The organism is Rhizobium ruizarguesonis (assembly GCF_017357285.1).
GTDB lineage: Bacteria > Pseudomonadota > Alphaproteobacteria > Rhizobiales > Rhizobiaceae > Rhizobium > Rhizobium ruizarguesonis.
Genome location: NZ_CP071678.1, coordinates 4,165,172 through 4,220,675, shown reverse-complemented (window position 1 = coordinate 4,220,675; position 55,504 = coordinate 4,165,172). Strand labels below are relative to the sequence as shown.

Sequence of the window (55,504 nt, the reverse complement as noted above, 5' to 3'; positions counted from 1 at the left end):
GCCTTGATGTGGCTCGACGAGGAGGGCAGGTTGTCGAACATAATCGGCACCTGGTTGCCGATGACGTCGTTCAATGCCGGACCGGCGCCCTTATAGGGTATGTGCTGCATGCTGACGCCGGCCATGGATTTGAAAAGCTCTCCGGAAAGATGCAGCGGCGTGCCGTTGCCCGATGAGGCGTAGCTGTATTTGTCGGGCTCGGCCTTCAGCAGCGCGATCAGCTCCTGCACGGTCTTTGCCGGCAGCTCCGGATTGACGACCAGCACGTTCGGCACGACGACGAGCAGCGAGATCGGCGCAAAATCCTTTTCGGCGTCATAGGGCGTCGATTTCAGGATGAGCGGATTGAGGGCGTGGGTCGCGACCGTGCCCATCAGGATGGTGTAGCCGTCCGGTTCGGCGCGGGCGACGTTACCGGCGCCGAGATTACCGCCGGCCCCGGCGACGTTCTGGACGATCACTTGCTGGCCGAGATCCTCCGACATCTTCTGCGCAACGATGCGAGCGACGACATCGGTCGAGCCGCCGGCCGCGAAGGGCACGACCATGGTGATCGCGCGATCGGGAAAATCCGCAGCAGCGGCAGACGCACCGACGGCAAAGGCAAGCACACCGAAACCGAGCGCAAAGCCCGTACGTCGCGTTATATCGGAAAGCGCCATTCCTATCTCCTCCCAAGGATTTCAGCCGCAATATCCCCACCCCGGGGAATGAAGAGGTTAGGGCGGGACGCGCGAAAGACAACCGCAGGAAGGCACGGTGGCGGTCAGACTTTAGTCGCTGTTGGCCGGAGAAGTGGCGCAGGCTATTTCGCCGCGGCGAGCACATCCTCATTCGCGGCGTCGAATTGCAGCCGCGCCAGCCGCGCATAGATGCCGCCGTGGCGGATCAGGCTCTGATGCGTGCCCTCCTCGACGACGCGGCCCTGGTCCATGACGAGGATGCGGTCGGCCTTCAGCACGGTGGCCAGGCGATGAGCGATGACGAGTGTCGTGCGGCCGTCCACCAGGCCGTCGAGCGCCTTCTGCACCAGCGTCTCGCTTTCTGCGTCAAGCGCGGAGGTTGCCTCGTCGAGCAGCAGCACGGGCGCGTTCTTCAAGATGGCACGGGCAATGGCGATGCGCTGGCGCTGGCCGCCGGAGAGCATGATGCCGCGTTCGCCGACCTCGGTCTCGTAGCCTCTGTCCAGCCGAGCGATGAATTCGTCGGCCTGCGCGGCAAGGGCTGCGGCGCGGACCTCGTCTCGCGAGGCGCCGGGACGGCCGAAGGCGATGTTGTCATGGATCGAGGCGGCAAAGATGGTGACATCCTGCGGCACGATGGCGATGCGCTGGCGCAGCTCGTCGGGCGTCGTCAGCTGCGCATCGACACCGTCGATCTTCACGCTGCCCTGCTGCGGATCGTAGAAGCGCAGTAGCAGCGAAAAGACGGTGCTCTTGCCGGCACCGGAAGGGCCGACAATGGCGACCGTTTCACCGGGCGTGATGGCGAAGCTCAGCCCATGGAGGGCCGATTTGCCTGGGCGCGCGGGATAGGCGAAATGCACACCGGAAAATTCGACGCGGCCACGGCCGGGCGAAGGAAGAGCCTGCGGGCTGGCGGGGGCGGCGATCGGCGAGACTTCGTCAAGCAATTCGGTCAGCCGGTCGGCAGCACCGGCTGCCTGCGAGAGTTCGCCCCAGACCTCCGAGAGAGCACCCAGCGACCCGGCGGAGATGACGGCATAGAGCAGGAACTGGCCGAGCGTGCCGGCCGAAAGCGTGCCGGCGAGCACGCTGTGGGCGCCGACCCAGAGAACGGCGACGACGCTGCCGAAGATCAGCGTGATGGCGATCCCTGTCAGCAACGCGCGCGAGCGGATGGCGGCGCGGGCGGCCTCGTAGGCGGATTCGACGGCGGTGCCGTAACGCATCGCTGCGGCATCTTCGCCGTTGAAAGCCTGGACGGTGCGGGTCGCGGCGATCGTCTCGTTGGCGAAGGCGGAGGCATCGGCGAGCGTATCCTGGGCGGCGCGCGAACGTTTGCGCACCGAGCGGCCGAAGGCGACGAGCGGGAAGACAATCAGCGGGATCGCTCCGATGACGAGGCTCGAAAGCTTCGGCGAGGTGACGATCATCATGCCCATGGCGCCGATACAGAGGATGAGGTTCCTGAGCGCTACAGAGGCAGTGGCGCCGACGGCGGACTTGATCTGCGTGGTATCGGCGGTCAGGCGCGAGACGATCTCGCCGGACTGGTTGACATCGAAGAAGGAGGGCGACAGCCTCGTCACATGTGAAAAGACATCGCGGCGAAGATCGGCGACGATGCGCTCGCCGATGGTGATGACGAAATAATAGCGCAGCGCACTTGCGACCGCGAGCACGATGGCCATGACCATCAGCATGGCGAAGTAGCTGTTGATAAAACGACCGTCTGACTGGGTGAAGCCGTGATCGATCATGCGACGCACGGCGAGCGGCAGCGCCAGCGAAGTGACGGCGGCAAGCGCCAGCGACATCAGCGCACCGGCCACCATGGCGCGATAACGCATGACGTAGGGCGTCAGCCTGCCGAGCGGCTGTAGCGACCGCCGTTTGTTTTCCTCAGCCCGTGCCTGCTCTGCCAAATCGTCTCCGATCGCCCGCAGGACCCGCGCAATGCGGCCTGTAGGCTCTTGTTATCTAGGCGTCCTTCATGTATAGGCACCGCATCCTAATGGGAAGCCGTAGCCATCACGACTGCGGCTTCATTTATTCAATCGGTTCGGTGGCTGCAACTGCATGCGGCAAATTGAACTCCGGTATCGCAGGAAGATTGTTATGAAGGCAGGCATCCATCCCGAATATCACATGATCAAGGTGGTCATGACCGATGGCACCGAATACGAAACCCGCTCGACCTGGGGTTCGGAGGGCGCTGTCATGAACCTTGAAATCGATTCCAAGTCGCATCCGGCCTGGACCGGCGGCAACCAGCAGCTCATGGACCGCGGTGGCCGCGTCTCCAAGTTCAACAAGCGTTTCGGCGGCCTCGGCCTCTAATCGTTTTTGCTCGACGGAATTCGAAGAGAGCCCGGTTTTGCCGGGCTTTTTTGCGTTTGCAAGGGTTCGGGAATACCAGTGTTCAGCAGCAAACAAAAAACCGGCTGCGTAAGACGCAGCCGGTCCGTATCGAAGAAGTCTCGCAGATCCGGTCAGTTGTTGCCGAAGGCGGTCTGCAGCAGGGAAAGCTGAGCCTGGACGCTGTTCTGATTATCATGAACGATCACGGCTTCGGACGGGCGGTAGATCTCGCGGTCGAGCAGGGCAATGCGGTTCTGCAGACGCAGCGAGCGCTCGACGAGGTCGCGGAAGGATTCCGGCAGGTCGCCCCAGCCAGGCGCGGCGCGGTCGACGTTGAAGCCGTCGAGACGGACCTTGTTCTTTTCGGCCAGTACCTGGTCGCGGGACATTTCGCCATTGTTGACGGCGCGCTGCAGCAGCAGCCAAGAGGCCATCTGCATGAGGCGGGTGGTGAGACGCATCGATTCCGCGGCGTAAAGGACCGAGGCCATCCGCGGCAGAACCTTGGAGGCGGCGCGGCCCTGGCCGTCGAGGTAGGCGGCAGTCTCTTCGACCAGCGACATGCCTTCCGCGTAAAGTGCCTTGAACTGCGAGGATGCAGCGGCGCGGCCTGCAAAACTGATCGTGTTCAATCCAACTTCCGACATCGCAATAGTCCCTGTTTGCACGCAGCTACATATATTCAGGTAACGCCGGCACCGACGGAAAAGTTTCCGGGCCCCGTCTTTATGACTTTAAGATGGTATCATTAGCCCAAATGCGCAAGCCGTTTCTTAAGAAAGGGTTAATCTCCACAGTTTCGTGGAAGTGCGCCGGCCATAGGAAAAAGAAGAGCCGCAAACGCGGCTCTCAAGGTAAAACAGGGAGAAAAATCAGACCAATTCACCGCTTGGAAAACTGTCTGAGATCCAGAGAAAATCCGGATGAATATAGTAATACCTTATAAAGCTTAATATTTTATTAACATTGTGCTGAATTAAGACTTGAGGCGGTCTGTTTTATCCACCTATAGCCTTGTTTTTCGGGGTTTTAGCGGATTACGAGCGGAAGAAGCTTTCCGCCGCCTGCCGCCCGGAGGCCTTGCGAGTGGCCTCGGCCTCGAGACGGGCGATCTCCGTCTTCAGCAATTCCACCCGCGCTTTCAACTCGTCGACCGAAAGCATGGAGAGATCGGCACCGATCTCGTGGCCGACTTTCTTCTGCGGCCGGTCGTCATCGATGAAGCTCATGGTTCGTCCTCCGTTTGCTGCCTATAGCTTTTCACGCAAGTGCGGACGCAAAACCGCTGCGCAGTTTTGCCGGAATTGCTCCAGAACATGATGCCGAAAAGTGTGAGCGGTTTTCGGACGACATCATGCTCTCACTATATAATGTAGAACAGGATTCACATTTTAGGCCGACCCGGCCTAAATCATCCTTTTCTAGCCGAACTTTACAGCAGGATCGTCGCTTTCGGGAGACTTTCCGGTTTCGGGAGGTTTGCTGGTGCCGCGGTCGGCAAGCGACATGCTTTGCGGTGTCAGCATCGGCGAGGTGCCGGTCGGGATCGTCGTGTAGGCGTCGCGGTCGCTGGCGGGGATCGCAGCGCGGATGCGGCTTCGGATGATGGCGTAAACGGTGATCATCACATGGGCGATGGCGGTGACGAGGAAAAGCGCATGTGGAGTGATCGCCGACATGACGGGACCGCTGATCGTCGGGCCGATCACCGTGCCGATGCCGTAGAGCAGCAGCAGGCCGCCGGAGACCTTGACGAAGTCCTCCGACGCCGCGAAGTCGTTCGCGTGGGCGACGGCGATCGGATAGAGCGTATTCGCCACCGCGCCGTAAAGGACAACGAGCCCGATCAGAAAGGCGGGGGACGTGGGGTGAAGCAGAAAGATCAGCAGGCCGGCAAGGGCGGCGATCCCTGACATGGCGGCAAGCACGTAGCGCCGGTCGATGCGATCGGAAAGCCGGCCGGCCGGCAGCTGCATTACGGCGCCGGCGAAGATGGTGGCGCTCATCATGACGGCGATGCTGGTGTCGGAGAGGCCGGCGCCGGCGCCGAAAACGGCGCCGAGCGTGCCGTAGGCACCGTTGGCGATACCGACGAGCAGGATGCCGAGGCAGGAGACCGGCGAGTTGCGATAGAGCGCCGGCAGGTCAAGGCGCACTGCCTTCAGCGGCTGCGGCGAAGCGGCGGTCGACAGCGTCGTCGGCAGCATGGCGATGCAATAGAAGATGCCGCAGATCATGAACAGCACCGGCGTGCGCACATCCTCGAGCGGGATCATCATCTGGCCGCCGACGACACCGAGCAGCGTGATGCCGATATAGAGCGAGAAGATCGCGCCGCGGCTCTCGTTGCTGGCGCGCTCGTTCAGCCAGCTTTCGATGATCATCGACGTGCCGGCGGTGGAGAAGCCAGTGACGGCGCGCAGGACCACCCACCAGACCGGATGAATGATGATGCCGCTGACCAGCGCGATGATGGCGATGATCGAGATGAAGCCTGAAAAGGCACGCACATGGCCGACGCGGCGCACGATCTTCGGCGCAACCAGGCAGCCGATGACGAAGCCGCCGGCCCATGAGGTGCCGAGCAGACCGAGCGTCGTCGTTGCGTAGCCTTCGAGATTGCCGCGCACAGGAAGCAGGATGCCCTGCAGGCCGTTGCCCATGAAAAGGAAGAGCGTGCCAAAGAGCAGCGCGGCGACGGATAGAAGGTTTCTTTTCATTTCCCCAGACTCGGTCTCAGCGATTTGCAATGGACATAAGGCAAGACCTGCGTCAGCCCAGTCTCAAGATGATTGATTGTGCCCCGGAATGTCTTTACGGCGTGTGGAGATCCTGTGTTCGCGCGGAAAAATGTCCGTCCTGTGACATTCCGAAAAACGGAAAAAATAAAGCATGACAAAGCTGATAGCCTTGCTGCTCATCCTTGCCATGGCGATACAGGTGATCAAGCCGCTCGGGCTTCCCGGCCTCAGGCGGCGGATGGATTTCTGGAAGCTCGCGCTGATCGCTTTCGGCGTCTGGGCATTGGCTCTGCTTTCGCGCGATTTCCTGATGTAACCCTGAATTACATATGACCCAGGGGCTACCACCCGACCTGCGACCGTCAGTCCCGCAAGCTAATTTCTCCGCGCATGACGGAAACGCAGCTTCCCGAGATGACGACATCGGTGACGATGCCGTTGAACTTCACGACATCAAGGGTGATGACGCTGCGGCGGCCCATTTCGACGCCCTGTTCAATGGTGATGCGGACGTTCATATCAGTCTCCGGCGCCAGCGAGACGAGATAGGCGCCGAGCGCGGCTGAAGCGCTGCCGGTTGCCGGATCTTCGGGCACATTGTCGAGCGGCGCGAACATGCGGGCGCGGATATTCCATGGATTTTCGGCTGCCCTCACATAGACGAAGAGCGAGAAGTCGTGGCCGCTGGTCGTCTGGCGACCGGCAGCTGCCTGGAACCCGGCAAGGTTGGGGCGCGCCGCGGCCAGCGCTTCGAGCCCGTTCAGTTCTGCGACGGCGAAGGTCAGGCCGACCGAGGCAAAGACCGGGGCATGGGTGGTGCTGACGATGACGCCGGGGTCGAGCGAGACGCAGCCGGCGACGGTTTCCGCGGCAATGGTATCGCCGACCGCCAGCGGCTGCGGCGCGCGGATGGCGGCAGCAGCAACCTTTCCGCCGCTGCGTTTCAGGCTGACCTCAACGATGCCGGCCTTTTCCTCGAAGCGCAGCGTATCGCCGACCGGCTTGCCGAAGATCTCCGCCTGCTGGCCGAGCACATAGGCCGTGCCGACGTTCGGATGGCCGGCGAAGGGTATTTCCATCGTCGGGGTGAAGATGCGCACGCGGGCGGAATTCTGAGCGTCTTCCGGCGGCAGCACGAAGGTGACTTCGGAATAGTTGAACTCGGTGGCGATCTTTTGCATCGCCGCATCGCTCAGACCGCGCGCATCGGAAATGACGGCAAGCGGATTGCCCTCGAAGCGGGTGGAGGTGAAGACATCGACGGTGACATAGGAGAGGGTGTTCATGGCGGCTCCTGTTGTGACAGGGCGCTATGAGTAATCACGGTTTTTCGCGGAACGAAGCGGTTTCTTGTCGCCGTGACAATGAGAGGATAGGGAAGGGCTGAGGGCAGGAAGCTGCGTTTGCCGCTCCCTGCCTATCTCGAACGTGAAAAGTCACGCGGCCTTTTCCAGGTCCTTCTTCCAGTTGCCCTTGGCGGCGAGGCTGTTCATCTCGGCGCGGTGGGTGAATTCGCGCTGGCCGGCGGCGACATTTTCCTGCTTGCCGTTCCAGGCCTTGAGCGAGCTGTCCTGCAGGGCGCGACCGTAGGAGAAGGTGACGAACCAGGGCAGGTGGCCGATGGCATTGATCGCCGAAAGGTGGGCTGTCGCTTCTTCGGTCGTCTGGCCGCCGGAGAGGAAGGCAATGCCGGGAACGGCAGGCGGAACGGTCGCCTTCAGCACCTTGACGGTGCATTCGGCAACTTCCGCGACCGAGGCCTTGCGGGCGTTCCTGCCGTCGATCACCATGTTCGGCTTCAGGATCATGCCTTCGAGATTGACGCGGGCGTCGGCGAGTTCCTCGAAGACGATGCGCAGCGTGAACTCGGTCACTTCGGCGCAGCGGTCGATATTGTGGTCGCCCGGTTTGCCGTCCATCAGGCATTCCGGCTCGACGATCGGAACGATCCCGGCCTCCTGGCAGAGTGCGGCATAACGAGCAAGCGCCTGAGCGTTGGCGCGGACGGAACCGCGGGTCGGCAAGGTCGGCGAGATGGCGATGACGCCGCGCCACTTGGCGAAACGGGCGCCGGCTTCATAATATCTGGCAAGGCGCTCGCCGAGGCCATCGAGGCCTTCGGTGATGGTTTCAGCGGGATATTTGGCCATCGGCTTGGCGCCGGTGTCGACCTTGATGCCTGGAATGGCGCCGGCTGCGCGGATGATATCGACGAACGGCGTGCCGTCCGCAGCCTTCTGGAACAGCGTCTCTTCGAAGAGGATGACGCCGGAGATATATTTCTTCATCGCCTCGTCGGAGCGGAAGAGCATTTCGCGGTAGTCGCGCCGGCTCGTTTCGGTCGATTCGAGATTGATCGCGTCGAAACGCTTCTTGATGGTGGAGGTCGATTCATCGGCGGCGAGCAGTCCCCGGCCGCCCGTAACCATCTGCATTGCAATGTCTTCCAGTCGTTCGCTCATTTCGTTCTCTCCACAACAATAAACATCGGCACTTCAGGAATATAGAACGCGGATAACAGAAGTTTATAGGGAGGAAAATGGAGGGCTAAGTCATTGAAACGATTGAATTCAATTCAATCGTTTGAAAGTTGGGATTTTTTTCGCCCTCTGAGCAAAAGACCGCGGAAGCTTCTTTTCTTCCGCGGTCTATCCACATGTAAAAACTGCGAAATCAGTCTTACCGGTTACCTACAGCGCCGCGCGTCTTTTCAGACGCGCAAAGGACGCTGTAGCACTTTGACTGGCTGCATCATTATGACCTTAAATCGGTTCTGATTTAAGAAATTATGCAGCAGCGGCGTTGAGGACGGCGACGCCGGGAAGCTCCTTGCCCTCCATCCATTCGAGGAAGGCACCGCCGGCGGTCGAGACATAGGTGAAATCGTCGGCAACGCCGGCATGGTTGAGCGCCGAGACGGTATCGCCGCCGCCGGCAACGGAGGTGAGCTTGCCGGCCGCAGTGCGCCCAGCGGCATATTTCGCAGCAGCGACGGTTGCAGCATCGAAGGGTTCGATCTCGAAGGCACCGAGCGGGCCGTTCCAGACCAGGGTTGCGGCGCGCTCGATCCAGGCGTTGATGGCCTCGACGGATTTCGGGCCGACATCGAGCACCATGGCATCGGCGGGAATGGCGTTGATATCGATTGTCTCGTTGGCGGCGCCGGCCTTGAACTCGCGGGCGATCACGCCATCCTCCGGCAGGATGATGGCGCAGCCGGCGGTGGCCGCCTCGATCATGATCTGCTTGGCGGTTTCGGCGAGATCATGTTCGCAGAGCGACTTGCCGACATTGGTGCCGCGGGCGGCGATGAAGGTATTGGCCATGCCGCCGCCGATGACGAGCGCATCGACCTTCTTCACGAGATTCATCAACAGGTCGATCTTGGTGGAGACCTTGGCGCCGCCGACGATCGCGACGACAGGGCGCGCCGGATCGCCGAGGCCCTTTTCCAGCGCCTCCAGCTCGGCCTGCATGGTGCGGCCGGCATAGGCCGGCAGGTGGTGGGCAAGGCCTTCGGTCGAGGCATGGGCGCGGTGGGCGGCCGAGAAGGCATCGTTGACATAGATATCGCCGTTGGCGGCAAGCGCCTTGGTGAAGTCGGGGTCGTTCTTTTCCTCGCCCTTGTGGAAACGGGTGTTTTCCAGAAGCAGGATATCGCCGTCATTCATCGCGGCGACGGCGGAGGCGGCGGCCTCGCCGATGCAGTCGGACGCCGTCAGCACGGCATGATCAAGCACTTCCTCGACGGAAGGGGCGATCAGCGACAGCGACAGATCCGGCGAAGGACCATCCTTCGGCCGGCCAAAATGAGCCAGAAGGATCACCTTGGCGCCCTTCTCGGACAGTTCGAGGATCGTCGGCGCCACACGCTCGATGCGCGTCGTATCGGTGACCTTGCCGTCTTTCACCGGGACGTTGAGGTCGACGCGGACGAGAACGCGCTTGCCGCTGAGGTCGGAAAGATCGTCGAGGGTCTTGAAGGAAGGCATGGGGAGGATCCTGTCGTGGTTGGCGAAAGTTGCGCCGAACATAGCAAGGATCATTCGAGACGCAAGGCGTTCAGCGGCCGTTTTCGCGTGTGCCTTCGTCGCGTCCGGCCGGGGCTTTCGGCGGAGTTTCGGAGACCGCGTTTTCCCGGTTCCGGCGCCCGTTCAACCGGTCGCGGACGCGCTGGATGATGTCCTTGAGATTGATGAAGATCGGCAGCGTTATCGCCGGCTCGACCGCTTCGAGCGACATGCCGACGGAAGTGACGTGGTCGTGCTCATCGAGATCGCGGACGATGAGGATGATCGAGCCGAGGCGGACGCGGTCGGCATAATCGGCCTTGCCGCCGAGGCGCTGTCGCATCAATTCGGCGATCGTCAGGCCCTTTTCGGATTCGTTGAGCAGGCCGGGGCCATAGGCGGCGTCGAGATCGGCGGCGGGGCGGGCAGGAGAGAGCGCGAAGGCGCCGAAGAATTCCGCATCGTCGTCATCGACAGGCGCACGGCTGGCGAAGAGCCGGTCGAGCAGGCGGGAGTAGCTCGGGACGATGAAGAGGTAGACGAGATCGTTCTCGCGCAGCCGCCCGGCATATTGATAACGCATCGACTTGCCGTCGCGGATGACGAGCGAGGGTGTCGCCCAGCGCGGAATGCGTTCGCCGCGCAGCACCGGGCTATCCTTGATGACGCGGTAGGAGAGCAATTCGTGGTGGGCGGCACCCGGCAGGTCGACCTCAACCTTGTCGACGGCGCCGATGCGCGGCGGAATGATCAGCCCGAGCTTTTTGGCGACGGGCTTGATCGTCCAGCCCTGGACGAGCAGCGAGACCAGCACGATGATGAAAGCGGTGTTGAAATAGATCTGTCCGTTCTCAAGCCCACCGAGGATCGGCATGATGGCAAGCAGGATAGAGACGGCGCCGCGCAGGCCGACCCAGGCGACGAAGCCGATCTCTTGCTGCGTGTAATCGAAGGGAAGCAGCGACAGCCAGACCGCCAAGGGTCGGGCGACGAAGATCAGGAAGAGGGCCAGCAGAATAGCCGGCACGATGATGACAGGGAATTGCGACGGCGTGGCGAGCAGGCCGAGCACCAGGAACATGATGATCTGCGCCAGCCAGGTCATGCCGTCCTGGAAGCGCTTGATGGTGCCGATCGCCTGCATCTTGCGGTTTCCGGCGTAGATGCCGGCGACATAGACGGCGAGGAAGCCGCTGCCGCCGACCGCGCCGGTGAAGGAGAAGACGAGAAGAGCGAGCGCCAGCACGAAGATCGGCGTCAGGCCGCGATCGGTATCGAGCCTGCTGACGATCAGCACGATCATCATGCCGCCGAGCAGGCCGAGAATGACGCCGAGGCCCATCTGCTGCACGAACATGGCGAGCATGCCGATATTGATGCCGGCGTAACGCTCGCCGCTCGCCAGCACCTCGACAAGGGCGATGGTGAGAAAGATCGCCATCGGATCATTGGTGCCGGATTCCACTTCCAGCGTCGAGCGCACCTTGTCGCGAATGTTGATGCCGCCGATGCGCAGCAGGAAGAAGACGGCGGCGGCATCCGTCGATGCGACGATCGAGCCAAGCAGCAGACCTTCCAGCCAGGTGAAGTTCAACAGCCACATGGCGGCGAAGGCAAAGAGCGAGGCGGTGATCAGCACACCGACCGAGGCGAGCGCCAGGGAGGGCACGGCCGCCAGCCGAAAGGCCTGCATCGGCGTACCGAAGCCGGAATCGAACAGGATGACGGCCAGCGCGATGGAGCCGAGAATATAAGCGAGATAATTGTTGCTGAACTCGATGCCGAGGCCGTCGACGCCGGCGGCAAGGCCGATCATCAGGAAGAGCAGCAGCAGGGGAGCGCCGAAGCGGAAGGCGAGCAGGCTCGAAAAAGCGGCAAGAAGCACGAGCGCCGTCGAAACCAGCACCACGATATAGAACGCTTCCATGCCCACCCCTTTCCATCGACTGCTTTGCGAACACAGCCGCCCCGGCCGATCCGCCTCTATTCAACCCCTCCGTCACGCGCGGCGATCCGTCAGTAAACGGCAAAACGTCAGAGAAGGGTAGGCCTTGCGGCTTAACCTCGTCGCGATGCTGCTTCATGCTGCTGAACGGCTGCCGGACGGCCAACCGATACGGAATGCTACGGGAGAAATTCTCTATAAAGAATGTATAGGAAAATCAGGCGAGAGCAGGGCAAAAAAGACAGGCACGGATTTTTCCTGCCGGTATCTGCGAATGGCAACAGAATAAGACACGCTCCCTTTCAAGCGGCCCGTTTGCCTTGTCCGATGAAAGGAAGACTGGATTGCAGGCGCGGATGCGGAAAGCGGGGAAAATGAACGCTGAGATTTTTCGATAGCGGGAGGAAAATGCCAGCCGCCCAGCGAGAGCGCCGGCTGTAGTTTTGTGCCAGAAGCGGCCGGCCGGCCCTTGCTCTGCTATCCCAACACTGCCTGAAGTATGATGATGGCGAGAAACGAAAGGCCAATGAACGCGGCAACCCAGATGACCAGACGATTAGCCTTTGCCAGCACGGCAGGTCTGACGTCCCGCTTGGGGTGAAACCGTTGCCGCCGTTTGAGGGTGGTGTGGGACAAGCGTTTTTGTGCCTCTACCATTTATCACCTCCACTTGGCTCACTTTAGCTATTGTGCGCTGTGCATTTCCTCAATCTAGCACGCTTGGCCAGCGGATTGCCAACCCGTGATCCATCCTTGCGGCCAGGGAAGTCGTCGATGATGGTTTACCAGGGACGTCTATCGAATTCGAACCCGAGGCAGCCTCAACTGCACCGCCATCCTGTCCTGCGAACGGCGGCGCTTCTATATGACTTCGAAACCGGAAAAAGATGCGGATCGTCGCTCAGTCTTCTGTGTCTTCGCCCTCGTCGGTCAGATCCGCGACCGGGACCAGGAAAACGACGAACTCGTCCTCGATGGTCCGTTCGGGATCGTCGTCGAATTCATAGGCGTGCTCGACTTCGCTTGCTTCCTCGGTGGTCGCCTTGCGCAGGCTCAGGGCCGCTTTGCGGTCCCAAAGCGGCTTGCCTTCGGATTCCAGGACGGTCAGATCGTCGCGAAAGTCTTCCGCCTCGAAGAAATGCGTCGCTTCCTCGTGATTTTCCGAGCGAAAACTGGCAACGGCGCGGCCGGCGATTTCAACGGTAAAGTAATCCATCCATCTCTCTCATTTTCATGCGGGCGACAGCGCTACCGCACGGTATTGGCGTTCCGCACCTGGCCGGTGGCCGATGCGGCGTGAGGAAACTGGGCATTTGGAATGTCCAGGGTGACGTATTCTAGCAGATCTCATCCGGGCAATGGGCGAAAAGATGCCAGTGCGGGAAGGCCGGTTTCGTTTGGAGGCACGGCAACAAAAAGCGGCCCGGTTTCCCGGGCCGCTTGCATGTCGATGCCTCAAGAGCGCTCAGATGAGCTTGGCGAAAGCGACTGCCGTGTCGGACATGCGGCTGGAGAAGCCCCACTCGTTGTCGTACCAGGACAGGACGCGCACGAAGTTGCCTTCCATGACCTTGGTCTGATCGGTTGCGAGGATCGACGAGTGGCTGTCGTGGTTGAAGTCACGGGAGACGAGCGGCTCGTCGGTGTAGCCGAGGATGCCCTTCAGCTTGCCGTTTGCAGCAGCCATGATGGCTTCGTTGATTTCGCCAACGCTGGTCGCCTTCTTGGAGACGAACTTGAAGTCGACGACCGAAACGTTCGGGGTCGGAACGCGGATGGAGGTGCCGTCGAGCTTGCCTTTCAGATGCGGCAGAACGAGGCCGACTGCCTTGGCTGCACCCGTCGAGGTCGGGATCATCGAGAGGGCGGCCGCGCGGGCGCGATACAGGTCCTTGTGCATCGTGTCGAGCGTCGGCTGGTCGCCGGTATAGGAGTGGATGGTCGTCATGAAGCCGTGGTCGATGCCGACGGCGTCGTCGAGAACCTTCACGACTGGCACCAGGCAGTTGGTGGTGCAGGACGCGTTGGAGATGACCAAGTGCTCCTTGGTGAGCTGGTCATGGTTGACGCCGAAGACGACCGTCAGGTCGGCACCATCGGCCGGTGCCGAGACGATGACGCGCTTGGCGCCGGCGGTCAGGTGAGCGGCAGCCTTGTCGCGGGCGGTGAAGATGCCGGTGCATTCCATCGCGATGTCGACACCGAGTTCGCGGTGCGGAAGCGTTGCCGGATCCTTGATCGCCGTGACCTTGATCGGCTTGCCGTTGCCGACGATGATCGTGTCACCCTCGACCTTCACCGTTGCCGGGAAGCGGCCGTGGATCGAGTCGTAGCGCAGCAGGTGGGCGTTGGTTTCAACCGGGCCGAGATCGTTGATGGCGACGACTTCGATGTCGGTGCGGCCGGATTCGACGATGGCGCGAAGGACGTTGCGGCCGATGCGGCCGAAACCGTTGATGGCAACCTTGACTGTCATGTTCATTCACTCCCGATAGAGTAGGGCCCGATAGCGAGGGCCTGGAATTGAGGAGATGGAGAGCGCCTCAAGGCGCCCTCATTAAAGCTTTGCTTCCGCGGCCGCAACGACGGCGTCGGCGGTGATGCCGAAATGCTTGTAAACTTCCTTGACCGGGCCGGAAGCGCCGAAGCTCTTCATGCCGATGAAGGTGCCTTCCGGTCCGATGAACGCATCCCAGCCTTCGCGAACGGCGGCTTCGACGGCGATCTTGACCGGCGAGTTGCCGAGGATTTCCTTGCGATAGGCTTCCGGCTGCTCGAAGAACAGTTCCGTGCAGGGAACCGATACGACGCGGACGGTGACGCCCTTGGCTTCGAGTGCCGTACGGGCTGCAACGGCGATTTCGACTTCGGAGCCGGAGGCGAAGATCGTCACCTTGGCGTCGGCATTGCCGGCGAGCACATAGGCGCCCTGTTCGCAAAGGTTCTTTTCGCTATATTCGGTGCGCGCTGCGAGCAGGTTCTGACGCGTCAGAGCAAGGCCCGAAGGACGGTTGTGCGTCTTGATGGCGATCTGCCAGCATTCCGCCGTTTCCGTAGCGTCGGCCGGACGGAAGACCATCAGGTTCGGGATGGCGCGCAGACCGGCGAGCTGTTCGACCGGCTGGTGCGTCGGGCCGTCTTCGCCGACGCCGATCGAGTCATGCGTCAGGACGTGAATGACGCGGATGCCCATCAGCGAAGCAAGGCGGATCGGCGGACGGCAATAATCCGAGAAGATCAGGAAGCCGCCGCTATAGGGGATGAGGCCGCCATGCAGCGCAATGCCGTTCATGGCAGACGCCATGCCATGCTCGCGGATGCCCCAATGCATATAACGACCGGCGAAATCCGTCGGGGTGATCGAATGCATCTGGCTGGTCTTGGTGTTGTTCGACGGCGTCAGGTCGGCGGAGCCGCCGAGCGTTTCCGGCAGGAAGCCGTTGATGACCTCAAGCGCGTCTTCCGAAGCCTTGCGGGTCGCAACCGTCGGCTTGGTCTCGGCGAGCTTCTTCTTAAATGTGCTGATCGCGGCGTCGAAACCTTCCGGCAGCTCGCCTGCCATGCGGCGGGTGAACTCGGCCTTGGCCGGAGCCTTGGCGAGGCCGTCTTCCCAGGATTTGACGAGGTCAACGGAGCGCGCGCCGGCTGCACGCCAGCTGTCGAGAACGTCCGAGGGGATGACGAAGGCTTCGGCTTCCCAGTTCAGTGCCTTGCGGGTGGCTGCGATTTCTTCGGCGCCGAGCGGGTTGCCGTGGACCTTGTGGGTGCCCTGCTTGTTCGGGGCGCCGAAGCCGATGATCGTCTTGCAGGCGATGAAGGTCGGCCGGTCGGACTTCTGGGCAGCTTCGATCGCGTCGGCGATAGCGGCCTGATCGTGACCGTCGATCTCGATCGTGTTCCAGTGAACCGCCTTGAAGCGGGCGACCTGGTCGGTGGAATCCGACAGCGACACGGCGCCGTCGATGGTGATCGAGTTATTGTCCCAGAACAGGACGAGCTTGTTGAGCTTCAGGTGGCCGGCGAGCGCGATGGCTTCGTGGCTGATGCCCTCCATCAGGCAGCCGTCGCCGCAGATCGCATAGGTGTAGTGATCCTGGAGATCGGAGCCGAACTCCTCGCGCAGCTTGCGTTCGGCAATCGCCATGCCGACGGAATTGGCAATGCCCTGGCCGAGCGGACCGGTCGTCGTTTCGATGCCTGTGGCATGACCGTATTCCGGATGGCCGGCGGTCTTCGAGCCGAGCTGGCGGAACTGCTTCAGATCTTCGATCGTCATGTCCGGATAGCCGGTCAGATACAGCACCGAATAGAGCAGCATCGAACCATGGCCGGCTGACAGCACGAAGCGATCGCGGTTCGGCCAGTGCGGCTTCTTCGGATCGAACTTCAGATATTTGGTGAACAGGACCGTTGCCACGTCGGCCATGCCCATCGGCATGCCCGGGTGGCCCGAGTTCGCCTTTTCAACGGCGTCCATGGCGAGAAAACGGATCGCATTCGCCATCCGGTCGTGTTGTTCGGGAGAGGTCATGGCTTTTCCGCAAGTTCCGGGTGTCGGGGGGATGGCCTCGAGCCTCCAAGACCATCGAGTGAAAGCGGCAGAGACATAGCAGTTGGGACGGGCAAGTCAATAAATGGCAGGCCAAATCCGGGCACGCAGCGGCGATTTTTGACATTTGATCGCGCGATTGTACAAATGACGAATCTGATGTGGCGAGCCTATGTAAAACGCTCATCCACAGGATAGGCCGGTGGGCAAGTGACAGGATTTATTGACGGGCCGTCGGCGAGCTGCATATCCTTTTGAAATCGCAGGATCGGCGCGGCGTGCCGATTCGCGGATCCTGCGCGGGAATCGGAAAGACATGATGCCCACAGGCAAAACCATGGAAGCAGCGCTCAACGAATTGAGACAGGCGATATCGAGCCTCGAAAACGCCGTCGACATGCGCGTCGAGCGGCAGCGCGAGCAGGGCGAGATCGAGGGCGAGGTGCGGCGTGTGCACGCCGACCGTTCCCGGCTGGCGCAGGAGCTCGACCAGGCCGAATTCCGCGCCAACCGGCTGGAAGAGGTCAATCGCGAGGTATCGCGGCGGCTGGTGACGGCCATGGAAACGATCCGCGCGGTTCTGGATCGCTGATAGAAAGAGTTTGGCATGGCGCAGGTGACGGTAACGATCGACGGCAAGGCCTATCGCATGGCCTGCGAGGAGGGGCAGGAGGATCACCTGACCGATCTCGCCACCCGCTTCGACCGCTATGTCGGCCATCTCAAGGATCAGTTCGGGGAAATCGGCGATCTCAGGATCACCGTCATGGCCGGCATCATGATCACGGACGAGATTGCCGAGCTGACGCGCCGCGTCGCCGGGTTGGAGTCCGAGCTCGAGACGCTGCGCGGCAATCGCGATACGGTGCTTGCAGCCACCGCCCGGACCGAGGAAAATCTTGCGGCAGCGCTCAGTGAAGTGTCGAGCCGCATCCGCGGCATCACCGACAAGCTGAACGGCCGGTCCGCCCCCGAACTCAATTGATCTCAATTAAATAGGGGCGGCCTTCCGTCGCCACTGGCGCGCCAGCACAAACGACCTTATATATCGCCATGCGGTCTGCGCCTCTCGACAGGAACCACAATCCCTGGGGCCATACTCGATCCAAAGGGAGCTGTCCCTGGCCAGGCCCGTGGGCCTGGACACACGGCGCCCACCTACGTTTGTAGGCACCCAGGATCGTAAACATCCATCGGTGGTCGTGGATCGCACCGTTTCCTTCCATTTTCAGCGAAGACGCCGGATATGGCGGGCGAACGCGGGTTGCCCGTTCGCCCTTCTTCAGCGCGTCCGTTACTTCTTCAGACCTGGAAGGGTGACCTGGAAGACCTGGAACATGGTGTCGACGTCGGCACCGCCGTCCGCCTTGTAGGCGGCACCCACCTGGAAACCATCCTGCGTCAAGAAGTCGTTGTCATTGGCGACGAACAGGAAGTAGTCGTCCGGCAGGTTCGGGTCGAGAACGCTCGCCAGACCCATGGCTTCCCACTTTTCCGACAGATTGTTCTTGTCGTTCGGCGCGCCGTTGTGCAGGCCGAAGCGGGTGAGATCGGTCTTGTCGTTGAGGTCGATGAAGGGTGTCAGCGTCGCCGGCGTCAGCGAGGGATCGATGACGCCCTTCGGCGCGATCGGCTTGCCGTCATCGAAATCGCTGCCGGCGATGTCGGTCGCGGCGGAAATGTCGACGATGTCGACCTTGCGGTAGAGCGAGGTGTCGCCCTTCAGGCCCTGGCCGTTGCCGCTGTCGCGGGCGAGCATCAGGAAGGTCTTGTCGGACAGGGCGACGATTTCGCTCTCGGCGGCGATCGTCGTCTTGTCCTTGGCGTCCTTGAAGACCGGCAGCGGCACGACATATTCGTGCACCAGTTTCAAGTGATCGGGATCGGCGGCGTCATAGATCATGGCGCGGGTATTCTGGCGGGTCGAGCCGGAATCGCCGCCGTCCTGGCGGGCGGCCGACTGCAGCACAGCGATGATGAACTTGCCATCAGGCGTCATCGCCATGCCTTCGAGACCCTGGTTGTTCTGGCGGCCGGTCTCCGGATCTTTCGGGTCCGGAGCGGAGGCGCCGGAGCCGGGATTGTTGGAGGCAAAGCTCAACGCGCCCTTGCGCATCGGCAAAAGCGCCTTCGGCGGCTGGGTGGCGGAGAGCAGGTGTCCGTCAGCGGCGAAGTGATAGATATAAGGCCCGTATTCGTCGCTGACGAACATGCTGCCGTCGGCCATGCGGATGATGGCTTCATTGTCGAGCGCGATCTTGCCGTTCGTCGCCTGCGGCAGCGCGGGAAAACTACCGGCAGCGGGGCGGACGCCGGATTCCGGGTCGAGACCGGTCATGTCGCCGCCCCTGTCGTCGACGAAGAGTGTGGAATCGACGAGCTTTGCGTCGACGCCCGACTGTTCCTTGCCGACCTCGGGTGCCGCACCCGGAGCGGTCGGCGTCAGGCCGATCGAGATGGTGTTCAGACGTGGCCGGTAATCAACGGTGCCGACGGCGTTGTAACCGCGGTCGGGCAACAGGTAGAGCGTGCCGTTGTAGCCGGCGCCGTCGCGGCTCCAGGCGGCGGGATCGATCGCCATGCCCGAGCCGGAACCGAAGGTCTCGCCGAATTTGTCACGCTGGTTGGCCGGAATGCGGCCGATGCCCACCAAGCCCTTGTTGACGAAGGTGAGGCCGCCGACGGTGGCGGAATTCTCGGCCATTGCGACGACTGGCACGGCGGCGGATGCCGCGAGAACCGCGGCGAACAGCCGCGATGCGTATGGTCTGACATTCTTCATGGAAATACCCTCTCGGTCAAAAGCGCTCTCGAAACGGCTTCCGCCCGCAGGCTGGACCCCGCTTCAAATGACACCCCGGCCTGGATTCGATTTCCCGATGGCACAACACGCCCTGGATTTCGTCGCCCCATATCCCCGGCAGACGGTCTATGACGGGATCGTGATATCTGGATGACACTTCTCAGCGAAAGCGTCATGCTGGAGAGGAAGTCGGGCTTTCGCGTGTCCGCATTCCAGCTGCTGCTCTATCCGACCGGGTAAGGCCCTTCGGCGAAGACCTCATCGTGGTAGCCCTTGGAGCCGACATTCAGCGCCAAAGGGCTTCGCCACTCCCTGTTGTCGCGCAGGCAATCGAGCACGAAACGGAAATCATATCGCGGCTGCCAGCCGAGTTCCCGCCTTGCGCGTTCGTTGACATAGACACGGTCGAGCGAAGGAAACATCTTCCAGCCGCGTGATGCGTAAAGGGCGCCTGCACCCGGGAACAGTCGTTCGACGACGTGAGGCGCGTCGCGCCGGATCGCGGCGAGATCACTTGCCGAAAACGGCGTCGTGGCGGAGATGATGTAGCGGCCAAAGCCGATTGCCGGCGCCTTTTCGAGCGCCAGCAGATGGGCGCTGACCACGTCGCTGATATCGACGCGGCGGTGAAGAAGCTCGTTGGCCTGGGCATTCTCTGCCGAATAGCCGTTACGAATATCAGGATTGTCGTCGTTTTCGGGAAAGAAACGCGACGTCCTGAGAATGACCACCGGCAGGCCGGACTTGCGGGCGAAGAGTTCGCACAAGCCTTCGGCGGCGAGTTTCGTTACGCCGTAGATGTTTTTCGCGACGGGAAGCACGTCCTCAGTCACCCATGCCGCCGGTTCGCCGGCAGCCGGCGTTAATGCCGCACCGAAGGTGCTGGTGGTGCTGGTGAAGACGAAGCTTGCAACGCCTGCTGCGACCGCTTCTTCGAGCAGGTTGAGGGTGCCGGCGATATTGGTGTCGAGGAAATCGTAATTGCCGTGGGTTGCCACATGCGGTTTGTGCAGCGTCGCGGCATGGATGACGTGGCTGATGCCTGACATCGCCTGCCTGATGAAGGCGCGATCACTGATCGAGCCGACCATGTCGGTAAAAGCCGAGGGCTTGATATCGATGCCGCGCACCCAGCGGCTTTCCGCCCTCAAGGTCCGCATCAGCGCTTCGCCGAGATGGCCGGCGCTTCCCGTCACCAGTATCGTCATCACATCGTCTCCTGACCGTTCGGCGGCGGACGCTATAAAGACTAAGGTTTTCAGACAACGCATAAATTATGCATGGGCGTGCAGGAAAGCTTGAGGCTCAGCCGATGGTCGTAACAAGGCGGCCAGTGCTGCCGTCGGAAAGCATGATCCGTTCCCAGGTCACGCGGCCGTCGGCGATCGGCAGCAGCGCATTGCCGTTCGCGCCGGTATCGAGGGTCAACGACGAGAGCCTGCCATCATGCCAGCCGCGCTCCTCCAGCGACTGCTCGGCCGCGGCGATTTCGGCGGATGCATAAGAGAATAGGGAGCGGCCGAGAAAGGCGCCGAGCGGCGCCCGCCACTCTGCCTGCCTCGGGCGGGAGGCGGAGAGCAGCCGGTGGGTGCGGTCGCAGATCAGATGCACCGGCCGGACGGAATCCTCGACCAGCCGTTTCAGCGCCGTATCGACTGCTGCATATTGCGGTGAGGCGAAAATCCGTTCCAGCTTGGCGGCCTGTTCGCCCGACAGGGCGAGCTGATCGCGCTCCCAGCGTGAGACCGTCGCCTGGTTGACGCCGAGGAGTTCGGCGAGATGTTCCTGCTTCATGCTGCGCAGCAGCCGCCTGCGGCGTATGCCGGCGCCCGATATCGTCATCTGCCTGATCCCGTGCCGTTTTGGCCAGCATAAGGCTTGGGCTGGCCGGCAAGCAAGCTGTTGGGCGGCCGGATCATTATTCGGGCTGGCCCTCGAGGTCGTCTTTCAGCCGGTCGAGAATCGACAGGGAATGTCCGGCATAGGTGCTGATCCAGCGGTCATAGATGTGTTTGATCGGCAGGCTGTTCAGGTGGTTCCAGCGCTCGCGGCCTTCCTTCCTGGCGATGACCAGGTCAGCCTCTTCCAGCACCTTCAGATGCTGCATCACCGTACAGCGATCCATCTGCGGAAACGTCTCGCAAAGGGTCCCCGTGGTTCGGGGGCCATCCTTGAGCAGATCGAGGATTTCGCGGCGGCGATGATGCGCCAGCGCCTTGAAAACGGGGTCGTCGGTTGATTCGCTTGACATGTTATATTTTTATAACATAATGGCGCCAAGGACAATGGAACAGACACACTGGAGAAGAGGAGAAGTGTCATGTCTCTCGGAATCCGCATTTCCGGCCGTGTCGGCCGCCCCGTTGCAGAGGTGTTCGATGCCGTCGTCAACCCGAAGAAGCTCAGCAGCTATTTCACCACGATCGGTGGGGCGAGCGCGCCGCTCGTGAAGGGCACGACGGTCACCTGGTGGAAGGATGCGCCAGTCGAGGTCGTCGAACTCGTGCCGGAAAGCCGCATCGTGCTTCGCTGGGATGGCGGCACTGGCGAAGACGAGGCAAGATACAAGACGCTGGTCGAGATGAACTTCAAGCCGCTGGAGGATGGCGGGACGCTGGTGACGATCGCCGAGACCGGCTGGCGCGAAGACGATGCTGGCCGGCGCGGCACCTATCTCAATTGCGAAGGCTGGACGCAGATGCTCTGCTGCATGAAGGCTTTCGTTGAATATGGCATCAATCTGCGCGAGGGCATGTTCCTCAGCGAAATGAAGGGTGAGCCGGCCAGCGCGCCGGACATTTGACGATACGTCGATCTCAGCGAGATCGGCGGTGCAATCGTCGCATTCGCCGATATCACCGAGACTTTGCTTGCCTGTCACACTGCGGGTGCTAATTTCCGGATTCGATACTTCACTTCGGTTTCCAGGAGATTCATTATGCAGCTTGGCATGGTTGGTTTGGGCCGCATGGGCAATTATATGGTCCAGCGCTTGATGCGGGGCGGTCACGAATGCGTCGTTTACGACGCCAGGCCGGAAAGCGTTGCCGAGCTCGCCGGCCTCGGCGCGACCGGCAGTGCTTCGCTTGCGGAATTCGTCTCGAAGCTGACCCATCCGCGCGCGATCTGGCTGATGCTGCCGGCGGCGATCGTCGACAAGGTGCTGGCGAGCCTGATGCCGCTGCTTGAGAATGGCGATATCGTCATCGACGGCGGTAACTCCTACTACCACGACGATATCCGCCGCGGCGCCGAACTCATCACCAAAGGTATCCATTATGTCGATGTCGGCACCAGCGGCGGCGTCTTCGGCCTCGAGCGCGGCTATTGCCTGATGATCGGCGGCGAGAAGGGCATCGTCGAGCACCTTTCTCCCGTCTTCGCAACGCTGGCACCCGGCGTCGGCAAGACGGAAGCCTCGCCGAACCGGAGCGCCGAAGCGGCTGCTGCCAGCACCGCGGAGCAGGGTTACCTGCATTGCGGCCCGCATGGCGCCGGTCATTTCGTCAAAATGGTGCATAACGGCATCGAATACGGCCTGATGGCCGCCTATGCCGAAGGTATCAATATTCTGAAACACGCCAATATCGGCGCCGCCTCGCATGAGGCCGATGCGGAAACCGCGCCGCTCGCTCATCCGGAACATTTCCAATATGACTTCAACCTGCAGGATGTCGCCGAAGTGTGGCGCCGCGGCAGCGTCATCACCTCCTGGTTGCTCGACCTCACGGCCGATGCGCTGCATGCCGATCCCGCACTTTCGAAATATGCCGGCCGCGTCTCGGACAGCGGCGAAGGCCGCTGGACGATCATGGCGGCAATCGACGAAAGCGTGCCGACGCCGGTGCTGAGCGCTGCACTCTACGGCCGCTTCTCCTCGCGCGATAACGACGAATTCGCCAACAAGGTGCTGTCGGCGATGCGCGCGGGCTTCGGCGGCCACGTGGAAAAACCGGTCGCGAAATCCTGAAGGCAAGCGACTTCACTCACGGTTCCGGCAAATCCGTCATCCTGAAATGGCGAGCGCGGCGTTTCGTTTCGAGGAGGCGGCGACGTTGACCTTTCCTAGAGCCTTTCCTGGTCAGATTGCAGCATTCTGCCGGAGCAGGTTTGCGTCAGGGCAGAGGCGATCGGCGAAGGGCATACCTCGTGGTACGTCCGAGCCGATCGCCTCTGCCCTGACGCAAAGATGCCCGGCCCTTCGGGTTGGCTGAAACGGGCCGGCTGATCGACCGGCCGGCTTGGCCGTAGAGCTGGGCTACGACGCGCGCCGGCCGGTCGACCATCCGACTCCGTTTGAGCCAACAGAATGCTGCAATCTGACCAGGAAAGGCTCTAGCCATCAGTATGGGTTTCCTACTGCTTGCTGGCGGCAACGGTCGCGAGTATCCATTGCAAAATGTCGGCGCTGCTTTGCACAAGCGACCGACATTTCATTGGAGGCGGTCATGGAGCGTGGCATGGCAGGGGGCTTGAAGGCCGCCATATTCGGCATACTGGCATTGCTTGCGCTTTTTTCGGCGGTTTCGCCTGGCTTTTCCCAGACGCCGCCAGCGCAAGTGACGGCCGCGACCGCCCCGCCGGCCGAGGTGCGTGAGATGATGGAGCTCATGCAGACGCCTCAGGTCAAACAATGGATGTCGACGCAGATGGCGGCGGCGCCGGCGAGCGATACGGCGGCCGGCGACCAGATGTCGGTCTTGTCAGGTCTGCTCCAGCATGCCCGCCGGCACGTCTCGATGGTCTCCGATGCGGCGATGATGCTGCCCTCACAGGTCGGCCATGCTTCTTCGCTGTTCTTCGGTGAAATCGCCGCCGCCGGCTGGCCGCGCATGGCGGCGCAGTTTCTGGCGATTTTCCTGCTCGGCACCATCGTCGAGCGCATTGCCCGCTATGCCTTTCGCCGCCGCCGCCAGGCGGCGCAGATGGCGGGCATGCATCTTGCCCCGCGCGTCATCCCGGCGCTGATCTTTGCCGTGGCGACGGCGCTTGCTCTTCTCAGCGTCAGCTGGCCGCCGGTCAGCCAGAGCATCGCGATCGTTTGCGTTGTCGCGCTCGTGGTCCAGCGCTTCACGATTTGCCTCGGAGGCGTCCTGGTCGATCTCATCGGGCTGGCGCGGGTGGAGGAAGAACGGCAGGGTGTCACCGCTGCGATCATGCCGGCGCGCGCGGTTGCATTCTTCTGGTATCGGCGCTGTGCGACTTTCGTCATCTATTTCATATTCGGCTGGGCGGTGATCCAGTCGATGGAGCCGCTCGGCTATTCTCCGAGCGTCCGGCTCCTCGTCGGCTATATGATGGGCATCGGCCTGTTGCTGATCGCGATCGAGGCCGTCTGGTCGCGGCCGCACAAGGACGAGAAGCGCGGGTACGGGACCTCCTGGGCGCTCACCGTCTATTTCCTGGTGCTTTGGAGCCTCTGGGTCGCAGGCTTCAACTGGTTGCTCTGGCTCGGCATTTACGTGCTGTTGCTGCCGCGCGTGCTTGCCGTCTCGACGATTGCGGTAAAATCGCTGCAGCAGACCGAAGCGAGCTTCCTTGCCACGCGCCGCATTGCAGCCGTACTGCTCGACCGCGGCGTGCGGGCGCTGATCATTGCCGTCGCCGCCATCTGGCTTGGGCGTATGCTCGGCGTCGGTGCCGATACGATGGCCGCCGGCGAAACGATGATCGACAAGATCGCGCGCGGCGTAATCGGCGGCATCGTCATCCTGCTTGCCGCCGATCTGCTCTGGCATGTCATCAAGGCTTATATCGACGGCAAGCTGCTCGATTCATCCGTGGATGGCGGAGCAACGGATGAGGAGAAGGCCAAACGCGCGCGGATACAGACGCTGTTGCCGATCTTCCGCAATATTCTCGCCGTCGTGATCGCCGTCATTGCCGCTCTGATGGTGCTCTCCGGACTCGGTATCGAGATCGGGCCGCTGATCGCCGGCGCCGGTGTCGTCGGCGTTGCGGTCGGCTTCGGCGCTCAGACCATCGTCAAGGACGTCATCAGCGGCATGTTCTATCTCTGGGACGATGCCTTCCGCATTGGCGAATATATCGAAAGCGGCAGCCACAAGGGCGTAGTCGAGGCCTTCAGCCTGCGCTCGGTGAAGCTCAGGCATCATCGCGGGCCGCTGACGACGGTGCCGTTCGGCGAACTCGGCGCAGTGAAGAACCTCAATCGCGACTGGACGATCGACAAGATCAGCCTCAACGTCAAATACGACACCGATCTCGTCAAAGCGAAGAAGGTGATCAAGCAGATCGGCCAGACGCTGCTCGAAAATCCGGAATTCGGCCCTCATATCATCGAGACGCTGAAGATGAAGGGTGTCGAGCAGTTCGGCGAATTCGCGATCGAAATCCGGCTGTCGATGATGACGAAGCCCGGCGAGCAATTCGTCATCCGCCGCAATGCGCTGGCGATGATCCGCAATGCCTTCCAGGAAAACGGTATCGAATTCGCCGTGCCGACGGTGCAGGTGGCGGGCGACCGCGATGCGGAGGTGGATGCTGCCGTCGCGCGCTACGCCGCGCATGCGCGGGCGGGCGGCGAGCCGGCGGCATGAACCGCCTCACATCGCGCCGGAGGCTGCGATCAGCAGGCCGCCGATGATCGCCATGTTCGTCTTCCAGGTATTGATCGCGCTGTCGCGCGCCGTTCCCTGCATGTCCCAGAAATTCAGCAGCATGACGGTGGCGGCCAGCGTGAAGATGATGAGACCGAATGCCGCTGCCGTGACAAAAAGGCCGAGCATCAGCAGGATGCCCGCGACGATCTGAAACAGGCTGCCCAAGACCAGCACCCATTTCGCAAAAGGGACGCCGCGGGTTTCGATCGCCTCGGTCAGCGGCACGATGACGAAAAAATGATGAATGCCGCCAGCGACATAGAGACCGCCCAGCAGCAGACGTCCGAGGGCAAGCATCACAAAGGCCGAACCATCCTGCATATCGAACCGTTCTCCTGCGTCTCAACTCTCCGTCGAGGGCAAGGCTCTTCCGAAGCTTACGAAAATGCAATGCACCGTGACGCCCGCCTGCGCAAATTCGCCCCAATTGAGGATGATTGAGGCGCAGGCGGCGGGGCTGGGGTAGCGGCGGCATGGCTTCATAGAGCTTATATGCCTCTCATGTTACGTCTTTCGAAATGATTCCCGCCAAGCTGGCAGTTGCAGCAGGGTACGAGAATGTCGGGGCACGGCAATTTGGAAGAGATGGAAGAAACGGACGGGTTTTCTTTTCGCGGCCTTTTCAGGCGTTACAGAACGCCTTTGCTGGCCGCCGCGTCACTGGTGGTCTTCTGCCTCGTCGGTTACGCGATCGTGCAGCTCACCAACGAGGTGCGCTATGACGACGTCGTCGGTGCGCTGGCGGCGACCAGGCCGAGCGCGATCCTGCTTGCGCTGTTCTTCACGGCGCTCAGTTTCCTCTCGCTGATCTTCTACGATCTCAACGCCATCGAGTACATCGGCAAGAAGCTGCCCTTTCCGCATGTGGCGTTGACGGCGTTCAGCGCCTATGCCGTCGGCAACACCGCCGGTTTCGGCGCGCTTTCGGGCGGCGCGATCCGCTACCGTGCCTATACGCGCCTCGGGCTCTCGCCGGAGGATATCGGCCGCATCATCGCCTTCGTCACGCTGTCCTTCGGATTGGGGCTTGCGGGCGTCGCGGCGATCGCCCTCATCGTCATCGCCGACGAGATCGGCCCGCTGATCGGCGTCAGCCCCTTCCTCCTGCGGCTGATCGCCGGCTCGATCGTCGCCATTCTGGGCGCGGTGATGATTATCGGCCGTGACGGGCGCGTGCTCGATCTTGGCCCTGTGGCAATCCGCCTGCCGGATTCGCGTACCTGGTCGCGCCAGTTCCTCGTCACAGCCTTCGATATCGCCGCCTCGGCGTCCGTGCTCTATGTGCTGCTGCCGCAGACGGCCATCGGCTGGCCGGTCTTCCTCGCCGTCTATGCGATCGCCGTCGGTCTCGGCGTGCTCAGCCACGTTCCGGCCGGGCTCGGCGTGTTCGAGACCGTGATCATCGCCTCGCTCGGCAGCGCGGTGAACATCGATGCCGTGCTCGGATCGCTGGTGCTCTACCGGCTGGTCTACCATGTGCTGCCGCTGCTGATCGCCGTGCTCGCGGTCTCGGCGGCGGAGCTGCGTCGTTTCGTCGACCATCCGGCTGCCTCCAGCATGCGGCGCATCGGCGGACGGCTGATGCCGCAGCTGCTGTCGGCTCTCGCGCTGCTGCTTGGCGTCATGCTGGTGTTTTCGAGCGTCACGCCGACGCCGGACCAGAACCTCGAATTCCTCTCCAACTATCTGCCGCTGCCGATGGTCGAAGGGGCGCATTTCCTCTCCAGCCTGCTGGGGCTGGCACTCGTCGTCGCCGCGCGCGGCCTCGGCCAGCGGCTCGACGGCGCCTGGTGGGTTGCCGTGTTCTCGGCGCTTGCCGCGTTGACTTTGTCGCTGCTGAAGGCGATCGCGCTTGTCGAAGCCGCTTTTCTTGCCTTCCTCATCTTCGGGCTCTTCGTCAGCCGCCGGCTCTTTACCCGCCAGGCCTCGCTGCTCAACCAGGCGCTGACGGCGTCCTGGCTGATGGCGATCGCCGTGATCGTCGTCGGCGCCGTCGTCATCCTGCTCTTCGTCTATCGCGACGTCGAATACAGCAACCAGCTCTGGTGGCAGTTCGAATTCACGGCCGAAGCGCCGCGCGGGCTGCGCGCCGTGCTCGGCATCACCATCATCTCGTCGGCGATCGCCGTCTTCAGCCTGCTCCGGCCGGCGAGCTTCCGGCCGGAGCAGGCGACGGACGAGGCGCTGGTGCGTGCCGTCGAGATCGTCATGAAGCAGGGCAATGCGGATGCCAATCTCGTGCGCATGGGCGACAAGAGCATCATGTTCTCGGAAAACGGCGATGCCTTCATCATGTATGGCCGGCAGGGCCGCTCCTGGATCGCGCTGTTCGATCCGGTCGGCGACCATCGCGCCGTGCAGGAACTCGTCTGGCGTTTCGTCGAAGCGGCGCGTGCCGCCGGCTGCCGGGCGGTGTTCTATCAGATATCGCCGGCGCTGCTGTCTCATTGCGCCGATGCTGGCCTGCGCGCCTTCAAGCTCGGCGAACTGGCGGTGGCCGATCTCAGGACCTTCGAGATGAAGGGCGGCAAATGGGCGAACCTTCGCCAGACGGCAAGCCGCGCCCAGCGCGACGGGCTGGAATTCGCCGTCGTCGAACCGCAGGACTTGTCTTCGGTCATCGATGATCTAGCCGCCGTTTCCACGGCTTGGCTCGAGCATCACAATGCCAAGGAAAAGGGCTTCTCGCTCGGCGCGTTCGATTTCGATTATGTCTCCTCGCAGCCGGTCGGCATCTTGAAAAAGGACGGCAGGATCGTCGCCTTCGCCAATATCCTCGTGACCGAATCCAGACAGGAGGGCACGATCGATCTCATGCGCTTCTCGCCGGACGCGCCGAAGGGCTCGATGGACTTTCTCTTCGTGCAGATCATGGAATATCTGCGAGAGCAGGGTTTCACCCACTTCAATCTCGGCATGGCGCCTCTCTCCGGCATGTCGAAACGCGAGGCGGCGCCCGTCTGGGACCGCATCGGCAGCACCGTTTTCGAACACGGCGAGCGCTTCTATAACTTCAAAGGCCTTCGGGCATTCAAATCCAAGTTTCATCCGCACTGGCAACCGCGCTATCTTGCGGTCTCCGGAGGGGGCAATCCGATGATCGCGTTGATGGACGCGACATTTCTGATTGGGGGCGGATTGAAAGGGGTAGTGAGAAAATGATCAGGACAATCCTTCTTGCCACGGCATGCGCCTGCATGCTCGCGGCCGCACCGGCTGACGCCGCCGAGGAGACCACGCAGAGCTTCGAAACCGGGCTCATCCCGTCGCCGCACATCTTCCTGCCGGAAGGGGAGGTGAAGGGCACGGTGATGCTGATCTCGGATGCGGCCGGCTGGGGCGACTATGAGAAGGCCGAAGCCGACAGGTTGGTCGCCGAAGGCGCCGTTGTCATCGGCGTCGACTTTCCCTCCTATATCCAGGCGCTCGGCCGGTATGACGTCAGCCTCAACGACGGCTGCGTCTACATGGTGTCGGACATCGAATCGCTGAGCCAGCAGGTGCAGCGCGCGACCGGCAACAACGCCTATCACCTGCCGATCGTCGCCGGCATCGGCGAGGGCGGGGCCTTAGCGCTGGCGATTGCCGCGCAAACGCCGGATGCGACGATCGGCCAGACACTTGCCGTTAATCCGGTCGCCGGCATTCCGCTTGCCAAGGAGCTTTGCACGCCAGCGTCCAAGCAAGTGGTCGGCGAACGCACGGTCTATGGCCTCAGCGACGGCGTCCTGCCGGACCCGATCGTTACCGTCTTCACGCCTGATGCCAACAAGGATGGTCGGGCGCATGCCGAGGCGCTGAAGAAGGCCCATGACGCGATCGAGATCCGCGATTCCACCGACGATGCGCAGACGGCGTTTGCCGATACGCTCGACGATCTCGTCACCGCCTCCGGCGCCTTCGGCAACCCGCTCGGCCTGCCGCTGGCTGTGCTCGAGGCAACGCCGGCCCTCGATACGATGGCGGTGATCTATTCCGGCGACGGCGGCTGGCGCGACATCGACAAGGAGGTCGGCGGCACGCTGCAGAAGGAAGGTATTCCGGTCGTCGGCGTCGATTCGCTCCACTATTTCTGGAAGGAGCGCAAGCCGGAGGAGACAGCCGCCGATCTTTCGAAGATCATCGATTTCTACCGCAAGCAGTGGAAGGTGAAGCATGTCCTGCTCGTCGGTTATTCCTTCGGTGCCGATGTCGTGCCCGCCACCTACCAGCTCCTCAAGCCAGCCGAAAAATCGGCGGTGGCGCAATTGTCGCTGCTGTCGCTTTCGCACGAAGTCGACTACGTCATCTCCGTTCTCGGCTGGCTCGGCCAGAAGACGGAAGGGGCGGGAGGCGATCCCGTCGGCGATCTGAAGAACATCGATCCGAAGCTCGTGCAATGCATCTACGGCAAGGACGACGATGACGATGTCGCCTGTCCGGCGCTGAAGGATAGCGGCGCCGAGGTCATCGAACTGCCCGGCGATCATCACTTCGACGAGAATTACGACCTTCTGACGAAGACGATCATCGACGGCCTGAAGAAACGGCTGCAGGACTAAAGCGCCGCGCGTCCGATAGGACGCGCTAAGCACGCTTCAACACTTTGAAATCAGCGCATCAGCGTTTCTTCGTTCCAGCCGAGCGCGGTGAGTTCTGTGCCGCGAAACCGCGCATCGTCGGCAACGATGAATTCGTCGAGTTGCGGCGGAGCGACGCTGGTGCCGGAGAGCATTGCATGCACCTGTCCGCGATGATGGGTCTGATGCTGGAAGAGGTGGCCGAGAACGTCGTCCATACGCTCTTCTTGAATGCGGGCGCCGCGATGGAGGCTGATGGTCGCGGCGAGCCTCTCCGGCGTCAGGGCCTCGCAAAGTGCCACCAGGCGCTGATCGACTTTCGCCTGGGCTTCTGCCAGCGAGGAGACGTCATCGAAGGGTTCGTCGACCTCAAAGGCCTTGAGCCCGAGCGTGCCGCCTTCCAGGCCGTCGACATAGAACCAGTCGACCGTGATGATATGGTTCAAGGTTTCCTTGATCGAGGGAAAGAAGCTTGTGCGTGGCGCTTCGAATTCGCCAGGCCTCAATGTCGCGCAGGCCTGAAGCAGCCGTCGGTTGGCAAGGGCGTTGTTATAGGCAAGTTTGCGGATTGGCCTGACAGGATCGAAGGTCGGCATCGGCGCATCTCCTCTTTAAGCGCTTTTGGCTACAGCTCCGGGCGCCTTTTGAGGCGCGCAAAGGGCGCTGTAACACCTTGAATTGCTTGCGTCAGTCTGTGCCGTCGAGATCGCCGTCCCGCCAGACGAGATGACGTGGCGAAACGGGGAGGGTTTCGATTTCATCGGCGATGAAATAGGGCGGGATGTCGAGCGCGGTCAGGGCATCGCGCGTTGCGGGCACCCATTTGAACTCAAGATAGTTGTCGCCGTCCTCGACCCGATGGATGATCTCGCCGGACAAAAAGGGGAATTCCGCCGGGAGGTCCATGAGGTAATAGAGACCGAGTTCATGCCAGTCGCGCTGTTCGTAGCGGAAAAAGTTCTCGACGATCCACAGCAGGCGATGGACGGTCACCTCAACGCCCAGTTCCTCCACCATCTCGCGCTTGAGCGTCTCTTCCGACGTTTCGCCGATCTCCGCCCGACCGCCCGGAAAAGTCCAGAAGGGCTCGTGTACGGCGCGATGAACGAGTACATGGCCATCGCGAAAACCGAGGCCGGCGATGCGATAGTTGAAACGCCGACCGCCTGCACTCAAGCGGATGTGAATGCGCTTGGTCATGCCATTCTTATCCAAGATCGATCACGACAATTTCCGGCGGCACGCCGAAGCGGACGGGTGCAATGGAGCAGCCAAGCCCGCCGGAAACGATGATATTACGCTCCTCTTCAACGATATGGCCATAGGCGTAGCGATTGCCGTAGCGCGAGGGCACGATCGGCGAACGGCCGAGGAAACGGATCTGTCCGCCATGCGTGTGGCCCGATAGCGTCAGCGAGACACGCTCGGGCACGCGCGGAAAGATATCGGGCTCATGAGCGAGCAGGATGACGGGCGCATCGTCCGTAATCTGCGCCATCGTTCCCTCGAGATCGTCGAGGCCGAGCATCTGCGTGCGGCCCCACTTCCGGCCCGGCAGCAGCGCCAGCTGATCTTCGAGGCCTGCGAGCCAAAAGCCGCGGCCATCCTTTTCGAGCCGAACGGCGCGGTTGCCGTAGACCGGGATTCCGACGTCGGCGAGGGCCCGATGTCCGAATGTTTCCATCCCGCCGTTCTTCTGGGCGGTCCTGTCCTCCCACCAATCGTGGTTGCCCATGACCGCATGGACGCCGAGAGGAGCCTGCAAGGTGGCGAGCGCCTTCGACCATTGGCGCGAATGCACGTATTGCGTCACCATATTCATACCGGCGGCGTAATCGCCGAGCAGGACGGTGATATCGCCTTCGAGTTCATTTGCCCTATGGCAGATCGCGGCAATCCGGCTTGCCGACATCCAGGGTTCGCAGGCATGGAGATCGGCGAGCGCGACGATGCGGAGCTTGAGCCCGGGCGCCCATCCCGGCGGCGTCAGCCGGTAGCGGGTGATGGCGAGCCGCGCGAGTGGTTCATAGGCGAAGGCATAACCACCGAGCGACATGACGCCTGCGACACTGCCGCCGAGAACCTTGAAAAATCCGCGGCGGGTGATCACTCAGTTGTCCTCCTGGAACAGCCGGAACTGCGCAGCCTCCATATCCTTAGGTGGTTGCATTCCCAGATGTTTCCACGCGATTGCGGTCAGAACACGGCCGCGTGGCGTGCGCTGAATGAAACCCTGCTGGATCATGTAGGGCTCGATAATGTCCTCGATCGCGTCACGAGGCTCGGAAAGGCCGGCGGCAATGGTTTCGATGCCGACCGGGCCGCCGCCGAAATTGACCGCGATCATGTTGAGGTAACGTTTGTCGAGCTGGTCGAAGCCGACATTGTCGACCAGCAGGCGGGTCAGCGCCTCATCGGCGATCTCGCGGGTGACGGCTTCGGCCCTTGCCACCTCGGCAAAGTCGCGCACGCGCCTCAGCAGCCGGCCGGCGATGCGCGGGGTGCCGCGGGCGCGTCTTGCGATCTCGCGGGCGCCCTCCTCGGTGATCGGCAGGTTCATCAGCCGCGCGCCACGGCGTACGATCAGTTCCAGCTCCTCGACGGTGTAGAAGCTCAGTCGCACCGGAATGCCAAAGCGGTCGCGCAGCGGCGTCGTCAACAGGCCGAGGCGCGTGGTGGCCGCCACCAGCGTGAATTTCGACAGGTCGATCTTCACCGAGCGAGCGGCAGGGCCTTCCCCGATGATGAGGTCGAGCTGGAAATCTTCCATGGCCGGATAGAGGATTTCCTCGACGGCGGGATTGAGGCGATGGATCTCGTCGATGAAGAGCACGTCGCGCTCCTCGAGATTGGTGAGCAGGGCAGCGAGATCGCCGGCCTTGGCGATGACAGGGCCCGACGTTGAGCGGAAATTGACGCCGAGCTCTTTGGCCATGATCTGCGCCAGCGTCGTCTTGCCAAGGCCGGGCGGCCCGACGAAGAGCACATGGTCCAGCGCTTCGCCGCGGTTTTTCGCCGCCTCGATGAAGACCTTGAGATTGGCGCGCGCTTCCGCCTGGCCGGTGAACTCGTCCAGCGATTGCGGGCGCAACGTAATATCAAGGTCTTCGCCCCGCTTTTCCGGCGATATCAGGCGGGCGGGTTCACTCATGCTCTCATTCCGTTTTGAAACCTGTCACACCAATACACCAAAAAACGGCTGCCTCGACATTCCATCATCGGTTTTCCGGCCTTTCACCGCGCCAGCTCCTTCAACCCCAGCCTGATCAGCTTGGCGCTGTCGGCGCCATCGCCTGCAGTCTTCATTGCCGCGGCGATCGCGTTCGCCGCCTGGTCACGGGAATAGCCGAGGTTGGTCAGCGCGGAAACCGCATCGGCGACAGGCGCGGCCGCGACACCTTCGCCGAGTTCCTGCTTGAGGGCGATATTGATCGCTTCCCCGGCAAAGGCCGGCGCCCGGTTCTTGAGCTCGGTGACGAGGCGCATCGCCACTTTGGGACCGACGCCCGGCGCGCGCGAGACGGCGGCGCGATCCTGCAGGGCGATCGCATTGGCAAGTTCGCCTGGCGTGAGCGTCGAGAGCACGGCGAGCGCCACCTTGGCGCCGACGCCCTGAACGCTCTGGAGCAGGTTGAACCATTCCCGCTCCAGCGCGGTCATGAATCCGAAGAGCCTCAACTGATCCTCGCGCACATAGGTTTCGATGAACAGTACGCAGGCTTCACCAACTGAGCCGAGCTTGGATAGGGTACGCGCCGAGCAATAGGCGACGTAGCAGACGCCGTGCACATCGACGAGCACATAGTCTTCGCCGATCTCGTCTATGGTGCCTTTCAGCTTGCCGATCATAAGTCGCGGTCTCTCAAGGATGCGTTTCGGGGGTTATAAGGTCAACGGAGGGGAAATAGGAGCGGTATCCGCTGGGATCGCGGGTCAAAATTCTGTAGCCCCTTATCGCCGCATGCGCGCCGATGAAGAAATCGGGCAAGATCCGTTCGCGCCCACCGCCGGCGCGACGGTAAAGCCGGAAGGCCGCAGCAGCGGCGAATGCAGCCGGCCAAGGCAGATTCTCGCGGCGGAATTCATCCTGCGGCAGCAGTCGATCGACTTCGTCCACGTCGTCGTACCGAACGGAAAATTCGGAATAGATGATCGGGTTTATGAGGACAGGACCGTCTTTGAAGACCTCAAGCATCTTTCGACGCGACCAACCATACCAGTCCGAACCGACCACGGCCAGATCGACAAGTATGTTCGTGTCGACAAGTGTGGCCATCAGCGATCACGGGTCATCGACATAAGGTCTTCGGCATCGATCTCCTGATCGCCAGTGCCCTCGAGGCGACGGACCGTCTGCATGAAACGATCCAGGCGACCCCGATCCTCGATCTCCTGCTTGCCGTTCTTCGGCGAGAGAACGAGCTTGCCGCCCTCTATCGAGAAAATGACCTCGCTGTTGGCCTCGATGCCGACAAGTTCTCTGAGATCGCGAGGAATGGTGACCTGCCCTTTGGACGTAACACGCATCTTGTTGCTCCTTCGTGGTAAGAATTATCCTTACCGACAGAACAAGTCAAGAACACACTACCCAGCCAGCGCCTGTCGCATCCGGTTGCTGCCGCGATTATGCGCATGGCAGATGGCGATCGCCAGGGCGTCGGCTGCGTCGTTGCCCTTGAATTCGACCTTCGGCATCAGGATCTTCAGCATCATGTGGATCTGCTGCTTTTCGCCGTGGCCGACGCCGATGACGGCCTTCTTCACGGCGTTCGGGGCATATTCGGAGACCGGCAGCCCGGCGCGCGCCGGCACCAGCATGGCGATGCCGCGGGCCTGGCCAAGCTTCAGGGTCGCCACCGCATCCTTGTTGACGAAGGTCTGTTCGACGGCGGCCTCATCCGGCTTGTAACTGTGGACGATCTCCGCCAGGCCGTCGTGTAATTGGCAAAGGCGGGAGGCAAGGTCCATGTCTCCATCAGAGGTCACGGTTCCAGATGCCACAAACCGCAGGGAATTGCCTAATGTCTCGATGATTCCCCAGCCGGTGCGGCGAAGCCCGGGATCGATGCCGACGATGCGAATCGTATTTTGCATGGTTCAACCTATAGCGATTGCGAAATAAGTGCCACCGATATGTGAACAAAACAAAAACACTCCAGGATTTCGGCCGCGTCATTTACCGCGAATTAAAACAGATGCCTGAATTCTAGTCATCAAATACGAGAGGGGCTTCTTTTGGCAAAGAGTTAAGCCTCCGATGTTGTGTTTACAGGTCAGTTGATCAGGCATACGCCGCGTGCCCGCGCTGGCAGGCGCGGTTCAGAAGGGGTTCGTTGTACATGGCTCGGAGATTTCAGTCGCTGTCCTTCAAGGTCATCGTCACATTCATTCTGATGACCGTGCTGTCGATTGCGGTCATCGATGTGCTTGCCTATTTCGCCAGTAGCCGCATTTCGGACGAACAGGCGCTTAAGGGCAAGGAAAGCGTGCTGATCTTTCGCGGCGACATGCTGCAGGACCAGCTGACGCAACTTGAAAACCAGGCCAACTCCATCGCGCGCATCGAGGCGCTGCAGATGTCGATCACCAATCTGAAGAGCGGCTGGAAGACCATCGAGAAGACCGCGGGGGATGCTCGCGCCGAGCTGAAGAAGGTATTCATAGCAGGCAACCCCAATCCCGCCGACCAGCGCGAGAAGCTGATCAAACCGGAAGGGCCAAGCGGCTTTTATTATTCGAGCCACGAGAAGACGCAGGGCGAAGTCGCCCGCGACCTCTGGGATACTGCCTTCAGCGATCTGCTGATTGTCGATCTCGAGGGTACTGTTCTCTATTCCTATAAGAAGGAAGACGATTTCGCCGAGAACCTGAAGTCGGACGCCTGGAAGGCGACTGGCGCTGGCATCGCTTTCGCCAAGGCGATCGAGAATACCGCCAAGGCGACCGATGATGCTGCGCCGACCGGCTTTTCCGGCCTTCGTGTCGATGCCGGCAGCGGCAAGTCGGCGATCTTCTATGCCGTACCGATCGTCAAGCTTGGAGCGCTCAAGGGCATCATTCTCTTCAAGGTGCGGGACGAGATCGTCACCGGCATCCTCGCCAAGGGCATCGTCCAGGGCAGCACGGCGCGGGCGGCGATCGTCTCCGGCGATGGATCCGCCGTTGGTCTCGACGGTAGCGGCAAGCTTGCGACGCTTGACGCGACACCCTTCACCTTCATCAAGAGCGCGCTTGCCAGTTCGGCGATGACAGTTGCCGATTTCAGCCGGGCGGACGGCGCGGCCCGTGCCTATGTCCGCGGCATCGACTATCGCGGCGACCGCTTCCTCGTGGTCGAAAGCGTACTTCTGAGCGAGCTCAATGCCGGCTCGATCGAGATCGCCACCCTGCTGACGATGATCGGCATCGGCGTGCTCGTCGTCATGGCGCTTGCCACTGGGCTCGTCACCAATTTGCTGTTCTCGCCGCTTGCGCGGCTTGCCGGCGTCACCCGCGATGTCGCCGACGGCAAGCTCGACAGCGAGATCGGCAGCCTGAACCGCAAGGACGAGATCGGCACGATGGCGAACGCGCTCGACCGCTTCCGCCACTCGCTGATCGAAAGCCGCGAGCTCGAAGCCGCCAGCGAGGAGACGCGCCTGCAGGCCGAACACGACCGCCAGCAGAATCTGGCCGAGCGCGAGGCTGAGGCGAAGACGCTGCAGCAGGTGGTCGAGGCGCTCGACGAGGGCCTGCATCATCTGGCGAACGGCGATCTCGCCTACCAGATCGATACCCATTTCCCGAACGAGCTCGAAAGCCTGCGCGTCAATTTCAACGAGGCGTTGGCGACGCTCAGCGAAACCATGACGGCGATCGGCGGCAACTCGATGGCGGTGCGCGCCGGCTCCGAGGAGATGCGCACCGGCGCCGACGAGCTTGCCGGGCGCACCGAGCGCCAGGCCGGCTCGATCACGGAGACGGCGAATGCGATCAGCGCCATCACCCAGTCGGTCCGCCGGCAGATCGAGCGGGCCGAACAGGCCGAGCGCATCGCCCGCGACGCCAAGAAGGAGACGACCGGCTCAGGCCAGATCATGCGCGAGACGATCGCGGCGATGGAGGCAATCCAGGCCTCGTCACGCCAGATCAACACGATCATCTCAGTCATCGACGACATTGCCTTCCAGACCAACCTCCTGGCGCTGAATGCCGGTGTCGAGGCAGCGCGCGCCGGTGAATCCGGCAAGGGCTTCGCGGTCGTCGCTATGGAAGTGCGCGAGCTCGCCCAGCGCTCATCGAGCGCGGCCAAGGAAATCTCCAGCCTGCTGCAGAAATCGACGCATGAGGTCGAAAGCGGCGTTGCGCTTGTGGAAAAAGCGGGCGTCGCGTTGACGGGCATCGGCGCCCATGTCGAGGCGATCAACGGGCAGATCAACGAGATCATGGGTGCGACCCGCGAGGAAGCCAATACGCTGCGCGAGATCAATAGCGCCGTCGCCGAACTCGACGCGATGACGCAGCAGAACGCCTCGATGGTCGAGGAGACGACGGCGGCGATCCACCGGCTGGCGACGGAAGCCCTGGAAATGGACCGCCAGCTCGGCAATTTCACGCTGCCGCCCGGCCACCATCAACCGAGCGCCGAGGTGCACGTGCTGCGCCGTCACCGGTAACCCGGCGTTTTCAACATTGCATGAGGGTCGCGCTCGCGCGGCCTTTTTTGTTTGCATATATGGTTTGGAATGGCGCGGGCGCGAACCTACATAGACGGCATCGTCCAACTGCCCGGCAGGTTTCCCATGGTTCCCTTCTCCATACTCGACCTTTCCCCCGTTGCCGAAGGCAGCACCGTGCGCCAGTCCCTCGAGGGCTCGGCGCGGATGGCTGTGAAGGCCGAGGAATTCGGTTACAAGCGCTTCTGGCTCGCCGAACATCACGGCATGCCGGGGATCGCCAGCGCTGCCACCGCCGTTGTCATCGGCCATGTCGGGGCTGCGACAAAGCGCATCCGCATCGGCTCCGGCGGCATCATGCTGCCCAATCATTCGCCGCTCGTTATCGCCGAGCAGTTCGGCACGCTGGAGGCGCTCTTCCCCGGTCGCATCGATCTCGGCCTCGGGCGTGCACCGGGAACGGACATGCGCACGGCACAGGCGCTGCGGCGCAACCTCGAGGCCGGTGCAAACAGCTTCCCCAACGACGTGGTGGAACTGCAGCAACTCCTCGATACGCCGGTCGAGAACCAGGCGATCCTCGCAGTTCCCGGCAATGGCTCACATATCCCGATCTGGCTGCTCGGCTCCAGTCTCTACAGCGCCCAACTCGCCGGCATGCTCGGGCTTCCCTATGCCTTCGCCTCGCATTTCGCGCCCGACATGCTGCTCGATGCGATTGCGATCTACCGTGACCGCTTCCAACCCTCGGCGACGCTCGATAAGCCCCATGTGATGGTCGGGGTCATGGGTGCTGTGGCGGCGACGGACGAGGAGGCACGCTATCATTTCACCTCCGCCCAGCAGCAATTCGTCAATCTGCGCCGCAATGTCCGCGGTCCGTTCCCACGTCCGGTGGCCGATATGGGGGACTTCTGGTCGCCGATGGAAAAGATGAATGTCGAACACACGCTGCGTTATGCCGTGGTAGGCTCGCCGAAGACGGCGGAGGCGAAACTGACGGAGTTTCTGCGGGAAACGCAGGCCGACGAGGTGATCATCTCGATGCCGATCCACGACATCGAGGCGCGGCTGACATCGGTGGAACTATTCGCGGGGCTGGGAAATTTCATGCGAGCCGCCGCTTAGAACAGGATGATTTTAGGCCGGTCGGCCTAAAATCTGAATCCTGTTCTACATTATATAGTTAGAGCATGATTTCGTCCGAAAACCGCTCACACTTTTCGGCATCCTGCTCCAGGGCCTGCGCGAGGCGGCACTCTGACGACGCCACCTTTCCGGCAAGAAAAAACCCGGCGTTGCAGCCGGGTTTTTATTTGACACCTGCCTCAGGAGATCAGGCCGAGAGCTTCGCCAGCACTTCTTCCGAGACTTCGAAGTTGGAATAGACGTTCTGCACGTCGTCATCGTCTTCCAGGCTGTCGATGAGTTTCAGCAGCGACTGGGCTTTTTCCTCGTCCACCGGCACGTTGTTCTGGGCGCGCCAGACGGCCTTGACGGTTTCGGCTTCGCCGAGGCTCGATTCCAGCGCTTTCGCCACTTCGCCGAGGGCTTCGAAGGCGCAGGTGATGTAGTGGCCGTCTTCATCGGTCTCGACGTCGTCGGCGCCGGCTTCGATCGCGGCTTCCATCACCTTGTCGCCATCGCCGACGGAAAGCTTGTAGGTGATTTCTCCGACATGGTCGAAGGAGAAGGACACCGAACCGGTTTCGCCGAGAGCGCCGCCGGCCTTGGTGAAGCTCGAGCGGACGTTGGAGGCGGTGCGGTTGCGGTTGTCGGTCAGGGCCTCGACGATGATCGCCGTGCCGCCGGGGCCGTAGCCCTCATAGCGGACTTCATCGTAATTTTCGCCGTCGGCGCCGGCCGCCTTCTTGATGGCGCGGTCGATATTGTCCTTCGGCATGGACTGGGCCTTGGCGTTCTGGATCGCCAGGCGAAGGCGGGCGTTCATCGTCGGGTCGGGCAGGCCGGCCTTGGCGGCAACGGTGATTTCGCGCGCAAGCTTGGAGAACATTTTCGACCGCACGGCATCCTGACGGCCTTTGCGGTGCATGATGTTTTTAAACTGTGAATGGCCAGCCATGGCACCCCTGTTCACGTCTCATTGTTCGGAATGGGCCGCCTTATAAGAGCGAAACGGCACCCGTTCAAGGAAAAAGCAGTTCGGAACAAAGGCGAGGGGATGACGTTTCAACGGAACTCCATCCAACGGAAAGGAACGGTCATGGCAAGTCTCAGCGAGGCGCAGGAACATCCAGCACGTCAGCTCTGGGATCAGGTCAACGATGTCCATGCCGGCATGCTCGGAATTTCCGGACTGGATATGCACATGCAGCCGATGGCGCCGCATGCCGATCCCACCACCAACACCATCTGGTTTTACACCAAGACCGACGCCGACATCGTGCGCGCCATCAAGCCCGGCAGCCGCGCGCATTTCTGCGTTATCGGCAAGGATCACGACTATCACGCCTGCCTCGCCGGTGTGATCGAGGTGCATCCTGATCCTTCCAAGATCGAGGAATACTGGAGCTCGATCGTCGCGGCCTGGTATGATGGCGGCAAGAAGGACCCCAAGCTTACCATGCTGTCCCTCCATGTCGACGATGCCGAGATCTGGGTTTCCACAGGCAACAAGCTGAAATTCGGCTGGGAGATCGCCAAGGCCAATCTCGACGACGACAAGATGCCGGATGTCGGCATCAAGCGCCATCTGCAGTTCGCCTGATGCGCGAGGCTCCTGCATAATTCCTGAAATCGGAATCGATTTAAGGATAAAATTATGCAGCAATTCAAAGTGCCACAGCGTCCTTTGCGCGTCTAAAAAGACGCGCGGCGCTGTAGAAGGAAAACCGCCGGGCCTTTTACTGCACACCCTTCAGCACATAGATCAGCGGCTTTTTCGGCAGAGTGCGCATGGAGACGGTGATACTGTCATCGGGCGCATTGGCGACGTCGAAATCCTTGCCGAACATCGAGACGAAGGCTTCGACTGGCGGGCCGCGCCGGTGCATCGGCAGGATTAACGACGAGCGTAGCCGCTTGATGACGCGGCTCATGCTGTCGGCGCCCATTGTCAGGCCACCGTCGACGGGAACCATGACGATGTCGAGGCGGCCGATCTCGGTATAATGGGCATCCGTCAGTTCGTAGTGCAAGTGGCCGAGATGACCGATGCAGAGGCCGGCGATTTCGAAAATGAAGATGGAGTTGCCGTTCTCGTGCGCACCGCCGAGGCCATAGCTGAAGCGGATATCCGTCGTGACGTTGCGGATATAAGCATCGCCGACGACGAGATTGATGTTCGCCTTCTCGCCCGGAACATCGCTCCACCCATGCAGCACATGCTTGATGCCGGGATCGGGCGTCAAGGTGAAGTGGGTCGAATGGGCCTTGTTCATGGTCACGACGTCGGGCATCGTCGCCGGCCTGTACCAGCCATTATAGTCTGTCGCGATGACGATGCCTGAGGGCGTTTCGATCTCGAAGGTGGAGTGGCCGAGGAAGGTGAGTTTGACGTCCTCGCCCTCGGAGACGGCAGGCATCAGCGGCGGAGCGCCGGAAAAGCTTGCGAAGGTCACCTTGGGGATGGTTTGCGCGATCGCCTGGCACTGGCTGACCGGTGGCCGCTGCTCTTGTGCCCCGCCAAGATTCGGCGCGGCGAAGGCCGCAAGGCCTGCGATAGCGAGGACAAGATATCGCGGCTTCATGCCACCCCTCCGGCGCTCTATCACCTTTTGATCGGCGCATAACCCCGAAAATCAATTCCGATTTTCGGGGTTATGCGCGAATGGCGGAGGATGCGGCATGAGGCCGCAGGGGTCCAGACGGAGGATGCTCACAATTGCGTGTTGGCGGGGTGGCTAGAACAGGATGATTTTAGGCCCGGTTGGCCTAAAATCTGAATCCTGTTCTCAATTAAAGAGCTAGAGCATGATGTCGCCCGAAAACCGCTCACACTTTTCAGCATCATGCTCTATCGCCAGAACTCCGGCACCGTCTCGGCCAGTCGCGGCCCGAGCCGGAGCGGCGCGATCTTTTCGGCAAGTCCCGTCGTATCCGAGATTTCCACGCCGACACCGCAGATCGTCGCGGGACCGTTCGCGGTCTCCATGCGGCCCTTCGGCATTTTGGAGATGAAGCGGTTGAGCGGCTCCTCCTTGTCCATGCCGAGGGAGGAGTCGTAGTCGCCGCACATGCCGGCATCCGACATATAGGCGGTGCCGCCGTTCAGGATCTGTGCGTCGGCCGTCGGTACATGCGTGTGGGTGCCGACGACGAAGCTGGCGCGGCCGTCGACGAAATGGCCGAAGCACTGCTTCTCGCTGGTCGCCTCGGCATGGAAATCGAAGATGATCGCGTCGGCCTGTTCCTTCAGCGGGCAGGCGTCGAGGATGACTTCCGCCGATTTGAAGGGGTCGTCGAGTTCCGGATGCATGAAGACCCGGCCCATGACGTTGGCGACGAGCACGCGCGCGCCGTTCCTGGCATAGAAAAGGCCGGAGCCGCGGCCAGGCGTGCCTTGCGGATAGTTGGCAGGACGCAGGAACTGATCGTGCCGGCCGGCAAAAGCGACGGCTTCCTTCTGGTCCCAGACGTGATTGCCTGTCGTCACCACATCGGCGCCGGCATTGATCGTTTCCAGAAAGATGTCCTCTGTGATGCCGAAGCCGCCGGCGGCGTTCTCGCCGTTGACGATGACGAAATCGAGTTTGAGGTCGGAAACCAGGCCGGGAAGACGGTCCCAGACCGCTGTGCGTCCCGTCTTGCCGACCATGTCACCCAGAAAAAGCAGCCGCATTCCCTATCCAATCCAAGAGGCAAAAAAGCGAAGGCCGCTTTCTGTCAGGATGGCATCCAGGCTTATGTCGTGCGGCTCAGCGGGCACATGTGCCACTTCCTGGCAGTCGAATGCAATGCCGATCAGCTTCGGATGCAGGCCTTTTTGCCTTAGCCGGCTGATGGCGCGGTCGTAGTGGCCGGCGCCGTAGCCGATGCGGTGGCCGCGGGCATCGAAGGCCGAAAGCGGCACCAGCATGATCTCGGGATCAAGAATGGCGGCATCTGTGCCGGGGCCGACCGTGCCGAAACCGGTATCGACGAGCGGCGCACCTTCCGCCAGCTCGCGAAAGACGATGGTCTGCCGATCGAGGATCGCCGGCACGCAGAGCCGCGCACCGCGCACGGCAAAGCGCGCCATCAGCGGCCTGAGATCGGCTTCCGAACGGATCGGCAGAAAGCCGGAGATGATCGTACCCAGTGCAAATCCGACGGCCTCGCCGGCATGTTCGGCCATTGCGAGACTTTTGGAGGCGCGTTTCTCGGCGGGGATGGCGTCGCGTGCGGACAGCCGTTCGTTGCGCAACTGCGCTTTCAATTCTCTAGAGGTCATTCGATCTGCCGGTTCTGAGAGATTTACCCGAGCATAGACGGCTGGATGTTCGATGCAAATGCCGGATGCGACAGCATCACGCGCGTTTCACGCCTCGGCCGCCGGCCGCAGCGATCGTCAGACGACGATGCTTGTCGGTATTGTCGCCGTGGCGATGGAGAAGCCTGCCATATCAGGAACGGCATTGGCCCCGGCCTGCCGGTTTTGCTGCCGCAACTCGCGCATCGCCTTTTCGAGCACTTGCTTGAGTTCGCGCACCACCGCCTTGAACTCTTCCATCGTTTCGCGGTCATCGGCCGAAATGCCCGAGAATTTCGGGGCATCCTCGGCGACGCTGGCATAGGCGTTGCGTGCGTTGGTGGCGGCGTCCGGTTCCTGCGAGCCGGTCTCGCCGGCCGCAGTTTCTCCTGAAGTATCCGTCAGCGCAGCGGCGGCCCCGCTCGTTGCGATTGCTGTCGCATCCGTGGTTGTTGCATCCACCGGAACAGCCGTTGCGGGACTGCCGGTCGCGACTGATGATGCGAATTCGGAGGCGGCGGTGCCAACCTTGCGCGCCAGTTCGGCGGCCAGCCGGGCGACCACCTCAGGCGCCATGTTGGAGCTGCGCAACATCTCCAATTCCTGTTTTGCCTCTTCGAGCTTGCGTTGTGCCTTTGCCTTGGCCTCGTCTCCCGAGTTCGCCAAGGTCTGGCGCATCTGCTGCAACGCCTGGGTGGCGCGCTGCAGCTTCAGCACGCCTTGATCGGTCTCGCTTCCGGCGGCTGAAATGGCTGCCGTCGAAGACGTGCCGCGCAAGATGATGGAGGCAGACGTGGTTGCGACCTGCATGGACAATCCCCGATTTTTAATTCGGGCCCCCGATTGCAATTCGGCGCATTTTGCAACGTCAGGCTTGCGTGGACCTGTGTCTTGGGGATTCGGGAAGCGCAGCGGCCAGCCGCCGTATCGTCTCGTCGAATAGAGGCGCTCCGCCGGGCGCCCAGCCGAGCGCGCGGATTTTCGCCGTGCTCATGGGATTGAGCGCAGCGCTATCGGCGGGAGCCGGCAGCGCGTGTCGACAGCCCGTCTCGCTGCGGATGGGTGAAAGGATATCGCGCGTGTCGACCGACATGTCCGAGACGTTGAAAACCTCGCCGGAGATGCGAGTGCTTTCCGTCTCCAGCATCAGCCGTACCGCCCGCCCGAGATCGCGGCCGTGAACCTCGGTTCCCACGCGGGCAACAACCGGCCGGCCGGCGAGGTAATCGGCGATGAGGCCGTCCCATTTGTTCGGCGAGAGATCGCCATAGACGCCGGTCGGCCTCAAGCTTACGCCAGCAAAACCCGGCGTCGAGAGATGGGCAAGCGCCCGCTCGGCATCGAGCTTGACCTGGCCGTAGAGTGTTTCGGGCTTGGCCAGCATCGTCTCCGTCAGTTCCGTTCCTGGCGGGTGTTCGCCATAGGCGGCGCGGCTGGACAGAAAGACGCAACGGCGCGTGCCGGCGCGTTTGGCGGCTTCGAAAAGTCGGACGGTGCCGTCGAGGTTCAACCTGTGGAAGGTCTTCGGATCGTCGCCCTCGCCGCCACGATATTTGCCCGGAACATGGCTGAAGGCGGCATGGACGAAGAAATAAGCGTCGTCGAAGACGTCGATCTGATCCTTGTCGGGATCGAGCGAAAGCGCTGCGAACTCGACCGGGCGGGAGAAGAGGCGGGGCAGCGGCGCGCGGCGCCCGCCGACGATCACCTGATATCCGGCGGCCAGCAGTTCCTCGACGACATACCGGCCGGCGAGACCCGTTCCACCCGATACCAGTACCTTCATGCTGCCCCTTCCGGATTGTCCAGCGCCGTCACCTCAGGCACATCCCCGCCATCGTGGAAACTGTGCCACAGATCGATCAAAGGTTGTAGTCGCGCTGCCTTGGGATGATCCTTTTCCCACGGTTTCTCATACTGGTAGTGCAGGATCGAAATGCTCTTCCAGTCCCAAAGCTCCGGCATGGTGAACCATACATATTGCAGCATGTTGAAATAAACCGGCAGGCCGTGCCAATGCGGGAAGAACGTCTCAAGAAAGGTCTGATCGGTGCGCCGCCAGAAAGCGTCTGGACTGTCGAGCCTTTCGAGCATGTGCCGGAATGTGTCATGCGAGGGCGTGGCGACGAAGACGCCGGAATTCATGCGGCGGAAGTCGGCGAGGCTTTCGTAGACATTGGGGGCGGCGGAAAACTCCGGATAGAGGAAGAGCCTGTCGACATTCTGCAGCACGAGGGCGTCGGCATCGATGAAAACGCAGCGCTGGTATTCGACGAGCTGCCAGAGCCTGAGCTTGCAGAAATTGTCGAGCGGCGAATGGAAATCCGGCTTGCGGCCCTTGGTGAAAGGGGCTGCAGAATGGAGCTTGCCGCGGGCGTGGCGTTGGTTGAAGGCCGCGGACAGCGGCAGGTGCTCGACCTCGATCAGGCGGCAGTCGAGCGCCTTCAGGGGCACGAGTGCGGCTGCATCGACGCCGCTGGTGTGGAGAATGACGATGTCGGCCCCAGTGTCGGTTCGGCGCAGGGAGCGGGCAAGCGCGGTCGCGCCCATGGCGTAATCTGCATTGGTGACGAGTGTGACATAGGCGAAGCGATGAGGCGGCTGCGTGGTTACGTGCACCATTGCCACACTCCCTCATTCCTGTGCTTGTCACAGGAATCCAGTGCGCCCAAGTCCTTGGGCGCGAAAGGCTTTTGCGATGTATGAATAGCATCATTCACGGCGCGGACGCGCCGTGGCTGGATTCCTGTGACAGACACAGGAATGAGGGAGTTCCAGTTGAGCCTTCCAATGCGAACTCGCTCACTCATGAAACCGACTTCAGCCGCTTGCCTTCCGGATCGTGATTGATCGTCGCGGCGATGTCCTTGGTCCAGGCGGAGACGGCCGGAACGCGTGCGCGGTCGACGCGATAGGCGAATTTCTTGGCGACGTCGACGATTTCGCCGAGCAGGCCTGCTTCCAGCGTGATCGGGTCGAGGCCGAGATCGCGGAATTTTTCGTTCCGGACGATCAGCTCGTTTTCTGCGGCTTCCTTGCGTGGGTTGGGCAGCCAGGCAATCTTGGCGCCGCTCATCCTGGCGATCATCTCAGCAAGGTCGCGCACCCGGTGGGTTTCGGTCATCTGGTTGAAGATCTCGACGCGGGCGCCGCGCGCCGGCGGGTTTTTCAGCGCCAGTTCGATGCAGCGCACGGAATCCTGGATGTGGATGAAGGCGCGGGTCTGGCCGCCGGTGCCGTGCACCGTCAGCGGATAGCCGATCGCCGCCTGGATGAGGAAGCGGTTCAGCACCGTGCCATAATCGCCGTCATAGTCGAAACGGTTGATCAGCTGCGTGTGGCGGCGTGTCTGCTCGGTATGTGTGCCCCAGACGATGCCCTGGTGCAGATCGGTGATCCTGAGACCATCATTCCTCGCGTAGAACTGGAAGAGAAGCTGATCCAGGCACTTGGTCATGTGATAGATCGAGCCGGGATTGGAGGGGTAGAGGATCTCCTGGTTGACCATCTCGCCGCCTGCGGTTTCGATGCCAACCGGCAGGTAACCCTCGGGGATCGCCGCGCCGACCGTCGAATAGCCGTAGACGCCCATGGTGCCGAGATGGATGAGATGGGTATCGAGATTGAGCTCCGTCAGCGCATTCAGCAGGTTGTGCGTGGCGCTGACATTGTTGTTGACCGTGTAGTTCTTGTGGCGGTCACTCTTCATCGAATAGGGCGCGGCCCGCTGTTCGGCGAAATGGATGACGGCATCCGGGCGATGTTCGGAAAGCCAGTTCTTCAGGAGTTCGTAATCCTTGGCGAGATCGATCAGATTGAAGTGGATGCGGCGTCCGGTTTCGGCATGCCAGATGCGGGTGCGCTCCTGGATCGAATCCATCGGCGTCAGCGACTGCACGCCGAGTTCCGTGTCGATCCAGCGGCGCGAGAGATTGTCGAGTATATGGATGTCGTGCCCGGCATCGGAGAGATGCAGCGATGTCGGCCAACCGATGAAACCGTCTCCGCCCATAACCGCAATCTTCATCGCATTGTCTCCTGATTGGTCGCTCGTTGTCGGGAATAGTTAGGAATTGTGACAGTTATTCAATGCTTGCCTGTCTGGAAGCGTTGCGCCAAAGAGGGCACCTCAGTTTGGAGAAAATTATGACGGAACGCCCTTTTTCCATTTCGGGAGAGCTGACGGAGGCCGGACACCGCCTCGTCCAGCGAGTCTATTATGAAGATACGGACTTCTCAGGCCTGGTCTATCACGCCCGCTACCTGCATTTCCTGGAGCGCGGCCGCACCGATTATCTGCGCTGCCTCGGCGTCGAGCAGCGCGAGCTCGTCAGCGCCGACGAGGAGGGCCTCGTCTTCGTCGTCCACCGCATGGAGATCGACTTCAAGAGCCCGGCGCGCATGGACGATGTGCTGACGATCCTGACGCATACGGAAAAGGCCGGCGGCGCCAAGATGGTGCTCAATCAGCAAATCCGCTCGGGCGAGACGCTGCTGATCGCCGCCAGGGTGATCATCGCCGTCATCAACGCCCGGGGGCGGCCGAGGCGGCTGCCGGAAACACTGGCAGCGAAATTTCTGGAAGGCAGCACGCCGCTATAGTCCGAATTGCCGAAAAATCGGGCCTTGTCAAAACTTGAACTTTATGTGAAGGAATTCCCGCGCCGCAGGATGAGCGCTCTTTCGGCAGCCGAACCTTGCTCCGGTCAAGTAATCCATGGAACGAAATCTTCCAAATACAGGCTTACTGTCACAGTCCGGCACTAACGATCTATTAACCATAATAGTGTCTTACTGGGAAAGTCGGAGTTTGTGCGGTGCACGCCTTCCTTTGACCAAATTTGACGGCAAGAAGGCGGAAGATGAGCTTGGAAGTTTGACCAGGGCTTTGGGCGGCGGCCGCCGGACACTTCTTGCGAGATCAGTTTGTGCCGCCCGGTCCAGCACCGGGCGTTTGGATTCGGGGATTTTGGACCAATGGAACAAGTAGGATTGGCAGCAGCAACGACGGACGTCAGCCTCTGGTCGCTTTTCATGCAGGCCGGCATCGTCGTCAAGCTCGTCATGCTCGGGCTCATCGCAGCCTCGGTGTGGACGTGGGCGATCGTCATCGACAAATACCTGGCCTATGGCCGCGCACGGCGCCAGTTCGATAAGTTCGAGCAGGTGTTCTGGTCGGGCCAGTCGCTGGAAGAACTCTACCGCTCGCTGTCGGAACGCAACAATACGGGGCTGGCGGCGATCTTCGTGGCCGCCATGCGCGAGTGGAAGAAATCCTTCGAACGCGGCGCTCGCTCGCCGATCGGCCTGCAGATGCGTATCGACCGTGCGATGGACGTGACGCTCGCCCGCGAATCCGAATTTCTCGGCGCGCGGCTTGGATCGCTCGCGACCATCGGTTCGGCCGGCCCGTTCATCGGTCTGTTCGGCACGGTCGTCGGCATCATGACCTCGTTCCAGGCGATCGCCGGTTCGAAGTCGACCAACCTTGCGGTCGTCGCGCCCGGTATCGCCGAAGCGCTGCTTGCCACCGCGATCGGCCTCGTCGCCGCTATCCCGGCGGTTATCGCCTACAACAAGTTCTCTGCCGATGCCGGCAAGCTCTCGGGCCGCATGGAAGGTTTCGCGGATGAATTCTCCGCCATACTTTCGCGCCAGATCGACGAGAAACTGCAGCCGCGCGCTGCCGCTCAGTAACCAACGGAGTATTCTGACATGGGTATGGCTGTTGGAGGCAATGGCGGCGGGGGCGGCGGACGCCGCCGTCGCGGCGGTCGGAACAGGGCCGTGATTTCCGAAATCAACGTGACGCCGCTCGTTGACGTCATGCTGGTGCTTTTGATCATCTTCATGGTCGCGGCACCGATGATGACCGTCGGTGTGCCGATCGACCTGCCGGAAACGCAGGCCAAGGCGCTGAATTCCGAGACGCAGCCCATCACCATTTCCGTCAAGAATGACGGCGAGGTGTTCCTGCAGGAAACACCGATCCCGGCCGCGGAGATCGCCGCCAAACTCGAGGCGATCGCCACCACCGGCTATAACGAACGTATCTTCGTGCGCGGCGACGCGACCGCGCCTTACGGCGTCATCGCCGACGTCATGGCCCGTATCCAGGGCGCAGGCTTCAAGAATATCGGCCTCGTGACGCAGCAGAAGAAGGACCAATAGCGCGCAAAATGAAGGCCAGTGTCATCACATCTGCTGTTTTGCACGGCCTGGTGCTCACCTGGGCGATGGTGTCGCTCGGTGCCCCGGAATCCTTCAAGGTAGAGGATTTCGAGGCGATGCCGGTCGATCTCGTACCGGTGGAATCCATTACCCAGATGCAGCAAGGCGACAAAAAGGCTCCAAAGAAGGAGACTTCCGCGCCCGTGCCGACGACGCGGCCGCCGATCGCGCAGCCCGCCGAAAATGCCGGCGACAACAATGTCGACCTGAAGACGCCTCCGGTGCCGAACGCTAAGCCGAGCAATAGCGAAGCGGCCGCGGCGAATTCGAGCGAAAAGCCGATGCCGAAGATCGATCCTAAGCCGAATGAGGTGAAAGAGATCGTCAAGGAGGAAACGGAAGTCGAGCAGCCGAAGCAGGTCGCTTCCATTCCGCCGCCGAAGCCGGTCGAGGTAACACCGCCGAAGCCGGAAGAAAAACCGCCGGAAGAGCAGGCCAAGCCTGAGGAGCCGCCGAAGCCGGATGCCGAGGCGCTGCCGGACAACGTGCCGACCCCTGTCGCCAAACCGCAAGTGAAGCCGCCGGAACCACAGAAGCCCGCTGAGAAGCCGCCGGAAAAGACCCCGGACCAGCCGAAGGCTGCCGACGTGCCGACCGACAAGAAGAAGGCGGACAAGAAGCAGGAAACGGCGAAATCCGCCTCATCGATGAAGAGCGATTTCAATGCCGACGACGTTGCGGCGTTGCTGAACAAGACGGATCCTTCCGCCGGTGGCGCCAAGCGCTCGACACAAGAGGCATCGCTGGGTGCGAAGAAAAGCAACGGTGGCTCGAAGCTCAGCCAGAGCGAAGAAGATGCAATAAAGGGTTTGATTGAGGGTAACTGGCTTATCACTCCCGGAATGGAAGGCCTTTCCGGCATGGTCATCACGGTACATTTCAAGCTCGACAAAGAGGGAAACATTATCGGCCAGCCCGAGATCGAGTCTTCCGGCGGAAGCAGCACCGATTCAGCGCGTCGTGCGCTGGAAAGTGGCGCTTACCGTGCCGTGATGAAATCTGCTCCTTCGTTCCGCTCGACGCTCCCGATGGACAAGTATGACGTGTGGAACGAGGTCGTCCTTAACTTTAATCCCAGCGATATGGGGATTTAAATGCCGAGGAATACGCTCCATTTCGCGAAATCTTTCGGACTATACATTGCGCTGACAGGGATCGTCGGCTGCTCCATCTTTCCACTCAATGCGGGTGCTGAAACGGCCGGTCGAGCGAATGGCAGTGCCACTGCGACGCATCTCGCTGGCGCGGAGATCGATGCGATGCGGCATGCGATCGAGAATAACTTCATTGTCGATTTCAGGCAGAAAGACCTCGGCAGCGTACATATGAAGGTTCACGTAAAGCTTGATAGGGATGGCCAGATCGTAGGCGTCCCTGACGTCGAGGTCAGCGGTGGCAGTGAGCGCACGCAGAAAAGCATTACCGATGCCGGCGTTCGCGCAATTCGTCGCTCAGCTCCTTTTACGATGCTTCCAAAAGATAAATACGATGCCTGGAAGGAAGTCATTTTGAACTTCGACACCAGCGCTCTTACCCAATAAGATGCTGAAAGGCTTGTTTGATATGGTCAAGTGTTCCCTCATCCGCGCTCTGATGGTCATTGCAGGCCTGATTGGGGTCGCAGCCTTTTCGACGCCGGCGAACGCGGTGCTCACTCTCGATCTTCGAAAGGGTAATGTCCAACCGCTGCCGATTGCGGTGACGGACTTCCTGCAGGGCGATATGGGCGCGCAGGTCTCGCAGGTCATCGCCGCCGACTTGCAGCGTTCCGGTCTCTTCGCGCCGATCAGCAAAACGGCCTTCATCGAGAAGATCTCCAATCCCGATGCCGCGCCGCGTTTCGAAGACTGGAAGGTCATCAATGCCCAGGCGCTGGTCACCGGTCGCGTCACTCAGGAAGCAGATGGCCGCCTTCGCGCTGAGTTTCGCCTTTGGGACCCCTTCGCCGGCCAGCAGATGACCGGCCAGCAGTTTTATACGCAGCCGGAGAACTGGCGGCGTGTCGCCCATATCATCGCCGATGCGATCTATAAGCAGATCACTGGTGAGGAAGGCTATTTCGATACGCGCGTCGTCTTCGTCTCCGAGTCCGGCACCAAGCAGCAGCGCAAGCGCCAGCTCGCGATCATGGACCAGGACGGCTTCAACATCCGCATGCTGACCGATGGCAGCGATCTCGTGCTGACGCCGCGCTTCTCGCCGAGCCGGCAGGAAGTGACTTACATGTCCTTTGCCAACCAGCAGCCGCGGGTCTATCTGCTGCAGCTCGAAACCGGGCAGCGCGAGGTCGTCGGCAACTTCCCCGGCATGACCTTCTCGCCGCGCTTCTCGCCGGATGGTCAGAAGGTGATCATGAGCCTGCAGCAGGATGCCAATTCCAACATCTATACGATGGACCTGCGCTCGCGCACGACGACGCGGTTGACCTCGACGGCGGCGATCGACACCTCGCCCTCCTATTCGCCTGACGGCGCACGCGTCAGTTTCGAAAGCGACCGCGGCGGAAAGCCGCAGATCTACGTGATGAACGCCGATGGCTCGGGCCAGACCCGTATTTCCTTCGGCGACGGCTCCTATTCGACGCCGGTCTGGTCGCCGCGCGGCGATCTCATCGCCTTCACCAAACAGGCCGGCGGCAAGTTCTCGATCGGCGTGATGAAACCCGATGGTTCGGGCGAACGCATCCTGACGACCGGCTTCCACAATGAAGGCCCGACCTGGGCGCCGAACGGGCGCGTGCTGATGTTCTTCCGCCAGGCGGCGGGGTCGGGCGGTCCGCAGCTCTATTCGATCGATCTGACCGGTTACAACGAACAGCTCGTGAAGACGCCGACCTATGGCTCCGACCCGGCCTGGTCGCCGCTTATGGAGTAGGCGATGCGCTGCTGCCTTCTTGTCGCCCCAAAGTCATGGAACCGAGCGGCCAAGGGACAAAGTAGCAAATTGTTAACCATAATCTTTGAGGGGCGGTTAACCGAGTGCGGTTACTGTCCGGAAACCCTGATGAAATCGCAAGGAGACCGGCCATGAGCCGAATTCATACCCCGGCAATGAGCCGCATGCAGAATTTCGCCCGCAACCCCATCATGATCGCGCTTCTCGCCGGCCTCGCGCTCGCAAGCTGCGCCAAGAAGCCGCCGAACAGCGCCGGCGACCTCGGCCTCGGCACCGGTGCTGGCGGCGCTGCAACGCCGGGCTCGGCCCAGGACTTCACGGTCAATGTCGGCGACCGCATCTTTTTCGATACCGACTCCTCGTCGATCCGCGCCGATGCTTCGCAGACGCTCGACCGTCAGGCCCAGTGGCTCGGCCGCTACCCGAACTACCAGATCACCGTCGAAGGCCACGCCGACGAACGCGGCACGCGCGAATATAACCTGGCGCTCGGCGCTCGCCGTGCGGCTGCCGCCAAGGACTATCTCGCTTCGCGCGGCGTCCCGGCGCAGCGCCTGAAGACGATCTCCTACGGCAAGGAACGTCCGGTCGCCGTCTGCGACGATATTTCCTGCTGGTCGCAGAACCGCCGCGCGGTTACCGTGCTTGGCGGCGCCGGCATGTAATTGCCGAGCAACAATTCGCTTTTTCGAAAGGCGGTCCCTTCAGGGGCCGCCTTTTCTTTTTGACCACACTTTGGCCAGACTCCGTTGCTTTTTGAAAGCAATTGGAAAAATCTCCTGTTCGTGCCATCGAGGTGCGAAGAATCACTGGGACAGGACGATACATATGAAGAAACTTGTCGTGGCAGGCATGCTGTGCCTCGCGGCTGTGACCGGAAGCGAACGAGCGGCCTATTCCGCCTCGTTCTTCGGGCTACATCTCGGCGGCCGATCCGCGGAAAACCAGGCGGCGCCGCCTGTTGTCAAAGTGCAGAGCGGCGACGCGGAGGTCCGCGTGCAGCAGCTCGAAGAGCAACTGCGGCAGTTGAATGGCCGGATCGAGGAGATGAGCTTTCAGCTTCTGCAGATGCAGGAGACGATCCGCAAGCAGCAGGAAGACAATGAATTCCGCTTCCAGCAGCTCGAAAAGACCGGTGCCGGCGGTACCACGAAGGCTCCTGTCAAGAAAAGCGAGACCGATGCCGCTCCGGCCGCCTCCGGCGGCGATGACATTGCCAAGGTGATCCAAGCGCCGCAGGGAGCCGAAACGGCTCCCTCCACCAGCGTGCCGGAGAATAGCGGCCTCGGCCAGCCGCCGAAGGAACTCGGCTCGATCGATTTCGATCAGAACGGCAATCCAATCGGCGGAAGCGTCGACAAAAATGCCACCATCGGTTCCGGTCCGATTCCCGATGCCAATAGCAAAACACCACAGCAGACCGCCTCGCTCGGCAGCGAGGCCGACCAGTACAAGGCCGCCTACGGCCACGTGCTATCCGGTGATTACAGCACGGCCGAACAGGAATTCACGCAGTACATCACCCACTACCCGAGCAGCGCGCGGGCGGCGGACGCCAATTTCTGGCTCGGCGAAGCACTCTATTCGCAGGGCAAGTACAATGAGGCGGCCAAGACCTTCCTCAATGCGCACCAGAAATACGGTACATCGGAAAAGGCGCCGGAAATGCTGCTGAAGCTCGGCATGTCGCTTGCCGCCCTCGACAATACCGAGACGGCCTGCGCGACGCTGCGCGAAGTCTCGAAGCGTTATCCGAAGGCCTCGCGCGCCGTCATAAGCAAGGTTGCGAGCGAACAGAAGCGCCTCGCCTGCTAAGGGCTTCCGGAATGTCTCCGGAAACCGCACCGCCTCAACAGGCGATCCTCCAGTTTCTTTTGTCGCTTCAAAGCCCTGCGCGCATTCTCGTCGCGATATCAGGCGGCAGCGATTCCACCGGCCTGCTTCTTCTCCTCGATGAAGCCGTGAAGGCCGCACCCCATCTCAAGATGTCCCTTTGCGCTGCGACCGTCGATCATGCGTTGCGCGCCGGCTCGGCAGACGAGGCGCGTGAAGTCGCAGCCCTCTGCACATCACTCGGCATTCCCCACACCAACATGATCTGGGAGGGCGACAAGCCGAAAACCGGCATCATGGCGGCTGCCCGCGAGGCACGCTATGGCCTGCTGGCAACCGCCGCCGAAAGTTTCGAAGCCGATCTCATCGTCACTGGCCATACGTTCGACGACCAGCGCGAAACACTGCAGATGCGTGGGATGCGAACGGAGCAGATTTCGACCGGCATTGCGGATGCGGTGCTCTTCAACCGGCGCTTCTGGATTTTACGGCCGCTTCTCTTTTCCAGCCGGGCAGATATCCGCGCTTTCCTCAAAGAGCGGGGCGTGCCGTGGATCGATGATCCGAGCAACGAAGATGTGACCTACGAGCGCGTGCGGACACGCCGGAAGCTTTCGGCCGATGCAGGTGCGGAGAGGAATATCCGCGCGGCTTGGGAAGCGCGGCTGGCTCTTTCGGCTAGGGGAGCAGAATGGCTGGATCGTCATTTCACGCTTCACGGCGGTCTGCTCGGACAGGTGACGCCTGACGGGCTGCGGCAGGATCGGGCAGTCCTCGATTATGCACTCGGCCGTCTGACAGCCGTTTTCGGTGGGCAGCCGTTTGCGCCGGGGAGGGCGCATATGGCGCATATCCTTGCATCTGCCACCGGCAGTGAACCGGGACGGATGACCGTTGGCAGGGTGGTGTTCGATCTCAGGCGTGACGGGCTTTATTTGGGGCGCGAGAGCCGGGGGATATTGCCGCTGGTGTTGCAGCCGGGAGAGGCCGGGGTTTGGGATGGAAGGTTTTATGCGCGCAATGGGTCGGCCGCATCAATTGAGATCCAGGCGCCCAAGGACTCGGGCGCGCAAGACACTTCACGCTTTATTGAGTCAATCACCGCGCAGACGCGCGGTGGCTGGATTCCTGTGACCAGCACAGGAATGAGGGAGTGTATGCAGCGCCTTCCCAAGGGCGCTTGGAAGCGCGCCGTCGCCTCCGCGC

General features: G+C 61.6%; 55 protein-coding genes and 1 other RNA gene (2 of these 56 cut by a window edge). 22 read left to right on the top strand and 34 right to left on the bottom strand.

Annotated elements, in window-relative coordinates; genetic code table 11:
• Both J3P73_RS20755 and J3P73_RS20750 read right to left on the bottom strand, forming a co-directional pair.
• A protein-coding gene (locus J3P73_RS20755; RefSeq protein ID WP_130656190.1) for a Bug family tripartite tricarboxylate transporter substrate binding protein crosses the window boundary here: on the bottom strand, positions 1-662 show its 5' portion. The gene continues 328 nt to the left of window position 1, outside the view; 662 of the gene's 990 nt are visible here — the first part of the coding sequence; its start codon is at positions 660-662; its stop codon lies off the left edge, out of view.
• Between the two features lie 143 nt (positions 663-805).
• Positions 806-2,608 (bottom strand): ABC transporter transmembrane domain-containing protein, encoded by a 1,803-nt coding sequence (locus J3P73_RS20750; protein WP_024323252.1) that lies wholly within the window; start codon positions 2,606-2,608, stop codon positions 806-808.
• Positions 2,609-2,801: 193 nt separating this feature from the next.
• On the opposite strand from J3P73_RS20750, the gene rpmE reads away from it, so the two are divergent.
• Complete coding sequence (gene rpmE / locus J3P73_RS20745; protein ID WP_003542805.1) at positions 2,802-3,023, top strand: 50S ribosomal protein L31; 222 nt, start codon at positions 2,802-2,804, stop codon at positions 3,021-3,023.
• Positions 3,024-3,175: 152 nt separating this feature from the next.
• Here rpmE and rcdA read toward each other — a convergent pair whose 3' ends face one another.
• From rcdA to J3P73_RS20730, 3 genes are all read right to left on the bottom strand, one after another.
• Positions 3,176-3,691: a protease adaptor protein RcdA gene (rcdA, locus tag J3P73_RS20740; RefSeq protein WP_003542804.1), complete on the bottom strand. Its 516-nt coding sequence runs from the start codon at positions 3,689-3,691 to the stop codon at positions 3,176-3,178.
• 390 nt (positions 3,692-4,081) lie between these two features.
• Positions 4,082-4,273: a DUF1192 domain-containing protein gene (locus tag J3P73_RS20735; protein WP_130665072.1), complete on the bottom strand. Its 192-nt coding sequence runs from the start codon at positions 4,271-4,273 to the stop codon at positions 4,082-4,084.
• A gap of 192 nt (positions 4,274-4,465) precedes the next feature.
• Complete coding sequence (locus tag J3P73_RS20730; protein ID WP_130665071.1) at positions 4,466-5,764, bottom strand: MFS transporter; 1,299 nt, start codon at positions 5,762-5,764, stop codon at positions 4,466-4,468.
• 172 nt (positions 5,765-5,936) lie between these two features.
• Here J3P73_RS20730 and J3P73_RS20725 point away from each other — a divergent pair, with 172 nt between their 5' ends.
• On the top strand, positions 5,937-6,101 hold the full coding sequence (locus J3P73_RS20725) for a hypothetical protein (RefSeq protein WP_018072880.1): 165 nt from the start codon (positions 5,937-5,939) through the stop codon (positions 6,099-6,101).
• Between the two features lie 46 nt (positions 6,102-6,147).
• Here J3P73_RS20725 and J3P73_RS20720 read toward each other — a convergent pair whose 3' ends face one another.
• The 8 genes from J3P73_RS20720 to tkt all read right to left on the bottom strand — a co-directional run bounded on the left by J3P73_RS20720 (position 6,148) and on the right by tkt (position 16,271).
• On the bottom strand, positions 6,148-7,071 hold the full coding sequence (locus J3P73_RS20720) for a PhzF family phenazine biosynthesis protein (protein WP_130656188.1): 924 nt from the start codon (positions 7,069-7,071) through the stop codon (positions 6,148-6,150).
• A gap of 150 nt (positions 7,072-7,221) precedes the next feature.
• Complete coding sequence (locus tag J3P73_RS20715; protein WP_130689747.1) at positions 7,222-8,247, bottom strand: class I fructose-bisphosphate aldolase; 1,026 nt, start codon at positions 8,245-8,247, stop codon at positions 7,222-7,224.
• Positions 8,248-8,571: 324 nt separating this feature from the next.
• Positions 8,572-9,777, bottom strand: coding sequence for a phosphoglycerate kinase (locus J3P73_RS20710; protein WP_024323247.1), 1,206 nt, complete (start codon positions 9,775-9,777; stop codon positions 8,572-8,574).
• Between the two features lie 70 nt (positions 9,778-9,847).
• Positions 9,848-11,722 carry a potassium/proton antiporter gene (locus tag J3P73_RS20705; protein WP_024323246.1) on the bottom strand — a complete coding sequence of 625 codons (1,875 nt, stop codon included), beginning with the start codon at positions 11,720-11,722 and terminating at the stop codon, positions 9,848-9,850.
• A gap of 495 nt (positions 11,723-12,217) precedes the next feature.
• The gene (locus tag J3P73_RS20700; RefSeq protein WP_024323245.1) at positions 12,218-12,397 is read right to left on the bottom strand and encodes a hypothetical protein; all 180 of its coding nucleotides are present in this window, start codon (positions 12,395-12,397) and stop codon (positions 12,218-12,220) included.
• 244 nt (positions 12,398-12,641) lie between these two features.
• On the bottom strand, positions 12,642-12,956 hold the full coding sequence (locus J3P73_RS20695) for a hypothetical protein (RefSeq protein ID WP_003552580.1): 315 nt from the start codon (positions 12,954-12,956) through the stop codon (positions 12,642-12,644).
• 249 nt (positions 12,957-13,205) lie between these two features.
• Complete coding sequence (gene gap / locus J3P73_RS20690) at positions 13,206-14,216, bottom strand: type I glyceraldehyde-3-phosphate dehydrogenase (RefSeq protein ID WP_024323244.1); 1,011 nt, start codon at positions 14,214-14,216, stop codon at positions 13,206-13,208.
• Positions 14,217-14,297: 81 nt separating this feature from the next.
• Positions 14,298-16,271: a transketolase gene (gene tkt, locus J3P73_RS20685; protein WP_024323243.1), complete on the bottom strand. Its 1,974-nt coding sequence runs from the start codon at positions 16,269-16,271 to the stop codon at positions 14,298-14,300.
• Positions 16,272-16,605: 334 nt separating this feature from the next.
• Here tkt and J3P73_RS20680 point away from each other — a divergent pair, with 334 nt between their 5' ends.
• From J3P73_RS20680 to ssrS, 3 genes are all read left to right on the top strand, one after another.
• A complete protein-coding gene (locus tag J3P73_RS20680) occupies positions 16,606-16,881 on the top strand; it encodes a DUF4164 domain-containing protein (RefSeq protein ID WP_012758879.1) in 276 nt (91 codons plus the stop codon).
• Positions 16,882-16,896: 15 nt separating this feature from the next.
• Positions 16,897-17,274 (top strand): cell division protein ZapA, encoded by a 378-nt coding sequence (locus tag J3P73_RS20675; RefSeq protein WP_003542783.1) that lies wholly within the window; start codon positions 16,897-16,899, stop codon positions 17,272-17,274.
• Between the two features lie 69 nt (positions 17,275-17,343).
• Positions 17,344-17,502, top strand: a non-coding RNA gene (gene ssrS / locus J3P73_RS20670) — 6S RNA.
• Positions 17,503-17,583: 81 nt separating this feature from the next.
• Here ssrS and J3P73_RS20665 read toward each other — a convergent pair.
• The 4 genes from J3P73_RS20665 to J3P73_RS20650 form a co-directional block, all read right to left on the bottom strand.
• Positions 17,584-19,071, bottom strand: a complete 1,488-nt coding sequence (locus J3P73_RS20665) for an esterase-like activity of phytase family protein (protein WP_130682458.1) — start codon at positions 19,069-19,071, stop codon at positions 17,584-17,586.
• A gap of 245 nt (positions 19,072-19,316) precedes the next feature.
• The gene (locus tag J3P73_RS20660) at positions 19,317-20,300 is read right to left on the bottom strand and encodes an NAD-dependent epimerase/dehydratase family protein (RefSeq protein WP_130682456.1); all 984 of its coding nucleotides are present in this window, start codon (positions 20,298-20,300) and stop codon (positions 19,317-19,319) included.
• Positions 20,301-20,397: 97 nt separating this feature from the next.
• Positions 20,398-20,934, bottom strand: a complete 537-nt coding sequence (locus J3P73_RS20655) for a helix-turn-helix domain-containing protein (protein WP_130692686.1) — start codon at positions 20,932-20,934, stop codon at positions 20,398-20,400.
• Positions 20,935-21,010: 76 nt separating this feature from the next.
• Positions 21,011-21,343, bottom strand: a complete 333-nt coding sequence (locus J3P73_RS20650) for an ArsR/SmtB family transcription factor (protein WP_018072893.1) — start codon at positions 21,341-21,343, stop codon at positions 21,011-21,013.
• 69 nt (positions 21,344-21,412) lie between these two features.
• Between J3P73_RS20650 and J3P73_RS20645 the strand changes: the two genes are divergently transcribed.
• From J3P73_RS20645 to J3P73_RS20635, 3 genes are all read left to right on the top strand, one after another.
• Entirely contained in the window at positions 21,413-21,895 is a 483-nt protein-coding gene (locus tag J3P73_RS20645; protein WP_018072894.1) for an SRPBCC domain-containing protein, read from the top strand.
• A gap of 135 nt (positions 21,896-22,030) precedes the next feature.
• Entirely contained in the window at positions 22,031-23,062 is a 1,032-nt protein-coding gene (gene gnd, locus J3P73_RS20640) for a phosphogluconate dehydrogenase (NAD(+)-dependent, decarboxylating) (protein WP_018072895.1), read from the top strand.
• A gap of 478 nt (positions 23,063-23,540) precedes the next feature.
• The gene (locus J3P73_RS20635; protein ID WP_018069016.1) at positions 23,541-25,652 is read left to right on the top strand and encodes a mechanosensitive ion channel family protein; all 2,112 of its coding nucleotides are present in this window, start codon (positions 23,541-23,543) and stop codon (positions 25,650-25,652) included.
• Positions 25,653-25,658: 6 nt separating this feature from the next.
• Here J3P73_RS20635 and J3P73_RS20630 read toward each other — a convergent pair whose 3' ends face one another.
• Positions 25,659-26,036, bottom strand: a complete 378-nt coding sequence (locus J3P73_RS20630; protein ID WP_018069015.1) for a DoxX family protein — start codon at positions 26,034-26,036, stop codon at positions 25,659-25,661.
• 237 nt (positions 26,037-26,273) lie between these two features.
• Between J3P73_RS20630 and mprF the strand changes: the two genes are divergently transcribed.
• Both mprF and J3P73_RS20620 read left to right on the top strand, forming a co-directional pair.
• Positions 26,274-28,877: a bifunctional lysylphosphatidylglycerol flippase/synthetase MprF gene (mprF, locus tag J3P73_RS20625; RefSeq protein ID WP_018069014.1), complete on the top strand. Its 2,604-nt coding sequence runs from the start codon at positions 26,274-26,276 to the stop codon at positions 28,875-28,877.
• On the top strand, positions 28,874-30,256 hold the full coding sequence (locus J3P73_RS20620) for a virulence factor family protein (RefSeq protein WP_018069013.1): 1,383 nt from the start codon (positions 28,874-28,876) through the stop codon (positions 30,254-30,256). Before mprF ends, J3P73_RS20620 begins: the two co-directional genes overlap by 4 nt.
• Positions 30,257-30,306: 50 nt before the next feature.
• Here J3P73_RS20620 and J3P73_RS20615 read toward each other — a convergent pair whose 3' ends face one another.
• The 8 genes from J3P73_RS20615 to ruvC all read right to left on the bottom strand — a co-directional run bounded on the left by J3P73_RS20615 (position 30,307) and on the right by ruvC (position 35,368).
• Positions 30,307-30,870 (bottom strand): DinB family protein, encoded by a 564-nt coding sequence (locus J3P73_RS20615; protein WP_018069012.1) that lies wholly within the window; start codon positions 30,868-30,870, stop codon positions 30,307-30,309.
• A gap of 91 nt (positions 30,871-30,961) precedes the next feature.
• A complete protein-coding gene (locus tag J3P73_RS20610; RefSeq protein WP_018069011.1) occupies positions 30,962-31,474 on the bottom strand; it encodes an NUDIX hydrolase in 513 nt (170 codons plus the stop codon).
• Positions 31,475-31,481: 7 nt separating this feature from the next.
• Complete coding sequence (locus tag J3P73_RS20605) at positions 31,482-32,384, bottom strand: metallophosphoesterase (protein ID WP_018069010.1); 903 nt, start codon at positions 32,382-32,384, stop codon at positions 31,482-31,484.
• Entirely contained in the window at positions 32,385-33,425 is a 1,041-nt protein-coding gene (gene ruvB, locus J3P73_RS20600) for a Holliday junction branch migration DNA helicase RuvB (RefSeq protein WP_003552548.1), read from the bottom strand.
• Between the two features lie 83 nt (positions 33,426-33,508).
• Entirely contained in the window at positions 33,509-34,123 is a 615-nt protein-coding gene (ruvA, locus tag J3P73_RS20595; protein WP_018069009.1) for a Holliday junction branch migration protein RuvA, read from the bottom strand.
• Between the two features lie 13 nt (positions 34,124-34,136).
• On the bottom strand, positions 34,137-34,550 hold the full coding sequence (locus J3P73_RS20590) for a type II toxin-antitoxin system VapC family toxin (RefSeq protein WP_018069008.1): 414 nt from the start codon (positions 34,548-34,550) through the stop codon (positions 34,137-34,139).
• Positions 34,550-34,801: an AbrB/MazE/SpoVT family DNA-binding domain-containing protein gene (locus tag J3P73_RS20585; protein WP_018069007.1), complete on the bottom strand. Its 252-nt coding sequence runs from the start codon at positions 34,799-34,801 to the stop codon at positions 34,550-34,552. The genes J3P73_RS20590 and J3P73_RS20585 overlap by 1 nt, the downstream gene beginning before the upstream one ends.
• A 57-nt stretch (positions 34,802-34,858) precedes the next feature.
• Entirely contained in the window at positions 34,859-35,368 is a 510-nt protein-coding gene (ruvC, locus tag J3P73_RS20580; protein WP_018069006.1) for a crossover junction endodeoxyribonuclease RuvC, read from the bottom strand.
• A gap of 245 nt (positions 35,369-35,613) precedes the next feature.
• Between ruvC and J3P73_RS20575 the strand changes: the two genes are divergently transcribed.
• A complete protein-coding gene (locus J3P73_RS20575; RefSeq protein WP_130675731.1) occupies positions 35,614-37,929 on the top strand; it encodes a methyl-accepting chemotaxis protein in 2,316 nt (771 codons plus the stop codon).
• A 126-nt stretch (positions 37,930-38,055) separates the two neighbouring features.
• Positions 38,056-39,057: an LLM class flavin-dependent oxidoreductase gene (locus J3P73_RS20570; protein WP_018069004.1), complete on the top strand. Its 1,002-nt coding sequence runs from the start codon at positions 38,056-38,058 to the stop codon at positions 39,055-39,057.
• A 208-nt stretch (positions 39,058-39,265) separates the two neighbouring features.
• Here the strand turns inward: J3P73_RS20570 and J3P73_RS20565 are convergent, their stop codons facing one another.
• On the bottom strand, positions 39,266-40,012 hold the full coding sequence (locus J3P73_RS20565; RefSeq protein ID WP_017968114.1) for a YebC/PmpR family DNA-binding transcriptional regulator: 747 nt from the start codon (positions 40,010-40,012) through the stop codon (positions 39,266-39,268).
• Positions 40,013-40,153: 141 nt separating this feature from the next.
• Between J3P73_RS20565 and J3P73_RS20560 the strand changes: the two genes are divergently transcribed.
• Positions 40,154-40,657 (top strand): pyridoxamine 5'-phosphate oxidase family protein, encoded by a 504-nt coding sequence (locus J3P73_RS20560; protein WP_012758860.1) that lies wholly within the window; start codon positions 40,154-40,156, stop codon positions 40,655-40,657.
• Between the two features lie 136 nt (positions 40,658-40,793).
• On the opposite strand, the gene J3P73_RS20555 is transcribed toward J3P73_RS20560, so the two are convergent.
• The 7 genes from J3P73_RS20555 to J3P73_RS20525 all read right to left on the bottom strand — a co-directional run bounded on the left by J3P73_RS20555 (position 40,794) and on the right by J3P73_RS20525 (position 47,366).
• The gene (locus J3P73_RS20555; protein ID WP_207579694.1) at positions 40,794-41,639 is read right to left on the bottom strand and encodes an MBL fold metallo-hydrolase; all 846 of its coding nucleotides are present in this window, start codon (positions 41,637-41,639) and stop codon (positions 40,794-40,796) included.
• A 266-nt stretch (positions 41,640-41,905) separates the two neighbouring features.
• Positions 41,906-42,730, bottom strand: coding sequence for a TIGR00282 family metallophosphoesterase (locus J3P73_RS20550; protein ID WP_130692684.1), 825 nt, complete (start codon positions 42,728-42,730; stop codon positions 41,906-41,908).
• Positions 42,731-42,733: 3 nt separating this feature from the next.
• Positions 42,734-43,321: a 5-formyltetrahydrofolate cyclo-ligase gene (locus tag J3P73_RS20545; protein WP_018069001.1), complete on the bottom strand. Its 588-nt coding sequence runs from the start codon at positions 43,319-43,321 to the stop codon at positions 42,734-42,736.
• A gap of 117 nt (positions 43,322-43,438) precedes the next feature.
• Complete coding sequence (locus J3P73_RS20540) at positions 43,439-44,149, bottom strand: hypothetical protein (protein WP_130692682.1); 711 nt, start codon at positions 44,147-44,149, stop codon at positions 43,439-43,441.
• Positions 44,150-44,207: 58 nt separating this feature from the next.
• A complete protein-coding gene (locus tag J3P73_RS20535; RefSeq protein ID WP_130692680.1) occupies positions 44,208-45,125 on the bottom strand; it encodes an NAD-dependent epimerase/dehydratase family protein in 918 nt (305 codons plus the stop codon).
• The gene (locus tag J3P73_RS20530; protein WP_130665063.1) at positions 45,122-45,961 is read right to left on the bottom strand and encodes a glycosyltransferase; all 840 of its coding nucleotides are present in this window, start codon (positions 45,959-45,961) and stop codon (positions 45,122-45,124) included. Before J3P73_RS20530 ends, J3P73_RS20535 begins: the two co-directional genes overlap by 4 nt.
• A gap of 184 nt (positions 45,962-46,145) precedes the next feature.
• Entirely contained in the window at positions 46,146-47,366 is a 1,221-nt protein-coding gene (locus tag J3P73_RS20525; protein ID WP_018068997.1) for an NAD-dependent epimerase/dehydratase family protein, read from the bottom strand.
• 119 nt (positions 47,367-47,485) lie between these two features.
• Between J3P73_RS20525 and ybgC the strand changes: the two genes are divergently transcribed.
• The 9 genes from ybgC to tilS form a co-directional block, all read left to right on the top strand.
• On the top strand, positions 47,486-47,941 hold the full coding sequence (ybgC, locus tag J3P73_RS20520) for a tol-pal system-associated acyl-CoA thioesterase (protein ID WP_018495087.1): 456 nt from the start codon (positions 47,486-47,488) through the stop codon (positions 47,939-47,941).
• Positions 47,942-48,316: 375 nt separating this feature from the next.
• A complete protein-coding gene (tolQ, locus tag J3P73_RS20515) occupies positions 48,317-49,036 on the top strand; it encodes a protein TolQ (RefSeq protein WP_130692678.1) in 720 nt (239 codons plus the stop codon).
• Positions 49,037-49,054: 18 nt separating this feature from the next.
• Positions 49,055-49,510, top strand: a complete 456-nt coding sequence (gene tolR / locus J3P73_RS20510; protein ID WP_003542730.1) for a protein TolR — start codon at positions 49,055-49,057, stop codon at positions 49,508-49,510.
• Positions 49,511-49,518: 8 nt separating this feature from the next.
• Complete coding sequence (locus J3P73_RS20505) at positions 49,519-50,664, top strand: hypothetical protein (protein ID WP_130692676.1); 1,146 nt, start codon at positions 49,519-49,521, stop codon at positions 50,662-50,664.
• Positions 50,665-51,111, top strand: a complete 447-nt coding sequence (locus J3P73_RS20500) for a cell envelope integrity TolA family protein (protein WP_130692674.1) — start codon at positions 50,665-50,667, stop codon at positions 51,109-51,111.
• A gap of 22 nt (positions 51,112-51,133) precedes the next feature.
• Positions 51,134-52,444: a Tol-Pal system beta propeller repeat protein TolB gene (gene tolB, locus J3P73_RS20495; protein WP_130692673.1), complete on the top strand. Its 1,311-nt coding sequence runs from the start codon at positions 51,134-51,136 to the stop codon at positions 52,442-52,444.
• A gap of 152 nt (positions 52,445-52,596) precedes the next feature.
• Positions 52,597-53,130 carry a peptidoglycan-associated lipoprotein Pal gene (gene pal / locus J3P73_RS20490; protein ID WP_130692671.1) on the top strand — a complete coding sequence of 178 codons (534 nt, stop codon included), beginning with the start codon at positions 52,597-52,599 and terminating at the stop codon, positions 53,128-53,130.
• Positions 53,131-53,293: 163 nt separating this feature from the next.
• Positions 53,294-54,280, top strand: a complete 987-nt coding sequence (ybgF, locus tag J3P73_RS20485; protein WP_130692669.1) for a tol-pal system protein YbgF — start codon at positions 53,294-53,296, stop codon at positions 54,278-54,280.
• Positions 54,281-54,291: 11 nt separating this feature from the next.
• Positions 54,292-55,504, top strand: the 5' portion of a protein-coding gene (tilS, locus tag J3P73_RS20480) for a tRNA lysidine(34) synthetase TilS (RefSeq protein WP_018068991.1). The gene runs 194 nt beyond the window's last position; 1,213 of the gene's 1,407 nt are visible here — the first part of the coding sequence; the start codon lies at positions 54,292-54,294; its stop codon lies off the right edge, out of view.

Coding starts and splice junctions, on each gene's coding strand:
- rpmE (WP_003542805.1), top strand. CDS start 2,802: ATGAAGGCAGGCATCCATCCCGAATATCACATGATCAAGGTGGTCATG.
- rcdA (WP_003542804.1), bottom strand. CDS start 3,691: ATGTCGGAAGTTGGATTGAACACGATCAGTTTTGCAGGCCGCGCCGCT.
- J3P73_RS20735 (WP_130665072.1), bottom strand. CDS start 4,273: ATGAGCTTCATCGATGACGACCGGCCGCAGAAGAAAGTCGGCCACGAG.
- J3P73_RS20730 (WP_130665071.1), bottom strand. CDS start 5,764: ATGAAAAGAAACCTTCTATCCGTCGCCGCGCTGCTCTTTGGCACGCTC.
- J3P73_RS20725 (WP_018072880.1), top strand. CDS start 5,937: ATGACAAAGCTGATAGCCTTGCTGCTCATCCTTGCCATGGCGATACAG.
- J3P73_RS20720 (WP_130656188.1), bottom strand. CDS start 7,071: ATGAACACCCTCTCCTATGTCACCGTCGATGTCTTCACCTCCACCCGC.
- J3P73_RS20715 (WP_130689747.1), bottom strand. CDS start 8,247: ATGAGCGAACGACTGGAAGACATTGCAATGCAGATGGTTACGGGCGGC.
- J3P73_RS20710 (WP_024323247.1), bottom strand. CDS start 9,777: ATGCCTTCCTTCAAGACCCTCGACGATCTTTCCGACCTCAGCGGCAAG.
- J3P73_RS20705 (WP_024323246.1), bottom strand. CDS start 11,722: ATGGAAGCGTTCTATATCGTGGTGCTGGTTTCGACGGCGCTCGTGCTT.
- J3P73_RS20700 (WP_024323245.1), bottom strand. CDS start 12,397: ATGGTAGAGGCACAAAAACGCTTGTCCCACACCACCCTCAAACGGCGG.
- J3P73_RS20695 (WP_003552580.1), bottom strand. CDS start 12,956: ATGGATTACTTTACCGTTGAAATCGCCGGCCGCGCCGTTGCCAGTTTT.
- gap (WP_024323244.1), bottom strand. CDS start 14,216: ATGACAGTCAAGGTTGCCATCAACGGTTTCGGCCGCATCGGCCGCAAC.
- tkt (WP_024323243.1), bottom strand. CDS start 16,271: ATGACCTCTCCCGAACAACACGACCGGATGGCGAATGCGATCCGTTTT.
- J3P73_RS20680 (WP_012758879.1), top strand. CDS start 16,606: ATGATGCCCACAGGCAAAACCATGGAAGCAGCGCTCAACGAATTGAGA.
- J3P73_RS20675 (WP_003542783.1), top strand. CDS start 16,897: ATGGCGCAGGTGACGGTAACGATCGACGGCAAGGCCTATCGCATGGCC.
- J3P73_RS20665 (WP_130682458.1), bottom strand. CDS start 19,071: ATGAAGAATGTCAGACCATACGCATCGCGGCTGTTCGCCGCGGTTCTC.
- J3P73_RS20660 (WP_130682456.1), bottom strand. CDS start 20,300: ATGACGATACTGGTGACGGGAAGCGCCGGCCATCTCGGCGAAGCGCTG.
- J3P73_RS20655 (WP_130692686.1), bottom strand. CDS start 20,934: ATGACGATATCGGGCGCCGGCATACGCCGCAGGCGGCTGCTGCGCAGC.
- J3P73_RS20650 (WP_018072893.1), bottom strand. CDS start 21,343: ATGTCAAGCGAATCAACCGACGACCCCGTTTTCAAGGCGCTGGCGCAT.
- J3P73_RS20645 (WP_018072894.1), top strand. CDS start 21,413: ATGTCTCTCGGAATCCGCATTTCCGGCCGTGTCGGCCGCCCCGTTGCA.
- gnd (WP_018072895.1), top strand. CDS start 22,031: ATGCAGCTTGGCATGGTTGGTTTGGGCCGCATGGGCAATTATATGGTC.
- J3P73_RS20635 (WP_018069016.1), top strand. CDS start 23,541: ATGGAGCGTGGCATGGCAGGGGGCTTGAAGGCCGCCATATTCGGCATA.
- J3P73_RS20630 (WP_018069015.1), bottom strand. CDS start 26,036: ATGCAGGATGGTTCGGCCTTTGTGATGCTTGCCCTCGGACGTCTGCTG.
- mprF (WP_018069014.1), top strand. CDS start 26,274: ATGTCGGGGCACGGCAATTTGGAAGAGATGGAAGAAACGGACGGGTTT.
- J3P73_RS20620 (WP_018069013.1), top strand. CDS start 28,874: ATGATCAGGACAATCCTTCTTGCCACGGCATGCGCCTGCATGCTCGCG.
- J3P73_RS20615 (WP_018069012.1), bottom strand. CDS start 30,870: ATGCCGACCTTCGATCCTGTCAGGCCAATCCGCAAACTTGCCTATAAC.
- J3P73_RS20610 (WP_018069011.1), bottom strand. CDS start 31,474: ATGACCAAGCGCATTCACATCCGCTTGAGTGCAGGCGGTCGGCGTTTC.
- ruvB (WP_003552548.1), bottom strand. CDS start 33,425: ATGAGTGAACCCGCCCGCCTGATATCGCCGGAAAAGCGGGGCGAAGAC.
- ruvA (WP_018069009.1), bottom strand. CDS start 34,123: ATGATCGGCAAGCTGAAAGGCACCATAGACGAGATCGGCGAAGACTAT.
- J3P73_RS20590 (WP_018069008.1), bottom strand. CDS start 34,550: ATGGCCACACTTGTCGACACGAACATACTTGTCGATCTGGCCGTGGTC.
- J3P73_RS20585 (WP_018069007.1), bottom strand. CDS start 34,801: ATGCGTGTTACGTCCAAAGGGCAGGTCACCATTCCTCGCGATCTCAGA.
- ruvC (WP_018069006.1), bottom strand. CDS start 35,368: ATGCAAAATACGATTCGCATCGTCGGCATCGATCCCGGGCTTCGCCGC.
- J3P73_RS20575 (WP_130675731.1), top strand. CDS start 35,614: ATGGCTCGGAGATTTCAGTCGCTGTCCTTCAAGGTCATCGTCACATTC.
- J3P73_RS20570 (WP_018069004.1), top strand. CDS start 38,056: ATGGTTCCCTTCTCCATACTCGACCTTTCCCCCGTTGCCGAAGGCAGC.
- J3P73_RS20565 (WP_017968114.1), bottom strand. CDS start 40,012: ATGGCTGGCCATTCACAGTTTAAAAACATCATGCACCGCAAAGGCCGT.
- J3P73_RS20560 (WP_012758860.1), top strand. CDS start 40,154: ATGGCAAGTCTCAGCGAGGCGCAGGAACATCCAGCACGTCAGCTCTGG.
- J3P73_RS20555 (WP_207579694.1), bottom strand. CDS start 41,639: ATGAAGCCGCGATATCTTGTCCTCGCTATCGCAGGCCTTGCGGCCTTC.
- J3P73_RS20550 (WP_130692684.1), bottom strand. CDS start 42,730: ATGCGGCTGCTTTTTCTGGGTGACATGGTCGGCAAGACGGGACGCACA.
- J3P73_RS20545 (WP_018069001.1), bottom strand. CDS start 43,321: ATGACCTCTAGAGAATTGAAAGCGCAGTTGCGCAACGAACGGCTGTCC.
- J3P73_RS20540 (WP_130692682.1), bottom strand. CDS start 44,149: ATGCAGGTCGCAACCACGTCTGCCTCCATCATCTTGCGCGGCACGTCT.
- J3P73_RS20535 (WP_130692680.1), bottom strand. CDS start 45,125: ATGAAGGTACTGGTATCGGGTGGAACGGGTCTCGCCGGCCGGTATGTC.
- J3P73_RS20530 (WP_130665063.1), bottom strand. CDS start 45,961: ATGGTGCACGTAACCACGCAGCCGCCTCATCGCTTCGCCTATGTCACA.
- J3P73_RS20525 (WP_018068997.1), bottom strand. CDS start 47,366: ATGAAGATTGCGGTTATGGGCGGAGACGGTTTCATCGGTTGGCCGACA.
- ybgC (WP_018495087.1), top strand. CDS start 47,486: ATGACGGAACGCCCTTTTTCCATTTCGGGAGAGCTGACGGAGGCCGGA.
- tolQ (WP_130692678.1), top strand. CDS start 48,317: ATGGAACAAGTAGGATTGGCAGCAGCAACGACGGACGTCAGCCTCTGG.
- tolR (WP_003542730.1), top strand. CDS start 49,055: ATGGGTATGGCTGTTGGAGGCAATGGCGGCGGGGGCGGCGGACGCCGC.
- J3P73_RS20505 (WP_130692676.1), top strand. CDS start 49,519: ATGAAGGCCAGTGTCATCACATCTGCTGTTTTGCACGGCCTGGTGCTC.
- J3P73_RS20500 (WP_130692674.1), top strand. CDS start 50,665: ATGCCGAGGAATACGCTCCATTTCGCGAAATCTTTCGGACTATACATT.
- tolB (WP_130692673.1), top strand. CDS start 51,134: ATGGTCAAGTGTTCCCTCATCCGCGCTCTGATGGTCATTGCAGGCCTG.
- pal (WP_130692671.1), top strand. CDS start 52,597: ATGAGCCGAATTCATACCCCGGCAATGAGCCGCATGCAGAATTTCGCC.
- ybgF (WP_130692669.1), top strand. CDS start 53,294: ATGAAGAAACTTGTCGTGGCAGGCATGCTGTGCCTCGCGGCTGTGACC.